This is a genomic window from Ruegeria sp. BG11, assembly GCF_056538565.1.
The window spans coordinates 54,192-108,815 of record NZ_JBQFTH010000013.1; the positions used below are offsets into that span (position 1 = coordinate 54,192).

61 protein-coding genes and 1 pseudogene (2 of these 62 running past the window's edge) are annotated in these 54,624 nt (G+C 57.6%); 31 read left to right on the forward strand and 31 right to left on the reverse strand.

Annotated features, from left to right (window positions below; translation table 11 throughout):
- The 3 genes from ACR0JF_RS19320 to ACR0JF_RS19330 form a co-directional block, all read right to left on the reverse strand.
- On the reverse strand, positions 1–2,017 hold the 5' portion of the coding sequence (locus ACR0JF_RS19320; protein WP_170662492.1) for an AAA family ATPase. 1,439 nt of this gene lie to the left of the window's left edge; only the first 2,017 of its 3,456 coding nucleotides appear in the window; its start codon is at positions 2,015–2,017; its stop codon lies beyond the left edge, outside the window.
- A gap of 141 nt (positions 2,018–2,158) precedes the next feature.
- Positions 2,159–2,554 carry a hypothetical protein gene (locus ACR0JF_RS19325; RefSeq protein WP_170662490.1) on the reverse strand — a complete coding sequence of 132 codons (396 nt, stop codon included), beginning with the start codon at positions 2,552–2,554 and terminating at the stop codon, positions 2,159–2,161.
- 35 nt (positions 2,555–2,589) lie between these two features.
- Positions 2,590–3,798 (reverse strand): aminotransferase-like domain-containing protein, encoded by a 1,209-nt coding sequence (locus ACR0JF_RS19330; protein ID WP_170662488.1) that lies wholly within the window; start codon positions 3,796–3,798, stop codon positions 2,590–2,592.
- A 149-nt stretch (positions 3,799–3,947) separates the two neighbouring features.
- Between ACR0JF_RS19330 and ACR0JF_RS19335 the strand changes: the two genes are divergently transcribed.
- Positions 3,948–4,718 (forward strand): FCD domain-containing protein, encoded by a 771-nt coding sequence (locus ACR0JF_RS19335; RefSeq protein ID WP_170662486.1) that lies wholly within the window; start codon positions 3,948–3,950, stop codon positions 4,716–4,718.
- Positions 4,719–4,947: 229 nt separating this feature from the next.
- Here ACR0JF_RS19335 and ACR0JF_RS19340 read toward each other — a convergent pair whose 3' ends face one another.
- The 6 genes from ACR0JF_RS19340 to ACR0JF_RS19365 form a co-directional block, all read right to left on the reverse strand.
- A complete protein-coding gene (locus tag ACR0JF_RS19340; protein ID WP_170662484.1) occupies positions 4,948–5,508 on the reverse strand; it encodes a F0F1 ATP synthase subunit B in 561 nt (186 codons plus the stop codon).
- Between the two features lie 5 nt (positions 5,509–5,513).
- On the reverse strand, positions 5,514–6,065 hold the full coding sequence (locus ACR0JF_RS19345) for a F0F1 ATP synthase subunit B' (protein WP_170463175.1): 552 nt from the start codon (positions 6,063–6,065) through the stop codon (positions 5,514–5,516).
- Positions 6,066–6,151: 86 nt separating this feature from the next.
- The gene (locus ACR0JF_RS19350) at positions 6,152–6,376 is read right to left on the reverse strand and encodes a F0F1 ATP synthase subunit C (protein WP_005981269.1); all 225 of its coding nucleotides are present in this window, start codon (positions 6,374–6,376) and stop codon (positions 6,152–6,154) included.
- A gap of 48 nt (positions 6,377–6,424) precedes the next feature.
- Positions 6,425–7,183, reverse strand: coding sequence for a F0F1 ATP synthase subunit A (locus ACR0JF_RS19355; protein ID WP_170662482.1), 759 nt, complete (start codon positions 7,181–7,183; stop codon positions 6,425–6,427).
- Positions 7,184–7,185: 2 nt separating this feature from the next.
- Positions 7,186–7,518 (reverse strand): AtpZ/AtpI family protein, encoded by a 333-nt coding sequence (locus tag ACR0JF_RS19360; RefSeq protein ID WP_170380482.1) that lies wholly within the window; start codon positions 7,516–7,518, stop codon positions 7,186–7,188.
- A 185-nt stretch (positions 7,519–7,703) separates the two neighbouring features.
- Positions 7,704–8,615, reverse strand: coding sequence for a DMT family transporter (locus ACR0JF_RS19365; protein WP_170662589.1), 912 nt, complete (start codon positions 8,613–8,615; stop codon positions 7,704–7,706).
- An 84-nt stretch (positions 8,616–8,699) separates the two neighbouring features.
- On the opposite strand from ACR0JF_RS19365, the gene ACR0JF_RS19370 reads away from it, so the two are divergent.
- Entirely contained in the window at positions 8,700–9,035 is a 336-nt protein-coding gene (locus ACR0JF_RS19370) for an ArsR/SmtB family transcription factor (protein WP_170641466.1), read from the forward strand.
- Position 9,036: 1 nt separating this feature from the next.
- Here ACR0JF_RS19370 and ACR0JF_RS19375 read toward each other — a convergent pair whose 3' ends face one another.
- The 4 genes from ACR0JF_RS19375 to ACR0JF_RS19390 all read right to left on the reverse strand — a co-directional run bounded on the left by ACR0JF_RS19375 (position 9,037) and on the right by ACR0JF_RS19390 (position 11,651).
- Positions 9,037–9,450 carry a universal stress protein gene (locus tag ACR0JF_RS19375; RefSeq protein WP_170662480.1) on the reverse strand — a complete coding sequence of 138 codons (414 nt, stop codon included), beginning with the start codon at positions 9,448–9,450 and terminating at the stop codon, positions 9,037–9,039.
- 85 nt (positions 9,451–9,535) lie between these two features.
- Positions 9,536–9,811, reverse strand: coding sequence for a hypothetical protein (locus ACR0JF_RS19380; protein ID WP_170380485.1), 276 nt, complete (start codon positions 9,809–9,811; stop codon positions 9,536–9,538).
- Positions 9,812–9,870: 59 nt separating this feature from the next.
- Positions 9,871–10,776, reverse strand: coding sequence for a DMT family transporter (locus ACR0JF_RS19385; protein ID WP_170662478.1), 906 nt, complete (start codon positions 10,774–10,776; stop codon positions 9,871–9,873).
- Complete coding sequence (locus ACR0JF_RS19390; protein ID WP_170556355.1) at positions 10,773–11,651, reverse strand: LysR family transcriptional regulator; 879 nt, start codon at positions 11,649–11,651, stop codon at positions 10,773–10,775. Before ACR0JF_RS19390 ends, ACR0JF_RS19385 begins: the two co-directional genes overlap by 4 nt.
- Positions 11,652–11,763: 112 nt before the next feature.
- Here ACR0JF_RS19390 and ACR0JF_RS19395 point away from each other — a divergent pair, with 112 nt between their 5' ends.
- Together ACR0JF_RS19395 and ACR0JF_RS19400 are read left to right on the forward strand one after the other, a co-directional pair.
- Positions 11,764–12,345 carry an NAD(P)H-dependent oxidoreductase gene (locus tag ACR0JF_RS19395; RefSeq protein ID WP_170662476.1) on the forward strand — a complete coding sequence of 194 codons (582 nt, stop codon included), beginning with the start codon at positions 11,764–11,766 and terminating at the stop codon, positions 12,343–12,345.
- A gap of 73 nt (positions 12,346–12,418) precedes the next feature.
- Complete coding sequence (locus ACR0JF_RS19400; protein WP_170662474.1) at positions 12,419–13,159, forward strand: aspartate/glutamate racemase family protein; 741 nt, start codon at positions 12,419–12,421, stop codon at positions 13,157–13,159.
- Here the strand turns inward: ACR0JF_RS19400 and ACR0JF_RS19405 are convergent, their stop codons facing one another.
- Positions 13,160–13,690: a prolyl-tRNA synthetase associated domain-containing protein gene (locus ACR0JF_RS19405; protein WP_170662472.1), complete on the reverse strand. Its 531-nt coding sequence runs from the start codon at positions 13,688–13,690 to the stop codon at positions 13,160–13,162.
- Between the two features lie 88 nt (positions 13,691–13,778).
- On the opposite strand from ACR0JF_RS19405, the gene ACR0JF_RS19410 reads away from it, so the two are divergent.
- The 11 genes from ACR0JF_RS19410 (at position 13,779) to ACR0JF_RS19460 (ending at position 21,305) form a co-directional block, all read left to right on the forward strand.
- Positions 13,779–14,297, forward strand: a complete 519-nt coding sequence (locus ACR0JF_RS19410) for a hypothetical protein (RefSeq protein WP_170662470.1) — start codon at positions 13,779–13,781, stop codon at positions 14,295–14,297.
- 162 nt (positions 14,298–14,459) lie between these two features.
- Complete coding sequence (gene ffh, locus ACR0JF_RS19415; RefSeq protein ID WP_170474255.1) at positions 14,460–15,968, forward strand: signal recognition particle protein; 1,509 nt, start codon at positions 14,460–14,462, stop codon at positions 15,966–15,968.
- Complete coding sequence (locus tag ACR0JF_RS19420) at positions 15,969–16,523, forward strand: GNAT family N-acetyltransferase (RefSeq protein WP_170662468.1); 555 nt, start codon at positions 15,969–15,971, stop codon at positions 16,521–16,523.
- Positions 16,520–17,071 (forward strand): GNAT family N-acetyltransferase, encoded by a 552-nt coding sequence (locus tag ACR0JF_RS19425; RefSeq protein ID WP_170662466.1) that lies wholly within the window; start codon positions 16,520–16,522, stop codon positions 17,069–17,071. The genes ACR0JF_RS19420 and ACR0JF_RS19425 overlap by 4 nt, the downstream gene beginning before the upstream one ends.
- A complete protein-coding gene (locus ACR0JF_RS19430) occupies positions 17,068–17,364 on the forward strand; it encodes a chorismate mutase (RefSeq protein ID WP_170662464.1) in 297 nt (98 codons plus the stop codon). The genes ACR0JF_RS19425 and ACR0JF_RS19430 overlap by 4 nt, the downstream gene beginning before the upstream one ends.
- Positions 17,365–17,435: 71 nt before the next feature.
- Complete coding sequence (rpsP, locus tag ACR0JF_RS19435) at positions 17,436–17,825, forward strand: 30S ribosomal protein S16 (protein WP_170350323.1); 390 nt, start codon at positions 17,436–17,438, stop codon at positions 17,823–17,825.
- Between the two features lie 12 nt (positions 17,826–17,837).
- Complete coding sequence (gene bluB, locus ACR0JF_RS19440) at positions 17,838–18,473, forward strand: 5,6-dimethylbenzimidazole synthase (protein WP_170662462.1); 636 nt, start codon at positions 17,838–17,840, stop codon at positions 18,471–18,473.
- A 143-nt stretch (positions 18,474–18,616) separates the two neighbouring features.
- Entirely contained in the window at positions 18,617–19,120 is a 504-nt protein-coding gene (rimM, locus tag ACR0JF_RS19445) for a ribosome maturation factor RimM (RefSeq protein WP_170662460.1), read from the forward strand.
- Complete coding sequence (locus tag ACR0JF_RS19450) at positions 19,120–19,935, forward strand: hypothetical protein (protein WP_170662458.1); 816 nt, start codon at positions 19,120–19,122, stop codon at positions 19,933–19,935. The genes rimM and ACR0JF_RS19450 overlap by 1 nt, the downstream gene beginning before the upstream one ends.
- Positions 19,932–20,741: a tRNA (guanosine(37)-N1)-methyltransferase TrmD gene (gene trmD / locus ACR0JF_RS19455; protein ID WP_170662457.1), complete on the forward strand. Its 810-nt coding sequence runs from the start codon at positions 19,932–19,934 to the stop codon at positions 20,739–20,741. Before ACR0JF_RS19450 ends, trmD begins: the two co-directional genes overlap by 4 nt.
- Before the next feature lie 231 nt (positions 20,742–20,972).
- Positions 20,973–21,305, forward strand: coding sequence for a hypothetical protein (locus ACR0JF_RS19460; RefSeq protein WP_170662455.1), 333 nt, complete (start codon positions 20,973–20,975; stop codon positions 21,303–21,305).
- Between the two features lie 5 nt (positions 21,306–21,310).
- On the opposite strand, the gene ACR0JF_RS19465 is transcribed toward ACR0JF_RS19460, so the two are convergent.
- Positions 21,311–22,108, reverse strand: a complete 798-nt coding sequence (locus tag ACR0JF_RS19465; RefSeq protein WP_170556344.1) for a glycoside hydrolase family 25 protein — start codon at positions 22,106–22,108, stop codon at positions 21,311–21,313.
- Positions 22,109–22,474: 366 nt separating this feature from the next.
- On the opposite strand from ACR0JF_RS19465, the gene rplS reads away from it, so the two are divergent.
- Positions 22,475–22,858, forward strand: a complete 384-nt coding sequence (gene rplS / locus ACR0JF_RS19470) for a 50S ribosomal protein L19 (protein WP_170380501.1) — start codon at positions 22,475–22,477, stop codon at positions 22,856–22,858.
- A gap of 11 nt (positions 22,859–22,869) precedes the next feature.
- Entirely contained in the window at positions 22,870–23,091 is a 222-nt protein-coding gene (gene rpmE, locus ACR0JF_RS19475; protein WP_170380502.1) for a 50S ribosomal protein L31, read from the forward strand.
- A gap of 125 nt (positions 23,092–23,216) precedes the next feature.
- Here rpmE and ACR0JF_RS19480 read toward each other — a convergent pair whose 3' ends face one another.
- Positions 23,217–24,803, reverse strand: a complete 1,587-nt coding sequence (locus ACR0JF_RS19480) for an MFS transporter (RefSeq protein WP_170662453.1) — start codon at positions 24,801–24,803, stop codon at positions 23,217–23,219.
- Positions 24,804–24,883: 80 nt separating this feature from the next.
- On the reverse strand, positions 24,884–25,771 hold the full coding sequence (locus ACR0JF_RS19485; RefSeq protein ID WP_170662587.1) for an AEC family transporter: 888 nt from the start codon (positions 25,769–25,771) through the stop codon (positions 24,884–24,886).
- 217 nt (positions 25,772–25,988) lie between these two features.
- On the opposite strand from ACR0JF_RS19485, the gene ACR0JF_RS19490 reads away from it, so the two are divergent.
- Positions 25,989–26,798, forward strand: a complete 810-nt coding sequence (locus ACR0JF_RS19490; protein ID WP_170380504.1) for a division plane positioning ATPase MipZ — start codon at positions 25,989–25,991, stop codon at positions 26,796–26,798.
- A gap of 3 nt (positions 26,799–26,801) precedes the next feature.
- Here the strand turns inward: ACR0JF_RS19490 and ACR0JF_RS19495 are convergent, their stop codons facing one another.
- The 3 genes from ACR0JF_RS19495 to ACR0JF_RS19505 all read right to left on the reverse strand — a co-directional run bounded on the left by ACR0JF_RS19495 (position 26,802) and on the right by ACR0JF_RS19505 (position 29,978).
- Positions 26,802–28,139, reverse strand: a complete 1,338-nt coding sequence (locus ACR0JF_RS19495) for a serine hydrolase domain-containing protein (RefSeq protein WP_170662451.1) — start codon at positions 28,137–28,139, stop codon at positions 26,802–26,804.
- Between the two features lie 82 nt (positions 28,140–28,221).
- Positions 28,222–29,478: an adenylate/guanylate cyclase domain-containing protein gene (locus ACR0JF_RS19500; RefSeq protein ID WP_170662449.1), complete on the reverse strand. Its 1,257-nt coding sequence runs from the start codon at positions 29,476–29,478 to the stop codon at positions 28,222–28,224.
- Positions 29,479–29,537: 59 nt separating this feature from the next.
- A complete protein-coding gene (locus ACR0JF_RS19505; protein WP_170662446.1) occupies positions 29,538–29,978 on the reverse strand; it encodes a MarR family transcriptional regulator in 441 nt (146 codons plus the stop codon).
- Positions 29,979–30,035: 57 nt separating this feature from the next.
- Between ACR0JF_RS19505 and hmgA the strand changes: the two genes are divergently transcribed.
- From hmgA to ACR0JF_RS19525, 4 genes are all read left to right on the forward strand, one after another.
- On the forward strand, positions 30,036–31,391 hold the full coding sequence (hmgA, locus tag ACR0JF_RS19510) for a homogentisate 1,2-dioxygenase (RefSeq protein WP_170747570.1): 1,356 nt from the start codon (positions 30,036–30,038) through the stop codon (positions 31,389–31,391).
- 6 nt (positions 31,392–31,397) lie between these two features.
- On the forward strand, positions 31,398–32,021 hold the full coding sequence (locus ACR0JF_RS19515) for a LysE family translocator (protein WP_170663257.1): 624 nt from the start codon (positions 31,398–31,400) through the stop codon (positions 32,019–32,021).
- Positions 32,022–32,041: 20 nt separating this feature from the next.
- Positions 32,042–33,298 (forward strand): fumarylacetoacetase, encoded by a 1,257-nt coding sequence (gene fahA / locus ACR0JF_RS19520; protein WP_170663255.1) that lies wholly within the window; start codon positions 32,042–32,044, stop codon positions 33,296–33,298.
- Positions 33,299–33,388: 90 nt separating this feature from the next.
- Positions 33,389–33,724, forward strand: a complete 336-nt coding sequence (locus tag ACR0JF_RS19525) for a DOPA 4,5-dioxygenase family protein (protein WP_170663254.1) — start codon at positions 33,389–33,391, stop codon at positions 33,722–33,724.
- On the opposite strand, the gene ACR0JF_RS19530 is transcribed toward ACR0JF_RS19525, so the two are convergent.
- On the reverse strand, positions 33,721–35,349 hold the full coding sequence (locus ACR0JF_RS19530; protein ID WP_170663252.1) for an acyl-CoA synthetase: 1,629 nt from the start codon (positions 35,347–35,349) through the stop codon (positions 33,721–33,723). The genes ACR0JF_RS19525 and ACR0JF_RS19530 overlap by 4 nt on opposite strands.
- 224 nt (positions 35,350–35,573) lie before the next feature.
- On the opposite strand from ACR0JF_RS19530, the gene ACR0JF_RS19535 reads away from it, so the two are divergent.
- The gene (locus ACR0JF_RS19535; protein ID WP_170663250.1) at positions 35,574–36,965 is read left to right on the forward strand and encodes an aminotransferase class III-fold pyridoxal phosphate-dependent enzyme; all 1,392 of its coding nucleotides are present in this window, start codon (positions 35,574–35,576) and stop codon (positions 36,963–36,965) included.
- A gap of 141 nt (positions 36,966–37,106) precedes the next feature.
- Positions 37,107–37,925 carry a DUF2189 domain-containing protein gene (locus ACR0JF_RS19540; RefSeq protein ID WP_170663248.1) on the forward strand — a complete coding sequence of 273 codons (819 nt, stop codon included), beginning with the start codon at positions 37,107–37,109 and terminating at the stop codon, positions 37,923–37,925.
- A 91-nt stretch (positions 37,926–38,016) separates the two neighbouring features.
- Here the strand turns inward: ACR0JF_RS19540 and rplT are convergent, their stop codons facing one another.
- The 5 genes from rplT to pyk form a co-directional block, all read right to left on the reverse strand.
- Positions 38,017–38,382, reverse strand: coding sequence for a 50S ribosomal protein L20 (rplT, locus tag ACR0JF_RS19545; protein ID WP_008756009.1), 366 nt, complete (start codon positions 38,380–38,382; stop codon positions 38,017–38,019).
- Positions 38,383–38,396: 14 nt separating this feature from the next.
- Complete coding sequence (rpmI, locus tag ACR0JF_RS19550) at positions 38,397–38,597, reverse strand: 50S ribosomal protein L35 (RefSeq protein WP_010443552.1); 201 nt, start codon at positions 38,595–38,597, stop codon at positions 38,397–38,399.
- Between the two features lie 181 nt (positions 38,598–38,778).
- Positions 38,779–40,329 (reverse strand): alanine/glycine:cation symporter family protein, encoded by a 1,551-nt coding sequence (locus ACR0JF_RS19555; protein ID WP_170380992.1) that lies wholly within the window; start codon positions 40,327–40,329, stop codon positions 38,779–38,781.
- Between the two features lie 14 nt (positions 40,330–40,343).
- Positions 40,344–40,781 carry a universal stress protein gene (locus tag ACR0JF_RS19560; protein WP_170380993.1) on the reverse strand — a complete coding sequence of 146 codons (438 nt, stop codon included), beginning with the start codon at positions 40,779–40,781 and terminating at the stop codon, positions 40,344–40,346.
- A gap of 246 nt (positions 40,782–41,027) precedes the next feature.
- On the reverse strand, positions 41,028–42,473 hold the full coding sequence (gene pyk, locus ACR0JF_RS19565) for a pyruvate kinase (RefSeq protein WP_170475104.1): 1,446 nt from the start codon (positions 42,471–42,473) through the stop codon (positions 41,028–41,030).
- 127 nt (positions 42,474–42,600) lie between these two features.
- Between pyk and ACR0JF_RS19570 the strand changes: the two genes are divergently transcribed.
- The 4 genes from ACR0JF_RS19570 to ACR0JF_RS19585 all read left to right on the forward strand — a co-directional run bounded on the left by ACR0JF_RS19570 (position 42,601) and on the right by ACR0JF_RS19585 (position 46,468).
- Positions 42,601–43,338 carry an N-formylglutamate amidohydrolase gene (locus ACR0JF_RS19570; protein ID WP_170644419.1) on the forward strand — a complete coding sequence of 246 codons (738 nt, stop codon included), beginning with the start codon at positions 42,601–42,603 and terminating at the stop codon, positions 43,336–43,338.
- A gap of 96 nt (positions 43,339–43,434) precedes the next feature.
- Positions 43,435–43,638, forward strand: coding sequence for a DUF6868 family protein (locus tag ACR0JF_RS19575; RefSeq protein ID WP_170663246.1), 204 nt, complete (start codon positions 43,435–43,437; stop codon positions 43,636–43,638).
- Between the two features lie 76 nt (positions 43,639–43,714).
- On the forward strand, positions 43,715–44,029 hold the full coding sequence (locus ACR0JF_RS19580) for a DUF1244 domain-containing protein (RefSeq protein WP_170663244.1): 315 nt from the start codon (positions 43,715–43,717) through the stop codon (positions 44,027–44,029).
- Positions 44,030–45,454: 1,425 nt separating this feature from the next.
- Positions 45,455–46,468 carry a hypothetical protein gene (locus tag ACR0JF_RS19585; RefSeq protein WP_170663242.1) on the forward strand — a complete coding sequence of 338 codons (1,014 nt, stop codon included), beginning with the start codon at positions 45,455–45,457 and terminating at the stop codon, positions 46,466–46,468.
- A gap of 147 nt (positions 46,469–46,615) precedes the next feature.
- Here ACR0JF_RS19585 and ACR0JF_RS19590 read toward each other — a convergent pair.
- The 3 genes and pseudogenes from ACR0JF_RS19590 to ACR0JF_RS19600 all read right to left on the reverse strand — a co-directional run.
- Positions 46,616–46,750, reverse strand: a pseudogene (locus tag ACR0JF_RS19590) (IS5/IS1182 family transposase); the annotation flags it as partial.
- A 38-nt stretch (positions 46,751–46,788) separates the two neighbouring features.
- Positions 46,789–47,133, reverse strand: coding sequence for a hypothetical protein (locus tag ACR0JF_RS19595; protein ID WP_170663240.1), 345 nt, complete (start codon positions 47,131–47,133; stop codon positions 46,789–46,791).
- A gap of 4 nt (positions 47,134–47,137) precedes the next feature.
- Positions 47,138–47,527, reverse strand: coding sequence for a hypothetical protein (locus ACR0JF_RS19600; RefSeq protein ID WP_170663238.1), 390 nt, complete (start codon positions 47,525–47,527; stop codon positions 47,138–47,140).
- 170 nt (positions 47,528–47,697) lie between these two features.
- Here ACR0JF_RS19600 and ACR0JF_RS19605 point away from each other — a divergent pair, with 170 nt between their 5' ends.
- Positions 47,698–48,018 carry a hypothetical protein gene (locus tag ACR0JF_RS19605; RefSeq protein WP_170663236.1) on the forward strand — a complete coding sequence of 107 codons (321 nt, stop codon included), beginning with the start codon at positions 47,698–47,700 and terminating at the stop codon, positions 48,016–48,018.
- Between the two features lie 227 nt (positions 48,019–48,245).
- Here the strand turns inward: ACR0JF_RS19605 and ACR0JF_RS19610 are convergent, their stop codons facing one another.
- Positions 48,246–51,374, reverse strand: coding sequence for an AAA family ATPase (locus ACR0JF_RS19610; protein ID WP_480669700.1), 3,129 nt, complete (start codon positions 51,372–51,374; stop codon positions 48,246–48,248).
- Between the two features lie 1,024 nt (positions 51,375–52,398).
- Complete coding sequence (locus ACR0JF_RS19615) at positions 52,399–53,358, reverse strand: LysR family transcriptional regulator (RefSeq protein WP_480669695.1); 960 nt, start codon at positions 53,356–53,358, stop codon at positions 52,399–52,401.
- Between the two features lie 137 nt (positions 53,359–53,495).
- On the opposite strand from ACR0JF_RS19615, the gene ACR0JF_RS19620 reads away from it, so the two are divergent.
- Both ACR0JF_RS19620 and ACR0JF_RS19625 read left to right on the forward strand, forming a co-directional pair.
- On the forward strand, positions 53,496–54,503 hold the full coding sequence (locus tag ACR0JF_RS19620; protein ID WP_170663230.1) for a TAXI family TRAP transporter solute-binding subunit: 1,008 nt from the start codon (positions 53,496–53,498) through the stop codon (positions 54,501–54,503).
- Between the two features lie 80 nt (positions 54,504–54,583).
- Positions 54,584–54,624 carry the start of a TRAP transporter fused permease subunit gene (locus ACR0JF_RS19625; RefSeq protein WP_170663228.1) on the forward strand. It continues 2,173 nt past the right edge of the window, so the window shows 41 of its 2,214 coding nt (coding positions 1–41); it begins with the start codon at positions 54,584–54,586; its stop codon lies off the right edge, out of view.

Here is a 54,624-nt window from a genome sequence, read left to right on the forward strand (position 1 = left end):
CTTCGGTGACATCGGCCAATTGCTGCGACAGGGCCTCATGCGCGGCGCGGGCGCCTTCGGCCTGCGCCTCGGTGCGGGCGAGTTCCTGTTTCAAGGCTTCCAGCTTGTTCAGCTGCTCCAATCGCAGGGCGGCAGCGCTGGGGGCATCTTCGGCCCAGGCGCGGAATCCGTCCCAGCGCCACAGATCACCCGAGCGCGACACCAGCCGCTGACCCGGCTTCAATGACGTCTGCAACTGTGCGCCAAGCTCAGCATCCACCAAGCCGATCTGCGCTATCCGGCGGCTGAGGCGATCCGGTCCCGAGACATGCAGCGCCAAAGGTTCGGCCCCTTCTGGCAGAGGCTGATCTGAGTCATACCCCGCGACCTGAACCCAACCCGATGGCCCGTCGCCCTCAACCAACGGCGCGCGCAGGTCGTCAGCCAAAGCCGCCCCCAGCGCTTTTTCAAAGCCCGGCGCGACGCGCAGAAGGTCCAGCACCTGCCCGCCTTCGGCGGTGTCCCGTTCGACCAGTTTGGCGAGCGCGGTGGTTTCGGCCCGGATGGCCCCCAACTCACCCTCAGCCTCGGACCGTTGGGCCCGTGCCTCAGCCTCGCGCGCCTGCGTCTCGGTCCGCATCTCATCTGCGGCAGCCAGCGCTTCCTCGGCTGCTTCGGCGGCTTCCCGGGCCTCTTCTTCACCCTCTTGCGCCGCTTCAAAAGCGTCATCCGCCCGCATAAGGGCAGACTTGGCTTCGTCCACCGCCAGCCGTGCCTTTTCCTCTTCGCCCTCAGACCGGGCTAAGGTCTTGCGGCTGTCCTCAACCAAGCGCTGCGCCGACTGGTGGCGCGCGACCAGGCGGGCCATATCCTCGGTCTGTTGAGACAGGTGGTCTTCGCGTTCCTGAAGGATGGAGGCCGCTTCGCGCGCCACCTCGGCGGCCTCGGCGACTTTCTCGTCATGACCTTCCGCGGCTTTGATCAGCTCGCGGGCTTCCCATTCAAGGCGCTCGATCATTTCGCCAGCATCGCGGTTCAGGCCCGTTTCGCGTTCGATATCGTGCCCGAGTTGCTGAATGCGGTTGGTCAGCGTTTCAATGGTCTGGCGCGCGCGGGTTTCCTGATCCGAAAGCTGATCGCGCTGCACCTGCTGGCGTTGCAGAACGGCGGCGGCGATGGCCTCCTCCTCGCGCAGGGGCGGCAAGGTTTCTTCGATCTCGGCGCGTTTGGCAGCGGCTTCGCGGGCGGCGGCCTCCGCGCGTGAGGCTTCAGTGATCCGGTCGCGCAGCTTGTCTTCAGCAACCTGGCGGGCGATATCGGCCTCTTTCCAGCGCCGATAGAGCAGCATCCCCTCGGCCTGCCGCAGCTGTTCCCCGATCTCGCGGTAGCGGGCCGCCTGACGCGCCTGACGCGCCAATTGCGCAAGTTGACCGCCCAACTGTTCCAGCACGTCATCGACACGGGTCAGGTTGGCCTCGGTGCCTTTCAGCTTCAACTCGGCCTCATGCCGTCGCTGATAGAGGCCCGAGATCCCGGCAGCCTCTTCCAGAATGCGACGGCGGGCACGGGGTTTGGCGTTGATCAGCTCGGCGATACGGTTCTGCCCGACCAGCGCTGGCGAGTGCGCCCCGGTCGAAGCATCCGCGAACAGCATTTGTACATCGCGGGCGCGCACGTCCTTGCCATTGGTCTTATAGGCGCTGCCGACATCGCGGGTGATGCGGCGGATGATCTCCAACTGGTCGCTGTCATTGAAACCCGAAGGCGCCAGACGTTCCGAGTTGTCCATGGTCAGGACCACTTCGGCAAAGTTGCGCGCAGGTCGCGTGGCCGCCCCGGCGAAAATCACATCCTCCATGGCGCCGCCGCGCATGGATTTGGGGCGGTTTTCGCCCATCACCCAGCGTAGAGCCTCAAGTAGGTTGGATTTGCCGCAGCCATTGGGACCCACCACACCGGTCAACCCGTCCGCAATGATCAGATCGGTCGGGTCAACAAAGCTTTTGAAGCCGGTCAGTTTGAGTTTGCTAAAGCGCAAAGGCGGCCTGTCCCATGATTCCTAATACAGGGAAGTCTGCGCAACGGATTGGGGCCGAGTCAACGGATATGCGCAGGATATGGGCAATGGACCCGAGTTATCCACAACATCTTGGCAGTTTCACGCGCAACGCGACGCGCGCTAATAGGGCGTGCACTCGAAGACCTGATAACCGGATTCCCCGGAATAGCCGTAGTTGACGCATTCATAGGGCCGCAAAAGCAGCGCACCAAAGATCAGCTTTTCCCCCAGCTCCTGATCACACTCCAACACACCCACCGTCACCGCCGCATCGCCCAACACATCCATCAACGGACAGCCCGAGACCTGCGCCATAGCCAGTGCCGCCCGGTCGCGAACCGGCCCCAGGCGCGGCGCGTATTGAGAGTTCACCCGCACCGCCTCGGCCAATGGGCCGCGCACACGCACGTCAAAGACACTACCATTCACCGCAACCCGCGTTGCAGGCATATCACGGAAGTGAGGCGAGCCACCCGAACAGGCAGCCAGCAGCAGGATAGGAAGCAGACGTATCATGCTGCCGTTCTAAAGGTGATATGGTTAACGAAGCCTTACTGACCGCCAGCACGAAGGACCTGCCCAAGGCGCCGAATGCCCTGGCGGATGGTGTCCTCATCGGAGTTTGAGAAACTCAGCCGAAGGGTATTTTCACCACTGCCATCCGGGAAAAACGCCTGACCGGGCACAAAGGCCACTTTGACCGTATCCAGAGCCCGGGCCAAAAGCGCAGCACCGCTGGTCCCGGCGGGCAGCGTCAGCCACACGAACATCCCCCCCTCGGGTTTGGTCCAGGAGACACCCTCGGGCATATGCGCTTGCAATGCCGTCAGCATGGTATCGCGGCGCGCGCGATAGGTCTGCCGGACCTTCGGGATATGGCTTTCGAAACAGGCCTGCGCCACCTGATGCACAGCCATCTGGTTGATCGTGGCTGAATGGAGATCCGCCGCCTGCTTCATCAGAACCAGCTGCGAGATGATAGGTTTGGCCGCCACAACCCAACCAACCCGCAACCCCGGCGACAGGGTCTTCGAGAAACTACCGCAATAGATCGTCCGACAGGCCTCAATCGACCCCTTCCGCGCTTGCTCCAGCGCCAGAATCGGAGGGATTGGCGCACCGTCATAGCGCAGCGCCTGATAGGCCCCATCTTCGATGACCGCGCAGTCCAGATCCTCAGCCAGATCCAGCAGCGCCTCGCGCCCACGCAGATCGACAGTTTCACCCGTGGGATTGAAAAAGTCCGGCGAGAGATACGCGAATTTGACCCGTCCCTCGCCGGCGGCTTTTTGGTATTCCTCGGCCCCTTGATTGCTAGGAATGCTGAGCCGGTCGAAACGCGGCTCATAGGCATTGAACGCGGAGATTGCACCCAGATAGGTCGGCCAGCCAACCAAGGCGGTATCGCCCGGAGACAAGAACAGCTTGCCCAAATAGTCCAGCGCCTGCTGTGAGCCCGAAGTGATCAGGATGTTGTTCATGTCACACGCGACCCCGATCGAGGCCATATGGTCGACCAACCATTCGCGCAGCGGCGCGTATCCTTCGCTCACCGAATATTGCAGCGCTTGTGCTTGCCGGTCCGGACCAAGGGCCGTCTGAAAGGCCTGCGCAAACGCGTCCGCCGGAAACAGGGCAGGATCGGGGATACCACCGGCGAATGAGATGATATCCGGCTGATCCAGGAGTTTCAGCAACTCCCTGATCTCGGATGCCTTCATGTTCTGCGTCCGAGTGGCGAATAGCGGATGTGTACTCATTGGGCTCCTCCGATCTCAATGCGCGCAGCCTATGCAGACACTAAGTAAAGTCAATAATGCTGACCTAATGTTTCACACGATGTGAAGCCCAGTTCTTGAACCCGCACGCGCCCTGTGGTCATATGTTTTGACCAATTTCGGACGACCCTATGCCCTTTCAGAAAATTCAGACCGAGAAGCTTTCGATTGCTGTGGTTCGGCAGATCGAACTGCTGATCCTGCGTGGCATCCTACGCCCCGGCGAGAGATTGCCGTCAGAACGAGAACTGGCCGAGCGGATGGGTGTTTCACGCCCGTCCCTGCGCGACGCCATCGCCGAATTGCAGGAGCAGGGCCTGCTGACCGCAAAAGCCGGGTCAGGAATCTACGTGGCCGAAGTGCTAGGATCCGCTTTTTCGCCAGCACTAATCCGATTGTTTGGCAGCCATGAAGAGGCAGTGTTCGACTACCTCTCTTTCCGCCGCGACCTCGAGGGGCTGGCGGCCGAGCGTGCCGCGCGTCTGGGATCGACCAGTGATCTGAAGGTCGTTCAGGCGATCTTTGACCGGATGGAGGCCGCCCATGACCGCAACGCCACCCAAGATGAGGCGCAACTGGACGCGGATTTCCACATGGCCATCATCGAGGCCAGCCACAATGTGATCATGCTGCATATGATGAGGTCAATGTATGACCTGCTACGTCAGGGCGTGTTCTACAATCGCCAAATGATGTTCCAGCAACGCGCAACCCGCGAAGCCATCCTCGACCAACACCGAGCGATTAACGCCGCCTTACAGGCGCGCAACCCTGCCGAAGCGCGTTTGGCGGTGGAACTGCATTTGGATTTCGTCGAGCGCTGCATGACGGATCATCAAAAGGCGGAACGGAACGAGATTATTGCGCAGCAAAAGCTGGAACATGAAACAAGGCAAAACTAGTTTGCACAAGGAGAATCCGTGCGCATGCATGTTTTTCCGCACAAACTGATCAGAATCCCATTCATCGTAACAATAGTGGGAGCAGAATCACTCACCCAATAGTTCCCGTTTGTCTAACCCGTCAATTTCAGTGCCGCTCTACTCGTATTTTTCGCATGGCCCCGGAATATTGGAAAAACCCGAGAGCGGGAAGCTCTCGGGTCCTGAAATCAAACACTGAAAACGGTGTTTAATGTAGCTTAGTGCCTACATCTGCGATCGACGCGTCGATCAACTTGTTGGCCTGCGCCGCAGTCATCTGTTTCGCCAGAACCGCGCTGGCTGCAGATACCGCAACCGAGATCGCCTGATCGCGAACTTCCTTCACGGCCGAAGCCTCAGCCGAAGCGATCTGATCCTGCGCGGCCGCCAAACGGCGTGCGATAGATTTTTCCAGATCGACCTTGGCCTGTTCCGCTGCCAGAGCCGCATCGTCCTTGGCCGCAGCCACGATGGCATCTGCCTGCGTCTGCACTTCACGCTGCTTACGCTCATACGAGGCCAGCAGGCTGCGCGCTTCTTCATGCAAGGCGCGAGCTTCGTCCAGCTCGGACTTGATGCCCTCGGCACGGTTGTCCAGGGCGCCACCGATCAAGCCGGGGACCTTGAAGTAGAACAGAACCGCGATGAAGACGATGAAGCCCAGAAGAACGACAAAGTCAGTGTTACCCAGCGAGAAAAACGGGCCTTTGGCTGCCAATGCGGGGCTGGCTGCGCCGAAGGTCAGGATAAGTGCAAGAGTGTTCCGCATGTCACTTATCCTTTCATCTGCGCGTCAACGGCACTGTCGATGGCTTTGGCATCTGCCTCGCCGCCCAGTGCGGTCACCAGTTCAGCCGCCGTATCCTTGGCAACCACTTGAATGCTTTCCAGCGCACCGGCACGGATATCGGCAATTGCCTTCTCCGATTCAGCCGCCTTTGCAGCGATTTCCGCATCCGCTTTGGCAATCGCGTCATCCAGACCAGACTGGATTTCGGCGCGGGCTTCCGCTGCGATACGCTGAGCCTCAGAACGGGCATCGGCCAGCGCCTTGTTGTAGGCCTCTTCGGCCTCGACCGCCTTGGCCTTCAGATCTTCGGCCGCAGCCAGGTCATTTGTAATGGTCCCCTGACGTTCAGCCAGGATTGCCGCGATGCGAGGCAGAGCCACGCGAGACAGGACCAGAAAGATGACGACCAGCGTAATGACCAGCCAGAAAATCTGGTTGGGGAACCAATCGAAGCAGAGCTGCGGCATCCCGATGGCAGAGCCATAGGAGTCGACGCACGAGCCAGCTACCTCTTTAGTAAGGGGTTCAGTCGCCATGATATCCTCCGTCAGAAACGTGTCTTTACAACAGGTGGGCCGCTATGGCTTGGGCCCACCTGCGCGTAAGGATCAGGTTCCGCAGATTATACGGCGAACATCAGCAGAAGCGAGACCAGGAATGCGAAGATCCCCAGGGCTTCTGCGAACGCGATACCGATGAAGAGGGTTGCGGTCTGCGAAGCAGCCGCCGAAGGGTTGCGCAGGGCGCCGGCCAGGAAGTTGCCTGCTACGTTGCCCACCCCGATTGCGGCTGCGCCGGAACCGATTGCTGCCAGGCCTGCGCCGATGTGTGCGAGATCGCCTTCCATGATGTATCTCCTTACGAATTGGAAGTTTCGATGTTGGGTGTTCGGACCTTAGTGCGACGGATGCAGCGCATCTTTCAGATAAACACAGGTCAGAATGGTGAAAACGTAGGCCTGAATGAAGGCCACCAGGACCTCGAGACCATACATTGCGGTGATCGCCAGAACGGACACGGGCGAAATCACGGCAACCGCAGCGAAGCCTGCGAAAACCTTGATCACCGCGTGGCCAGCCATGACGTTACCGGCAAGACGAATGGAGTGGCTGACAGGGCGTACGAAATACGAGATCAGCTCGATGATCGCCAGGATCGGGCGCAGGGCCAGAGGCGCGCTGGACACCCAGAACAGACCCAGGAACGCAGCACCGTTTTTGACGAAACCCAGAACGGTCACGGTCAGGAACACAGCCAGTGCCAGCGGGATGGTAACCGCGAAATGCGAAGTTGTGGTGAACGAGGTCGGGATCAGGCCCAGGAAGTTGGCGCAGACAATGAACATGAACAGGGTCATGACATAAGGGAAGAACTTAACGCCTTCCTTGCCGCAGATGTCTTCCAGCATCTTGTAGACGAAGCCGTAGGTCAGCTCTGCGATCGACTGCGTACGCGTCGGAACGATTGCGCGCTTCGATGTGGGCAGAACCAGCAGCAGAACAACCGCGACGATTGCAAAGAACAGCCACAGAGTCACGTTGGTGATGGTGAACATGCCAACAGCGCCGTCGCCAAACAGCGGTTTGACGATGAACTGATCCATTGGGTGGAATACCAGGCTGCTGCCTTCTGCTGCGGTGGTCTCAGTTGCCACGTTCAGTCCCTCTCGTCCTTCTCGGCGGCCGTCGCCGCCATTTGTTTCTCTTGGGCCTCTTTCGCGCTGCGGAGCATAACCTTCACGCCCGCGACAAGGCCCAGCAATGTGAACAGCACCAGAAAGATCGGGATTGTCCCGAGCAGGCTGTCCAGCCCGTATCCGATACCAAATCCGATTCCCAGACCGGATACCATTTCGATGACCATCCTCCAGGCAAGCTCGCCTCCGGATACGTCAGCATCTGCACGGGGTTTTGGCTGTTTCGCCTTTTTCGCCGCGTCAATCTTGGCCTCAAGCTGCGCCATACGCTGCTTTTGGTCGTCATCGGTCACGGGCGTTTCCCTCGTACAGTCTTGAGGCTAGGTGCTAAGGGTCAAGGGGCGCAGAGTCAACGGGCTTGCGCGCCCGAATTGACGCAGGTTAATGCATTGTTTTTAAATAATTAAATCACCTATCCAAAATCGCTCAACTGCACAGGCAAAGGCCAAAGTCAGGCAATCTACCTAAAATGCCATATTCAACCCTTTGGTTGATCTTTAACTTCCGCGCCTTGGCGCATCCGCCGAACAATGCGCCCATCGATCAGCAAAAGCCCGACAAGGATCGCAGCCATACCAAGCATATGCTCGGGGCGCAAAGCCTCTTGTAACACCCACGTTCCCAGCACCAACGCCGAGACCGGCGCGATGAGGGTAGCGGTTGAAATGTTCGTCGGACCCACCTTGGGCAGCAACCAATAAAACACGATGAACGCCGCCGAGGTCAGGACAAATCCGATCATCAGCAGAGACGCCCAGGTTTCAACCCGGGTGACATGGGGCAACCCCTCTTGCCAGAGGGCCAGCGGAGTGATTGCCAGTGTTGCTCCGGTCAGAGCCACGGCCACCAGCACGACCGGCTGCATGTCCCGAAACGCGCGCGCAAAGTTGAGCGAGAAAGCATAGCAGACCGGAGCCAGTAGGATCAGTAGAATGGCCCAGAACTGGGAGTTGGCCCCGGAATACAGAACAGGCAGCGACAGCACGACAATGCCCGCAAACCCACTGACCACGCCCAAAGACTTCAAGAAGGTTGCCCGCTCACCACCCGGCCAGAAATGTGAAACGATGACCGCAAAAGTAGGCGTCGTTGCATTTACGATACCGGTGACACCAGCACCAATATACTGCTGGCCCAGTGCGTAGAACGCGAAAGGTGCGGAATAGCTGAGCGCACCGAACCCTAGCAAAGTAATCGCGCGCTTGACTGACAGGTGTACGTTCAAACGGGCACCAATCACGTAAATCCAGCACCCCAGTGCTCCGAACCCGACCCGTCCCATGGAGACGGACAGCGGCCCGAGTTCGCGCAGCAAAATGACGTTGAACATGAAGGACATGCCCCAGCCGATGCCGAGGATACAGATCACCAGCCAGTATTTCAGCGGCATTGAGACACCCATTTGCAAGTCACGGCGCAGCATCGCAATGGGCTGCAAATTGTCAAACCGGTTCCTGCGTATTAGGAACGTGACATGTCTAGCGATCTCGATACTGTTTTTGCCGCTTTGGCCGATCCGACCCGCCGCACCATCCTTGCGATGCTGCTGGAGGATGACATGGCCGTCACGGATGTGGCCGAACCGTTCGAGATGTCTCTGGCCGCGATCTCGAAACATCTGGTCATTCTGACCCGGGCCGGGCTGATCAGCCAGGAAAAACGCGGGCGGGTAAAATGGTGCAAGCTTGAGCCGGACGCCCTGCGCGCGGCCTCGGTCTGGATGCAGGGCTTCGGGCAGTTCGAACCCGTCAATCTGGACGCGTTCGAACGGTTCTTGGAAGTCGAGCTACCGTCGGGAGACGACCCCTAAGTCATCTGACCACGAAGACCGACATTTTTGAATGCTGCGCCAGTTTCCCGGCGTGGCTCGTGAAGATGTAGTCTGTGATCCGCGGGGCATGTGTGCCAACAACGATCAGATCCGCGCCAATCTCTTCGGCGGCTTTCGCAAGATCCCCATCCACTTCAGCGGCCACATCGACAGAGTGGATATTGCGCGTCTCAACCACGGTGCCACTTAGTTTGCCGATCTCGTCTGCCAGCGCGGATAGGCTTTCGGCAATCGCCTCATCTGTTTGCAAGGCTTCACCAGGCTGCATACCCGTCACGCTGACGAGGGTAACCTTGGCGCTCTGCCATTTGGCGATTTCAGCCGCGACTGCAGTTGCCTTCTGGACCTCAGGCGGCATATGCAAGTCGACAGGGATCATGATGTGATTGTACATGATGTCCTCCTCTCTCCGGGTTTGAGACTAGAGGACACGGCAACTTGCGGCCTTGATCTGGCTCAACCCCTTTAAAAGGGCCGGTTTACCCCTCCTGACTGTACTCTACATCGGTAATCACACCGGTCACATCCGCCCGACAAATCCAGGGGGCTTCAGCACCCGCCACAGAGACGCTCACGACCGTTCCCGTTGCCTCTGACTGCGTTGAGGTCGCCTGAACATTGCCAGATGCCACACCTGTTTCCGCCGAGACCAGCGCCTCGCAACTGGCCTGCAGATCTGATCCCTTTTGTTCAGAGACGGTTGGGGCACAGGCACAGAGGAAAAGGGCCGTTCCAATCACGAAAACTCGGGTCATTTTTGCGTTCCTTTCGCAGAATAGGCCAAATCTGCCACAGCTGGGATCAGGCACAAGAGTCATTCCGGCGCTGTTTGCCGAGCAGGCGCTTCGTCTTTCAACAGCATGAGAAGCGCGAGGATGGTCAGCCCGACCCCACCCAGAATAAGGCCCGTCGGGACGCCGTTGCCCAGCGCGATCTCCCACAAGATCACCCAGCTTGGGACAAGATAGGTATAAGCCATCACCTTGGCCGAGGGCAGGCGCAAAGCGGCGAACTGCACCAGCACGAAACTGACAGCTGTCGCAAAGAAGGACAGGTAGAGCAGGCCCAGCCAGACGATACCCGGAAGGTTGGCCCAGTCGGTTGCAAGGATATCGCGCCAGCCAAAGCCGGTCAGTAACAGGCACCCTGCGACAAGCGTGCCGAAGGTGAACACTACAGCCGGCTCGCCCCGGTTCAGTTTGCGCACCATCGGGGTGTAGATCGCATGGGCGACACAGCCCCAGAAATAGATGATCTCGCCCCCTCCGATCGAGAACGCCCGGAAAGCCTGCCAATCCGCGCGAAAAATCACCCAAAGCGCGCCTGCCGCACCGACCACTAAAGCCAGTGCCATCCGGGGTGTTGTGACCTGACGCAACAGCGCCCACCCGGCGAAGGCGGCGATGACGGGCGTCAAGGTGAACACCGCAGCCGCGCTGACCGGTGGGGCGGTTTGCAGCCCGTAGAACATTAGCACGAAATAGGTGGCGAACAGCCCGCCAAGCACAAGATACCGCCAAGGCGCCTGCGCCGCGCTGCGTGGCAAACCGGTGGTGGCCAATGCGGCAAGGCCGATCACACCTGCTGCTATCCCGAACCTCACCGCATTCAGCGCCGCCGGGGCGATCTCATTGGCGATGATCGAACCCAACGAGAAACTGCCTGCGACCAGGGCCGAGAAGACCAGCATGGCCAGATGGCCACGCGCTTGTGGACTCATGGCAGCCAGCCCTTGGACTGGTCTTTCAGGAATTGCAGGAAAGACTGCACCTTGGTCGTGCGATGCAGGTCAACATGGGTCACCAGCCACAGTTTACCGGACCATTCCGGCAGCGGCTCCATGACTTCTTCGAGTTCAGGATGGCGCGCAGCTTCCCACCGGGCCATGAAGCCAATGCCTGCCCCGGCCAGAACCGCTTCGCCACAGGTGAAGTTGTTGGAACACAAGAAGGTCATTGCCTCAACCGGTGCATTCGCACGCAGCCAGCGAGAAAACGGCGCGCGGCTGTTTTCGTCGTCATTTCCGACAAAGGCGTGGTTGCCAAAATCCTCGACGCCCGAAGGTTTGCCGCGCCGCGCGATATAATCCTTGCTAGCGTAGAGCCCGACTTCCTGCGCGACAAAGGGCTGTACCACGTTGTCTGGTTGATCGGGTGCGGCACCGGCACGAATGGCCACATGTGCCTCACCATATTCCAGTCGGAACAGACGATCCCCGGTCAGATAGCGAACGATCAGGCCCGGATGTGACCTCTGAAACTCGGTCAATGTCGGCACGACCAGAGGGGCCAGCGACGCCAGAGAGGTCACGACCAACTCGCCCGAGACATCATCGCCGCGCCCCTTCATGCGACCGACCAGCTGGTTGAATTGATCTTCGGTTGCTTGGGCCACGCGCAACAGGTCCTCACCCGCCTCGGTCGGGGTGTACCCCCGCGCATGACGCTGGAACAGCTTCACGCCCAGACGCGCCTCGATGGCGTCGATATGGCGAATGACCGTCGCATGATGCACGCCCAGAACCTCGGCCGCGCCGCTGACCGTTCCCATACGGGCCACCTGATACGCGGTTCTGACTTCGTCCCAATTGTCCATCACGACCTCATAATGTGCAATTTCAAACACTCAATGTTGACTTAGCCGAGTTTTGTTCGTCAGCGCAATGCTCATATTGGAAGCAGAGCGAAAATTCCCCAATGAGGACATCATGACCAAAACAATCCTGCATATCGACGCCTCGGCCCGCCGCAACGGATCAGCAACCCGCGACCTGTCGCATCGCGTCGTCCAGCATCTTGGCGCGGAACGCATCATCCGCCGCGATCTGGCTAGCCCCCTGCCCCTACTGACCGAGGACTGGATCGCCGCTAACTTCACCCCGGCAGACCAACGCGATGCCGTTCAGCGCGATCAACTGGCCCTGTCCGACGAACTGGTGAACGAACTGCAACGCGCCGATACCATCGTGATCGGCCTACCGATCTACAACTTCTCGGTCCCGGCGGCGTTCAAGGCGTGGATTGATCTGGTTGCCCGAGCCGGTCTGACATTCTCTTACACCGAAAACGGCCCCAAAGGTCTGCTTGAAGGCAAACGCGCCGTTCTGGCAATCGCATCAGGTGGCACGGCGGTCGGATCTGAAATCGACTTTGCAACCAACTACGCCAAACATGTTCTAGGCTTCATCGGCATCACTGACGTCGACGTCGTAGCTGCAGATCAATTGGCCATCGATGCCGACTCGTCGGTAAAAAATGCCCACAAAGCCATTGGTGAACTGGCAGCCTGATCAGGCTCTGGCCAAAGCAAAGCGAAACGTCCAATCTGCGCAGCATTAGCTTTCTGCGGATTGGGCGTTTGTCATGAAAAAGATCGGAATTCTTGGGGGCGTCGGCTGGGCCTCGACGGTGGATTACTACCGTGCGATTTCCGAAGGGGCGAGCCGCCACTTCGCAGCGCGTGGACACGAGTCCCCCCTACCTATCCCGCCGATGACAATCGAGTCCGTCACGCAAGCCAAAACACGTGTCTTACGCGGAGTGGCCGGCGATGAGGCCAGTTGGGCCGCATTCGACGCAGTGTTTCGCGAAGCGCTTCTGACCTTGGAGAATGGGGGATGTGATTTTGGGATCATCGCCTCAAACACTCCACACGCACGTCTTCATGCGATCCGGCAGGGCGTGTCGATGCCCATTCTCAGCATCTTCGACGCGACGGCCGAGGTCACCGCGTCAACAGGCGCGTCACGGGCGCTGGTTTTGGGCACAACCGTGACGATGCAGGCGACCAACTACGCAGACAGATTGGCCGATGAGGGCATCGCCGCGAATGATCGTCTGCCCGAAGCCGAAATCGCCGAGATGCAGGCCATGATCGACAGTGAGTTTTATGGCGGTGCGTCAGAATCCGCTCATGACCGGCTGCTGGCCTTTTGTAACAAGCATGCAGAACCGGGCACGGCCATCCTACTGGCTTGTACGGAACTGCCGCTGGCTTTCCCCAACCATCTGGACGACCCGGTGTTCGAAGCCGATGGACATTTGTTCATCAATCCGTCGGCGGCCCATGTCGCCGCTGCGCTGAAACAAGCGTTGGAGGAGTGATTACGGCAGCCAGGTCACGTCGCATCCGATCCGATCGAAGAACGCCATCAAATCGGACTGCTTCATCGCGACGGTTCGGTCATTGACCAGCGGGTGCATGTAGATCGCATCGGCCTGCTGCGCCGCTGCGTCCATGAAGAACCGCACGTTATTCTGTACCCCGTTGATCATCGCCAGCGGGCTGACTGCACCCGGACGGATGCCGAGGTTCTCCAACAAGCGATCCGCCAAGCCGAAAGACAGGTTACCGATCCCCAATTCAGCGCCCAGCGCTTTGAGGTCAATCTCGCGGCTCTGTTCAAGCGTCACCAGATAGTTGCGCTTTTTCTTGTCGCGCAGATACAGGTTCTTCAACCGCAACGCATTCTCGCCCGGCACCATGAACTGGCCCTCAACTGCCTTCGCATCCTCAACTGTGCGCAGTGGCACATGAGAATGCAGCCGATACGCCAACCCCCAATCATCCAACTGCGCCAACAACGCATCAGAACTGAGCGGCAATGTATCTTGATAAGCGGATGATGCGTCCATGAAAGCCTCCTGTTTGACGCGCTCATCGCGCAACGCGCGGGCAAATTCAAGCCACGACAGACCCAGAATTCGATGCTAGCGTGCCGCCATGAAAGTCACGCTCAACACCCCGAACCAGTTGATCCTATCCAATACACCCTGGCTGATTGGCATAATGCTGGTTGTCTTCATCCTCTGTTTCGTCGGCGCAGGCCTCTTCATGGCCACCGAAGGGGGTGAGGGTATCTTTTTTGGCATTTTCTTTGCCCTGGTCGGTGGCGGTTTGGGCTTTGGCGCCTTCTGCGTCTTTGTGCGACGCGTGCAGGTCATACTCGACCGTCGCACAAACAGCATCGTGATCCGTCGCCAATCGATCTTTGGTTATGACACCGTGGAACATGATCTGTCGAACCTCTCCCATGCCGAGGTGGAGACCACCACCTCGAGCCGTAAAGGAACCTCGTCCAAGATGCATCGCCCCGTTTTGATTCTGGAAAAAGGCATGAGTGCTGGCCGTCACCCGATTGTCGAAGCCTATGTAAGCGGAGGCGGCGCACAGCGGATGGTCGATGCGGTCAATGGCTGGCTTCCGGCGCACAAGGTTGACTCTGACAGCCAATCCGCCTAAAGCCGCATCCAAACATCCGGAAGCGTATGACCTTCCGGTCCCTTGAGTCGTTCAGGGATCGCCCCCCACCAGCGAGTTTCGCCCGTGGGGGCAATTGTGTATTTAACCGGTGTTTCCTACCTAGGAAGGGCCATCAGATAACCGGCTAAGGAGGCCGAAGGCATGTTTGAAAATCTATCCGAACGCCTTTCTGGCGTCTTTGACCGGCTGACCAAACAAGGTGCGCTGTCCGAGGAAGACGTCAAAACCGCCCTGCGCGAGGTTCGCGTTGCCCTGCTTGAGGCCGACGTCTCGCTGCCCGTGGCACGCGCGTTCGTCAAGAAGGTGCAGGAACAGGCGACCGGTCAGGCGGTGACCAAGTCGATCACGCCCGGCCAGCAGGTCGTCAAGATCGTGCACGACGCGCTGGTCGAAACTCTGCGTGGCGAAGAAGACCCCGGCAAGCTGAAGATCGACAACCCGCCTGCCCCGATCCTAATGGTCGGTCTGCAGGGCTCGGGTAAAACTACGACCACCGGTAAGCTCGCCAAACGGCTGAAAGAGAAAGAGGGCAAGAAGGTCCTGATGGCCTCGCTCGACGTCTATCGCCCCGCAGCGATGGATCAGCTAGCCGTTCTGGGGACTCAGGTCGGTGTCGATACATTGCCGATCGTTCCGGGCCAGTCGCCCGTCGACATCGCCAAACGCGCCAAGCAGCAGGCGACACTGGGCGGCTATGACGTCTACATGCTCGACACCGCGGGCCGTCTGCACATTGACGAAGTCCTGATGGACGAGGTTGAGCAGGTCCGCAATGTGGTTGACCCACGCGAAACCCTGTTGGTGGTTGACGGCCTGACCGGTCAGGTCGCGGTTGAAGTCGCCGAGGAGTTCGACGCCAAGGTCGGCATCTCGGGCGTGGTTCTGACCCGGATGGACGGTGACGGGCGCGGCGGCGCGGCGTTGTCGATGCGCGCGGTTACCGGCAAGCCGATCCGTTTTGTCGGTCTGGGCGAAAAGATGGATGCGCTCGAAACTTTCGAGCCGGACCGGATCGCCGGTCGTATTCTGGGCATGGGCGACATCGTTGCCCTGGTCGAAAAGGCCCAGGAAACGATGGAGATGGAACAGACCGAGCGCATGATGAAGCGCATGGTCAAAGGTCAGTTCAACATGAATGACCTAAAAATGCAGCTGGAACAGATGATCCAGATGGGCGGCATGCAGGGCATGATGGGTATGATGCCGGGCATGGGCAAGATGGCCAAGCAGATGGATCAGGCTGGTCTCGACGACAAGATTCTGCGCCAGCAGATCGCCATGATCCAGTCGATGACCAAACGCGAACGCGCCAACCCGCAGCTGCTGCAGGCCAGCCGTAAGAAACGGATTGCAGCGGGTTCGGGTATGGAGGTCAGCGACCTCAACAAACTGCTCAAGATGCACCGGCAGATGTCGGACATGATGAAGAAGATGGGCAAGATGGGCAAAGGCAAGATGCTGAAACAGGCCATGAAGGGCATGTTCGGCAAAGGCGGCCCCTCGCCCGAGGATATGGCTGCAGGCATGGACCCCAAGGCGCTGGAACAGGCAGCCAAGGCCATGGGCGGTAAGATGCCCGGTGGTCTGCCCGGACTGGGCGGTGGCATGGGCCTGCCTCAGGGCCTCAGCGGGTTTGGCAAAAAGAAGTAGATGACTGCCCTCACGCCTCATATCCCCCAGCTTGAGACCGAGCGCCTGATCCTGCGCGCGCCGTCCGAGGCTGATCTTGACGCCGACACCGCGTTCTTCGCCAGCGAAGCTGCGAAGTATGTCGGCGGTCAGATGCGCCGGGATGAGGTGTGGCGTGTGATCGCTGCTCTGCTGGGCCATTGGTCGTTACGCGGCTACGGATACTGGAGCGTCGATGAAAAAAGCACCGGCGAATATCTTGGTCGTGTCGGTCTATGGTGCCCCGAAGGCTGGCCTGAACCCGAGGTTGGCTGGACGCTGCTGAACCACGCCACTGGCAAGGGATACGCGACTGAGGCCGGGTTTGCAGCGCGCAGCTATGCCTATGATGTTCTGGGTTGGGATACTGCGATCTCACTGATTGACCCCGAAAATCACGCTAGCATCGCCGTTGCCAAACGTTTGGGCGCACAGTTCGAATACAATTACGAGCATCCCAAGTATGGGACCTCGGAAATCTGGCGCCACCCTGCCCCGGCGGATCTGGTGAATGGTGGAATGGAGGCCTATGCATGACCTCTTTCACAATCCCCACTGTCGAAACCGACCGTCTGATCCTGCGCGCACCGCATCAGGACGACCTGCCCGCGATGACCGCGTTCTTCAAAACAGAACGTAGCTACATGGTCGGAGGTCCGAAGGATGAATTGGGCAGCTGGGACTCGCTGGCCAAACGGCTGGGTCATTGGGCGCTCAATGGCTTTGGCCTGTGGCATCTAACCGAAAAAACGAGCGGCGCGTTCGTTGGTTGGGCGGGTATGATCTTTGCTCCGGGCTGGGATGAGCCGGAATTGGGCTGGACCCTGATGGAGCAGGCAGAAGGCAAAGGTCTGGGCTTTGAGGCCGCACAAGCCGCGCGTCACTACGCTGCCCAGCACCAAGGCCTGAACAGTGTGATGTCCTATATCGCCCATGCAAATGACCGCTCGCGCGCTTTGGCCGAGCGTCTTGGCGCCACCTATGAGCGCGAGGCCGAGCTGCTGGGCAAGAAAGCCCAGATGTGGCGTCACCCGCGTATCACCGTTTCTAAAACTGCTTTGACCTCCGAAAGGATCGGCCAATGACAAACCCCGTGACACAAGCTGCGACGCTGCTGAAAGAGCATCGCGAAAGCATCGACCGGCTGGACGCGATCCTTGTCTATACGTTGGGCGAGCGGTTCAAGCACACGCAGGCCGTTGGCAAGCTCAAGGCCGAACACGACCTTCCCCCGTCCGATCCCACGCGCGAAGCCGCGCAGATCGCACGGCTAGAAGACCTGTCGAAAGAGGCCGATCTGGACCCCGATTTCGCCAAGGCTTTTCTGAATTTCATCATTCAGGAAGTCATCCGACACCACCGGAAACATCAAGAGTGAACCTCCGGTTCAACAAACACCAGAATTGACCGGGCAATTCCCGGCACACGCCATCTAAAGGAGATACCACCATGGCAATGAAAATTCGTCTCGCCCGCGGCGGCTCGAAAAAACGTCCTTTCTACCGCATCGTAGCTGCTGACAGCCGCATGCCCCGTGACGGCCGTTTCATCGAGAAACTCGGTACCTACAACCCGCTGCTGCCGAAAGACAGCGAAGAGCGCGTGAAAATGAACATGGAGCGCATCCAGTACTGGCTGGATCAGGGCGCTCAGCCTACCGACCGTATCGCACGCATGTTGGAAGCTGCCGGCACTCGTGACAAAGCCGAGCGCAACAACCCGAACAAGGGTACTCCGGGCAAGAAAGCCCAAGAGCGCGCGGAAGAGAAAGCTGCAAAGGCTGCGGAAGCTGCCGAAGCAGCTGCTGCACCGGCTGAAGAAGCTGCAGCGGAAGAATAAACAGGCCGACGCGTGCAGGATCAGGCTTTCACCGACGATTTTCGCACGCAGTTCGATCTGTTGATGCGGCTACGACGCGACGTGCGTCGGTTCCGCACCGACCCTGTGGACGAGGCAGTGCTGACGCGCTGCCTCGACGCGTTTCTGCTGGCCCCTTCGGTGGGGCTCAGTGAACCCTGGCGCGTGATCCGCGTGGAAAGTAAGGCCGCGCGCGACGCGGCGCTCAAGAATTTCCAAACCGCCAATGCGGACGCTCTGGCCGGGTATTCCGGTGAGAAAGCACAGCTGTATAGCGGCCTCAAACTTTCGGGCATGCAGGAAGCGCCAGTGCAATTGGCGGTGTTCTGCGATGACACCACCAGCAAAGGCCAGGGTCTGGGCGCGGGCACCATGCCCGAGATGCGGCGCTATTCGGTTGTCTCGGCCATCACCCTGTTCTGGCTCGCCTTGCGCGCGCAGGGGTTGGGGCTGGGCTGGGTCTCAATCCTCGACCCCGACCAAATGAACACCGATCTGAACGTGCCGGACAACTGGCGGCTAATCGGTTACTTCTGCGTCGGCTGGCCGGAAGAAGAGACCGACACGCCCGAGCTGGAACGGGCCGGTTGGGAAGACCGCGACGAGACTCTGCCTATCGAGGTGCGATAGGCCGATGTTCGGATTGTTACGGCTTCCCATCCTGCTGCTGATCGCATTTATTGTCGGCGTGTTCTTTGAACGCAATAACCAGCGTGAAGCCTGCGAAGTGATCGGGCAATGGCGAAACGGACTATGTATAACGGAAGGCTCAAATGAGTGATCTGATCTGCGTTGGCAGCATTGCGGGCTCATACGGTGTGCGCGGCGAGGTGCGGCTGAAAAGCTTTTGCGCTGTGCCGGAAGACATCGAAGCCTATTCGCCACTGACCGACGAAGACGGCAAAGAGCGCTTTCCCGTCGTGCTGACCCGCGCGATCAAGAACGGATTTGCTGCGCGTCTGGGCGGGGTTGTAACCAAGGAAGAGGCGGACGCCCTGAACGGTCTGCGCTTGTATGCCCGGCGGGATCAACTGCCTTCGCTGCCGGATGATGAGTTTTATCATACCGATCTGATCGGGCTGGACGTGTATGACACCGGCGGCACCCTTTTGGGCAAGGTGAAGTCCGTGCAAAATCACGGCGCTGCGGATTTGTTGGAATTGCACGGGCCGGGTCTGAAATCGACTGTCCTGCTGCCCTTTACTCTGGACGCTGTTCCGACAGTTGATCTGGAGGCCGGTCGCATCGTCGCCGATCCGCCAGAAGGCCTGATCTGATGCGGCGTGTTCTGCTGCATCTGGGGCTGCACAAGACCGGCACCACCGTTGCGCAGTCGTTTCTCTACAAGAACCGTCAGCTGATCTGGCCGCATTTTTCACTGATCCTGCCCTACAAGACCCGCAAAACCGGGCTCGCGGACATTGCCACTCGGCATTCGGTCTATCGGATGAACAGCACACTGGCCGAGTTCGAAACAGGTGTCCGCGCGCTTCTGGACCTGATCGATTTTGGCACCAGTCGCGGCCTGATCCTCAGCGAGGAGAATTTCGCCGGCCTGCGCCCCAGTCGCAACAGCGCCGAAGGCTACGGGGCGACCCCGGAATTGGCGACGACGCTGGTTGAGCAGGTGACAGACCGTCTGGGGCCTGAGCCGGTCGACCTCACGATCTATCTGTCATTGCGACAGCGTGAGGATTGGATGCGCAGCCTCTGGGCACATGATCTGCGGCGGACACGGCTGGTGCAGGACTATGACGGCTTCCGAGACGCGCTGAACGACCTCCCCTCCCCAAAAGAGACAGCCGATATGCTTCAGGACCGGCTGCCGCTGGTCAAGGTCCAGACCGAGTGGATGGAGGACCTGCGCAAGCGGCGCTTTGGTCCAGGCGCTCCGTTTGCGGCATTTCTGAATCTACCACGCGACAAGATGTTCAAACTGGTCGCGCCGGAGCCGCACAAGGCCCGTCCGACTGATGATGTTCTGCTAGAATTGCTGGAGTTGAACCGTTCCGCGCTGGACGATGCGGCTTTGATGGCGCAAAAGAAGGCCCTCATCAAACGCGCCAAGGACGATCTGGTTGCCCAATCATGACAGATACACCAAGCAAATCCCACGGTCGCAAGGCCATCCGACCCACTCTGCAACCGCGCGAGTTGATGACTCCAACGCCGGATCTGCACGGCGTATGGAAAGCCAAGATCATCACCTTGTTTCCCAGCGCTTTCCCCGGCGTTCTGGGCGAAAGCCTGACAGGTAAGGCTCTGCAGGAAGGGCTTTGGCAGCTGGAAACTGTTGATTTGCGGCAATTCGGGATCGGTAAACACCGCAATGTGGATGACACACCCGCAGGCGGCGGCGCTGGTATGGTGCTGCGGGCCGACGTGTTGGGGCCTGCCATCGAACAGACCATGGCCGGTATCCGAGGCAACTGGCCACTGATCTACCTCAGCCCGCGCGGCAAGCGCATGGACCAACGGATGATGCAGATCCTCGCGCGTTGCGACGGGATAACCTTGATCTGCGGCCGGTTCGAGGGCGTAGACGAGCGTGTCTTGGAGCACTACGGCGTGCAAGAGGTCAGCCTCGGCGATTTCGTCATGACTGGCGGCGAGATCGCAGCGCAGGCCCTGATCGACGCCACCGTTCGGCTGATCCCCGGCGTGCTGGGCAATCAGGCCTCGACCGAAGAAGAGAGCTTTTCCTCGGGCCTGCTGGAACACCCGCAATACACGCGCCCCGCAGAATGGAACGGCCGCCCGATCCCTGAGGTCCTGATGTCCGGCCACCACGGCCGCATCGCCGAATGGCGCCAACAGATGGCCGAGGACATAACGCGGGAACGGCGGCCTGATGTGTGGGACGATTACGTTCGCGCCAATCAGAAATCTATCAAATGACACAGGCTACTGTGGCCCGCAAACCGCAGGTCCACTGTTAAAGCTAATGCTAATTGCAGTTGAAGAAATCGCGGAATACTCATCCCTGAGTTTTGCGATGGACTCAAAAGATTCGCACATTTGAAAGAACGGCAATACATGAAAAAGCTATTACTCTTGGGCTGCGTACTTGTCTCGGCATGCGCGACCAGTGCTTTGGAAAACTCCGTGCCAACTCAGGCCGGACATAATATGGCATCCGCCAGAAACGCGGTATTGTCTTGCTCGAACGAGGCTGACATCGGCGGGAATGCAGCAGTGATCGGAGCCTATCCCGCCTTCATCCTGATGTCGTCGCCCTTGGTCGGCTCCGTGATTGCATATGGCAGTCGACACGAACTAAGAGCGCAAGGCGAGATGGATCAGGTAGACCGCTGCCTGAGCGAGCGCGGCTTTGACCGCCGCGTCCTGAGCCAGGGTGAATCGTTCTGGCTGCGCAATGCCTATGGTGAGGAAGGCGTGCGCAGGCTCGATCACCTTGTCGCGGGCGGCACCGTGGAAAGCTACGCGGCACCTCAATCTTAAGGCGTCTACCCTTTCCACTGCGCCCAAATCTCGGGCGGGCCGCTGAAGACGTTGATGTCGACCTTACCCTGAACACCCGGCACCAGCCCGGTGCCAGTGTACTGCCAGAACCTCCAGACCGCGCCGGGATAGACCTGGCGAGGATGTCCCGCGACCGAGCGAAGCCAGAACTCGGTCTTTGACAGCCGTCCGATATCGGTGTCCTGGTAGAAATCCACAGTCGTGTAGACGATCGGCCGACGGCCATAGTGCCGCTCGAGGATATCGAGGAACTTTTGCGCCTCGGCCCGAACGATTTTGCCATCAGGGCGAATGGTGCAGGTTTTCGAATGCGGCGTCCATTCCATATCCAGCACATGCGGCAGGTCCGCGCCTTTCGGGACATTCTGAATGAACCACTGCGCCTGCTCACGTGCCGGTCGGCAGAAATAGTAGTAGTGATACGCCCCCCACGGCACGCCCGCCTCCTGCGCGCCACGGCGATGTTCGTTGAACATCGGGTCGGTAAAATCACCCCCCTCAGTCGCCTTCATGAACACAAAGCTGACGCCCGAGGCCTTGGCCTGACGCCAATCAATCGGCCCCTGCCAGCGCGATACATCCAACCCGTGAACCGGATACAGGCCGGGATGTCGTCCGTCCCAGTCATGGGGGTCAGCATCGCCAAAATCGGGATAGATCACGGCGGGCGCGGTCCGGTCCACGCCAGGCGTGGCCTCTACGACCTGCGGCGGAGGTCCTCTGCGCCCGCAGGACATCAAAACAGCGGCTGCCAGGGCCAGCATGATTGCAAATCGGGTCATTGTTTCAGCCTGAAATAACTGCTCTTGTAATTGACCTCAGAATGCCTGATCCAACACACAAAGCAACGTCGCATTCGGGAATTGGCAAAATCCCACCGCTGATGCCTGCGATTTAGGCTTGATCCCTGTCCGCAAACCCCCTAAAGCAGCGCAATCCGGTGCCGTGTGATGCGACTCCGGTGTTTTGGTTTGTTTCATGGCGCACCGCCTGGCTTTCTTCGGCCAACGCGTGTCAGGGCAGACCGGACCAAAGGAACATTCGATCTGACCTCTGGCGGGCTGTACGCAGGACCCGGTGAAGACCAAGAGCTCTCAGGCCGTGCCCAAACTTCGTGGACCAACCACGAGCAGATAGGAGTGAATGCGATGGACCTGATCGCACAGCTTGAGGCGGAACAGATTGCCGCCCTGGGGAAAGACATCCCCGATTTCAAAGCCGGTGACACCGTTCGTGTCGGCTTTAAAGTGACCGAAGGGTCGCGTACCCGTGTGCAGAACTACGAAGGTGTCTGCATCGCGCGTAAAGGTGGCAACGGCATCGCCGGTTCGTTCACCGTCCGCAAAATCTCGTTCGGCGAAGGCGTGGAGCGTGTGTTCCCGCTGCATTCGACCAACATCGACAGCATCACCGTTGTTCGCCGTGGCCGCGTTCGTCGCGCCAAACTGTACTACCTGCGCACCCGTCGTGGTAAATCCGCACGTATCGCAGAGGTCACCAACTACAAGCCCAAAGCTGGCGCCGAAGCGTAAGGAACGGAAAGATGAAAAAAGACATCCATCCCGATTATCACGTCATCGACGTCAAAATGACCGATGGCACCGTTGTTCAGATGAAATCCACCTGGGGCAGCGAAGGCGATCAGCTGGCTCTGGAAATCGACCCCTCCGTGCACCCCGCATGGACCGGTGGCTCGTCGCGCCTGATGGACGCAGGCGGCCGCGTGTCGAAGTTCAAAAAGAAATACGAAGGTCTGGGCTTCTAAGCCTTACCCCGTTCGATTTCGAAAGGCCGTCCCTTGGGGGCGGCCTTTTTTTGTTTCCGACTAAATGCATGATGCACGCCGCGCCCCGCTGACCTGCCTACAAAAAAATAGGATCGATAACTGTCTTACTTCGTCAGTTCCACTGCACTGTGCAGTGGCGGCACTGGTCCGCGCAGCAGCAATAGCGCCAAAACCATCCCGATAAGAGCGGCAATCGCGGCGACCACCATTGCGCTGTCGAAGGCGTTGTCCTGCAAATCCCGCAGCGCCTCAGCCAAAGCTGTTCCTGCCGTCGGCTCCAAGCTGGTGAGTAACTGCTGGACCTCGCCAGGTTTGCCGTGGGTTAGCGCATGTGCCAGATCAGCCCGCTGCGTTGATCCGGAGGGTAGTGCGTCAATCACTTCGGACAGGCCCCGGCGTATGGTGATGGACTCTGCCAACCCACCGACCACTGCCCCCATGGTTGCTCCGAAATAGAGACAGGCGTTGATCACGCCTGAGCCCTGCCCTACATGCTCTTCGGGCAGCAGCCGCAGGCCGAGGCGTGGCAGAAGCGAGAAACAGATACCCAACCCGATCCCGACGATCAGCAGCTTCCACCAGATCTCGGAATATTGCGTGGTATTCGAAACTGTCGTCAGCAACAGGAACCCACATGCCATTGCCCCCAGTCCGATCGCAACCGGCCACTGGAAACTGTAGGGTGCCAGAAACCGGGGCGCGGTGACAGATATGACGAACATGCTGAGGCTTAGCGGCATGATCGCCAATCCCGCGCCAATGGAGGTATAGCCAAAGGCATCTGGCGATTGCACAAATGTGTTGAAATAGACAAAGAAACAGAAAAGCGTGAAACCGGTAAAGAACATTCCCGCGGCGGCCATGAAGTAACGCGGATGGCGGAAATACCGCAGTTCGATCAACGGGTCATCACTGCGACGCGAGACAATGACCAGCAGGACGGTCGCCAGGGCCGCCACAGCCAGCGGTATTAGCGTCAGTGGTGTGCTCCACCCGCCGCTTTCCCCATTGCTAAGCGCAAAGGACAGCGGCCCGAGAAACAACAGAATGGCAACTGCTCCAGGATAGTCGAATCGTGCCCCGGCAAGGCGTGTGTCAGGCACGTACTTCCGTTTGCTGACATGCAATCCAATGGTGAAGGCCACGACCAGAAGAACCAGATCGGCGGCAAACACCGCACGCCAGCTAATGTAATGCCCAAAGGCACCGCCTACGATGGGACCAACTCCGATAGCCAGCCCGACAATCGCGCCCCAGAATCCGGTGACACCTGCCCTCTGCTCCTCAGGTGTCGCCGCTGTCAGCAGGGAAAGAGAGGTTCCGAACAACGCTGCCGCCCCCGCGCCTTGCGCACCGCGCCCGATTAACAGCATGGTTGCGTCTTGCGCAAAAAGGACCGAGCCAGACCCAAAGGCAAAGACGACCATACCAAAGAAGAAAACCCCCATCTTGCCGGTGATATCGCCCAGACGACTGACGATGGTAACAAGCGAGGCGCTGGCGACAGTATAGATCGCCATTACCCATTGCAGGCCGGACGGTGTCAGGTCGAATTCGGCCTTCAGATTAGGTAGGATCGTCGCAACGGCGGTGGTGTTGAACCCCACAACCATCATGCAGATTGCAGTCATCGCCAGCACCACGCGGGCGCGGGCTTGTGGGGTTACGTCTGTCGGCGTCTTTCCGTTCATCGTGTCACCCTGAGCTTGGGGCTCTTTACCGCAATTTATCAGTAGATTAGCGATTTTTGCGCCCACGCATAGGGTTTACATCAAATCCAATAAGTCAGGGCCAGCGGTAGAACGAGTATGGTGGTCAGGGTAGACAAAAGGATGAACCCGGCGACATCCGGGCCGTATTCCGGTATGTGCTGGTCGATGAACAGGTATGTCGCCACCGAGGACGGCATCAGGCAGCACAGGATCAAGGCGCCGCGCTCGGCGCTTGTGAAGCCGAAGAGCCAGACCAGCCCCATGGCGATTCCCACAGCCATGACCAGGTGCAGCCCCGTCAGCAAGATTGCGCGCCCCAGACTGGCAATCCTTAGCGTCGCCAGCGTGTGGCCCAGCGTCAGCAACATCAGCGGGATCGACAACCCGCCGAGGATATCGAAGGACTTGGCGATCGGTTGCGGCAGGCTGTTCCCTGTGGCCATCAGGATCAACGACAGGGCCACAGCATAGATGATCGGTGATGTAACAAGCTTTTTGACCGAGAACACACCCGCCGGGATCCACATGCCAACGGTAAAGATGCTGATCAGGACAACGACGACAAAGGCCATTGTGTAGGCCATCCCCGCATCGCCCAGCGCCAGCAGAGTGATCGGTAGGCCGATATTACCCACATTCCCATGCATCAGAGGGGTCAGAAACGCCCTTACAGGCAGGCGCAAAAGCCGCAAAGCCACAAAGCCCAGAGCGCCAAAACTGGCCACAGCCAGCGCGGCGGCGCTCATCATATCCAGAAACGTGCCCACATTCAGCTTGGTGCCCGCAAGATGCGACAGGATCAGGGTCGGATAGCCGACCCGCGAGACGATCCCTCCGACCACCTTATTGTCAAACGGAGACTTGGTAAGCGCCAGCCCATACCCGATGCCCACGCAAATCAGGACCGGTAAAACCACATTCAGAACGCTCAGGAACAGCTGCTCCAACCGGTATCCTCCTGTCCGATCCCCGATTGAACAGTGAATCACGGACCCGGTTTTGGCAAGCATGGCGTTCTAAACTGCGAAAGCGATTGGGTTTTCCAAATTAGAGCCTGATATTGGTCGAAACAACGCCCCGAGGTTCTTTTCTTCCCCGCTGACACAACATATAGTGGCTAATAACAACGTGTGGACAAACACGGCAGGGCTTGGGAACGACGGCATGGCACATATCATCGTGGTGGGGAACGAAAAGGGCGGCGCAGGCAAATCGACCGTTTCCATGCATGTGGCCACCGCTCTGGCGCGTCTGGGTCGCAAGGTCAGCACGCTGGATCTTGACCTGCGGCAGCGAAGCTTGGGACGCTATTTCGAGAACCGGGCGAACTTTCTGAAAAACGCTGAGGCAAGCCTGCCCAGCCCGCGCCACCACGACCTGCCCGAGATCGACGCCAGCACCCTGAAACCAGGTGAGAATATCTATGACCATCGCCTGTCGGCGGCTGTTTCGCAGCTTGAGAATGACAGCGATTTTATCCTGATCGACTGCCCTGGCTCACACACCCGCCTCAGCCAAGTGGCGCATTCGCTGGCCGATACGCTGATCACACCACTGAACGACAGTTTCATTGATTTCGACCTGCTGGCCCGGATTGATTCCAAAGGTGAGAAGATCCTCGGCCCTTCGGTCTATTCCGAAATGGTTTGGAACGCGCGGCAATTGCGGGCGCAGGCTGGTTTGAAACCGATCGACTGGGTCGTCGTGCGCAACCGGGTCGGTACTCAGCGCATGGTCAATAAGGAAAAGATGCAACGCGCGATCGAGATGCTGTCTCAACGCATCGGGTTCCGCGTCGCCTCGGGCTTTTCCGAACGGGTCATCTTCCGCGAGCTCTTTCCCCGCGGCCTCACTCTGTTGGACCTCAAAGATATTGGCGTCAAACAGCTGAACATCTCGAACATCGCCGCGCGTCAGGAACTGCGCGACATGATGCGCGAGTTAAATCTGCCGGGCGTAGAGATCGACTTCTAGCCGTCAGTCACCCACAGCCGCAATCAGAGCCTTGGCCAAAGGCAGTGGCGAATATCCCAACCGTGACGGCGTCAGCCCCAGACGCACCACGACCATATCATGCGCGGGGAAAATACCGACGGATTGGCCGTCATGGCCTTGCAGCCAGACGGTGTCCTCGAATTGCGGCTCACCACGTGGGCCGTCCAGCCACATATGCCCCTTGGCATAAGCTCCGTCCGAGATTGCGACGGGTTCAAACATCCAATCGGTGTAGCCTTCGGGCAAGATCTGTTGCCCTTTCCAAACACCGCCTTGCAGCAGAAACTGCCCAAAGCGCGCCCAGTCGCGCGCGGCGGCGTACATGTAGCTTGAGCCCACGAATGTATCTGCCCCATCGGTCTCCATCACAGCGGAGTGCATCCCCAGAGGGTCGAATAATGCGGTGCGGGGGTAGCTGAGGTCGCCCTCTTCAACTTGGCCCTGCCACACCCGCGACAGAACTGTGGACGTGCCCGAGGAATAGCTGAACTCGGTCGCGGTGGGATGTGCAGCGGGGCGTCCGGCGGCGAAATCAACCATGTCATCCTTGAGATACAGCATCCGCGTTACATCCGAGACGTCGCCATATTCCTCATCCCATTGCAGGCCACTGGACATGGCCAGCATATCCTCGACCGTGATGTCGCGGCGCGAGTCCCCCGCCCAATCTGGGAAGATATCCGTCAGATCATCGCCCAGCGCCATATCGCCCGACTGGATCAGCGTACCAATCAACCCTGCGGTGATCGTTTTCGTCATCGACCATCCCAACAAAGGGGTTTCTGCGTCAAAGCCATCAGCATAATCCTCAGCAATGATGCGCCCGTCCTTGACGACCACGACAGCGCGGTAGCCTTCTCCCAGCAAGGACGGGTCCGACAATACATCAGCCAACGCGAGGTTCTCGGACACAACCACCTCATTTCCATGCGGCCAAAGACCGTTGGGTACGGGCGCGGGTTCGGGCAGCGTGTGATCTGCCAGCTTTGCCGCATGAACATTGGTGCATCCCAAACCGGGGCGATACTGCGATGTGGCCGGAGCGAAGAAGCCAAATACCCGCGCCTCAACCGTTTTGCGCTGTTCGTCGACGCTGACCGAAACCTGCTTCAGCAAGGGATGTCCCGGCGCCTGAACATCGCTTTGCAACACAGTCTCTGCATCGCGCCTGGCCAGGAACACGTTCGAACAGACGATCTTGGCGGAATAGTTGGTGCCCACTTTCAACAGATCCGGTGGCGCCATCCACAGGTAACCACCTGCTGCGACAAAAGCCAATGCCAACGTCCCAACCGAGTATTTTAGAACCTTCCCGAACATGCGCCCCTTTCGGGCCTAGACGGCCCGCCCCTTTTTTCCCATTTGACCAGAAGGTTTCACCACGGCACGAGCCACGCCACCGTTACGTTGCGTTCTTAACCTCTGTCTCTTCCGAGACCTGCGTGGGGCTGTAGATCGTAAACAGCTCTTTCGGTTCGTTCACACCGCGCAACATGTAGCGCCCGACCGAAATCAGTTCCTGGCTGCAAGGTTGTGCGGCGCGGGCGACGTCGTCGGAGACGAGAATCCTCTGGCCCAACGACCGATGCATCCCGGCAATCCGGGCCGCCTGATTGACCGCAGGACCAATCACCGTGAAATCCAGCCGAGTTTCTGATCCGATATTGCCATAGAGGATCTCACCCGAATGTAGCGCCAGAGTGAAATTCGCCACCCTCTGCCCATTCGCCTGTCTTTGCGCGTTCAGCTCTTCCATCCGGCTTTGCAGCATGGCGACGGCGGCGAGAGCCGCGCGGGCATCGGCATCGCTCTCTCCCACGTCGAACATGGCCATCAGCCCGTCACCCATGAATTTTAGGATGTTGCCACCATTGTCGTGTACCACGCCCACGGCAACGGCCAGATAGTCGTTCAGCATGTCGATGATCTCGTGACCCGGCATATCCTCGGACAGGGTGGTGAAGCCTTCGAGGTCGAAATTCCAGATTACCGCATCAATCTGTTGCAACGAACCGCGACGGATTTCGCCAGATAGGACACGCCGCCCCGCATCGCGTCCAAGGTAGACGCGCATCAGATCCTTGGCCATGGTCTGGTTCTTGGCGGATTTCAACGCAAGCCCAAGATGCGGCAGAGCGATGTGAATCTTCCCCAGATCACTGTCATCAAAACCGGTGGGAGCGTCGCTGGTCCAGGACATCAGCACTCCGTCACCGATCTTTTTCTCACCCGCCGGACGCACCTGTTCGGAGCGTTCAAACGACACGCCCGTTGCGTAGTAATCCGTCGCTCCGATCTCTCGCAGGTCATTCAACAAGGGGAAACGGCTGGGTTCGTTCTGATCAACCAGTCGAACGCGAAGGTCATCCATGTCCTCATGCAAAAGCGCATAGAGAGGGCTGCGTTGCCAGACTTCGCTTGGGGTGTCGGTGTTTGCGAACCGCTCGGATTCCCCGCCGGAATCCCGATACCAGCTATAGCCAGTGCCGCCATAAAGCGGATGCAGCGTCGACTGCGCCGCGTGGAATCGCATCAGCGGAAGGCCCAGATCAATCAGGCGGTTGCAAAAGCCGTCTAGCAATTCTTCCTGACCAGCCCCTTCAAGCCCTTTCGAAACAAGCCAGTCTATAAGGTCAAAGATGGGATCTGAAGAGGTCATGGAACTGTCCGTCAAAGTACTGCCCTGAATGTGGGCCGCGTCATGGAAATTACCAGACCTTATGCCATCCCTGCCAGCCGCCGCAGCATTTTCCTCAGCATGGCGGCCTCTTCTTCCGAGAATGCGCCCGCCAGTTTCCCATCATAGCGCTCAGCGATACCGCTCAGTTCTAGATAGACGGCCTGACCGGCGGGCGTCAGCGTCAGCCATTCGACCCTTCGGTCACCCTCATCCCTTGTGCGCTTGAGGTAGCGGCTTTGTTCCAACTTATGAACCGCGCGGCTGATCTTGGTTTTGTGCAGTTTCGCGCGCTTGCCAATCTCTTTCGCGGTCAGAGTGCCGAAGACACCCAGATGGAACAGCACCCGCCATTCGCTGCGCAGCATGCCATAGCGTTCTTTGTAGAGGCGCTGAAACTCTAACGAGGCTGCCTCAGCTGCCTGATTCAACAGGAACGGCAAAAAATTCTGCAGATCAAAATCATCTTTTTCTTCGGACATGCTTGTTAGTTACAAAAACAACTAATAATTCACAAGCAGAAAACCGAGGAGTTCAAGATGACCAACAAGGCTGAACCGCATGGTCTGACGCAGGCCGTCACACCTGTAGGAACGCATCCCGGCTATATGCCAGGCTTTGGCAACGATTTTGAGACCGAGGCTCTGCCTGGCGCGCTGCCGCAGGGCATGAACAGCCCGCAGCGCTGTAACTATGGCCTCTATGGCGAACAGCTCAGCGGCACGGCCTTCACCGCCAATCCACCCGAGCGGACGTGGTGCTACCGCATTCGCCCGTCGGTCAAGCATTCGCATCGTTACGAAAAGATCGACCTGCCCTATTGGAAATCCGCGCCCTGTATCGACCCGGATGTGATCAGCCTGGGCCAGTATCGCTGGGACCCGGTTCCGCATTCTGATACCTCTTTGACCTGGCTAACCGGTATGCGCACCATGACGACCGCGGGGGATGTGAACACGCAGGTCGGCATGGCCAGCCATGTCTATCTGGTCACCGACTCGATGGTGGATGACTATTTCTTCTCGGCCGATTCCGAGCTGCTGGTGGTGCCGCAAGACGGCCGCCTGCGCTTTGTGACCGAGTTGGGGATCATAGATCTGGAGCCACAGGAAATCGCAATCCTGCCGCGCGGGTTGCTCTACCGTGTTGAAGTGCTGGAAGGTCCGGCACGCGGATTTGTCTGTGAGAATTACGGGCAGAAATTTGAACTGCCAGGGCGTGGACCAATCGGCGCCAATTGCATGGCCAATCCGCGCGACTTCAAAGCACCCGTCGCGGCGTTCGAGGACCGAGAGGTGCCCTCGACCGTGACGATCAAATGGTGCGGGCAGTTCCACGTCACTCAGATCGGTCACAGCCCGCTGGACGTGGTAGCCTGGCACGGCAACTATGCGCCCTACAAATACGACCTACGCACCTACTGCCCGGTCGGCGCAATCTTGTTCGACCACCCGGATCCGTCAATCTTCACCGTCCTGACAGCGCCTTCGGGCCAGCCCGGCACGGCCAATATCGACTTCGTTCTGTTCCGCGAGCGCTGGATGGTGGCCGAGGATACATTCCGCCCGCCGTGGTACCACAAGAACATCATGTCCGAGCTGATGGGCAATATCTACGGCCAGTATGACGCCAAACCGCAGGGCTTTGTTCCGGGCGGCATGAGCCTGCATAACATGATGATCCCGCACGGCCCGGATCGCGAAGCATTCGAAAAAGCCTCAAACGCCAATCTGGGGCCGGACAAGCTGGACCACACCATGTCCTTCATGTTCGAAACCCGCTTCCCACAGCATCTGACCGCCTTCGCCGCGACCGAGGCGCCCTTGCAAGACGACTATATTGACTGCTGGTCCTCGCTTGAGAAAAAGTTCGATGGAACACCGGGAAAGAAATAACCTGCCATGAGCTTTGATATCTGGATCACCTATGTCGCCACCGTCCTGCTGCTGATGAGCACTCCAGGACCAAGCCAGCTTCTGATGCTTTCGAACTCGGCCACCAACGGGCTGCGCCGGGGCGTGTTCACGGCTGCCGGTGATCTGACGGCGAACCTGTTGCAGATGTTGGCAGCGGGTCTCGGGCTTGCCGCGATTATTGCGGCCTCGGGCACCGCGCTGGCTGTGATCAAATGGTTGGGTGTCGCCTATCTGGTCTTTCTCGGCGTCAAAGCGATTGTCAAAGCCAAACCTCAAACAGCGCAAACCGCGCAGCTGGCCAGCCGCAAAACCTTGTGGATGCAGGGCTTCATCACCTCAGCCGCCAATCCCAAAGCAGTGGTGTTCTTTGCTGCACTGTTTCCGTTGTTCATCGATGGCGCGCTGCCCTTCTGGCCGCAATTCGCGATCCTCTCGGCCACCTATCTGATCATGGACGGGTTGTTTCTGACCGCCTACGGAGCAAGCGCCAGTTGGTTGGCTACGCGGCTCAAAGGGTCTGCGCGGTTATGGCTGGATCGCGCAGGTGGCGGGTTCATGATTCTGGCTGCCGTTCTGTTGGGGCTTAAGTCTCTGCGAGACGCTCAATAAACCAAGACAAGGATCAAAAGATGCCTTTGCTAAAATCCTGGGTCGCCTCGGCCAATGATGCGACCCATCCGTTTCCGTTGAACAACCTGCCTTACGGGGTCTTTGCCGTCGGCGATGAGGAGCCCAGATGTGGCGTTGCAATTGGGGACATGATCCTCGATGTCACCACCGCCGAGGCCGAAGGGCTGATCACCCTGACCGATGAGCCTCTGTTCGACCTGCCCTTTTGGAACCCTTTGATGGAGCAAGGCCCCGCCGTCTGGGCCGCCCTGCGCGACCGATTGACGGCGCTACTGTCTGAAGGTGCGGCGGCACAAGAGGCGGTGGAGCCCCTGCTGGTACCGCAAAGCGCGGTTGTCATGCACATGCCCTTCGCGGTCAGCGAATACACCGATTTCTACGCTGGTCGGCATCACGCCTTTAACGTGGGTTCGATGTTCCGGGACCCCGAAAACGCGCTGCCGCCGAACTGGTTGCATATTCCCATTGGGTACAATGGCCGGGCATCCTCGGTCGTGGTGTCGGGTACGGATATCCGCCGCCCGTGGGGGCAGCTGAAGTCGCCCGATCGGGACAAACCTACCTTCCTGCCCAGTCGCCGCTTCGACTTTGAGCTCGAGATGGGGGCAATCGTTGGCACTCCGTCCGACGGCCCGATCTCGGTGCAGCAGGCGGACGATCATATCTTCGGCTACGTGCTGCTGAACGACTGGTCCGCCCGTGACATTCAAGCGTGGGAGTATCAGCCCCTTGGGCCGTTCCAAGCCAAGGCCACGGCCACATCCGTCAGCCCATGGATCGTGACCAAACCGGCACTGGAGCCGTTCCGCTGTGACACGCCCGAGCGCGAATTCGAGTTGCTGGATCACCTGAAGGACTGCGGCCCGATGCTATACGACCTTTCGCTTGAGGTGACGCTGGCCCCCGAGGGGCGGGCTGCGACCACAATCACCCGCACGAATTACAGCGAAATGTACTACTCCGCCGCGCAACAACTGGCCCATCACGCCAGTTCGAGCTGCCCGATGAACACCGGTGATCTGCTGGGGTCCGGCACGATTTCCGGGCCGACGCGCGATACCCGAGGTTCGCTGCTGGAACTCAGCTGGGGCGGCAAAGACCCCTTGAGCCTTGAAACCGGTGAGGCCCGCAGCTTCCTTGAGGACGGAGACACGCTCACGCTGTCCGGCTCCGCGCAGGGGGATGGCTATACAATCGGGTTCGGGACCTGCCATGGCACTGTGCTACCGGCGCTGGAGGACCCTCTCAAACCCTGAGCCATGCCGCACAGCACCTGTGTGCCGGTGTTGGTAGGATTGAGGACCAAGAACACCTAGGTTCGTTGCATCCAAGCAATGAGGCCCCCGATGTCTGAGATCACCGGCTATCACGCCCATGTCTATTTCGACGCCGACACACAGGATTTAGCGCAACAGATTTGCGAAGAGGCCGCCCGCCTTTTTCCGGTCCAAATGGGGCGTATGCACGCGCGCCCGGTTGGCCCGCATCCGAGGTGGAGCTGCCAGCTGGTCTTTGCCGCCGACGCGTTCGATCAGGTCATTCCGTGGTTGATGCTCAACCGACAGGGCCTGACGATCTTCACCCATGCTGAAACCGGCGATCACCTGGCCGACCACCGGGATCACGCCTTGTGGATGGGAGAGCTTTTGGATCTGGACCTGTCAATTTTCGACAAGGTCTAGCCCAACGCCCGCGCCTGATCCCGCAGCACGAATTTCTGAACCTTGCCGGTGGATGTCTTGGGCAAGGTTCCGAACACCACGGTCTTGGGCGCTTTGAAATGGGCCATGTTGTCCCGACAGAACGCAATCAGATCGGCTTCGGTCGCACTTGCCTCGGGCTTTAGCTCAACGAAAGCACACGGGGTTTCGCCCCATTTCTCATCCGGTCGGGCGACCACGGCTGCCTCCATGACGGCAGGGTGCTTGTAGAGGACACCCTCAACCTCGACGGATGAGATATTCTCGCCGCCCGAGATGATGATGTCCTTGGATCGGTCCTTCAGCGCGACATAGCCATCGGGGTACATCACCCCCAAATCGCCCGAGGCAAACCAACCGCCATTGAACGCCTTGTCGGTGGCATCCGGGTTCTTGAGGTAGCCTTTCATTACCACATTGCCCTGCATGAAGATCTCACCCATGGTTTCGCCATCGGCGGGCACAGGCTCCAGCGTTTCGGGATCGGCCACCATCAGTCCGGACAGCGCTGAATAGCGCACGCCCTGACGCACCTTGAGGGCGGCCCGTTCGGCTGGAGCCTTCAGATTCCACTCATCCTTCCACGCACAGACGACCGAAGGGCCATAGGTCTCGGTCAGGCCGTAGACATGGGTCACCTCAACGCCCATCCCTTCCATCGCTTCGATAACGGCGGCGGGCGGCGGGGCACCGGCAGTCATCACCTTGATCTGGTGGTCGAAATCCTTGAGGTGATCGGGGGCATGCGCCAGCATGTTCAGCACGATAGGTGCGCCGCAGAAATGGGTGACTTTCTCCTCCCGGAAGGCGGCATAGATCGGCTCGGCCCGAACCGCACGCAAGCAGACCGAGACCCCGGCATTCAGCGCCATGGCCCAGGGGAAACACCAGCCGTTGCAGTGGAACATCGGCAGGGTCCACAAATAAACCGAATGCTTCGGCATGCCCCAATCCAGCAGGTCGGACTGCGCATTCAAGGCGGCCCCACGGTGGTGATAGACCACGCCCTTGGGGTTACCGGTCGTGCCAGAGGTATAGTTTAGCGTAATCGCATCCCACTCATCCGCGGGCAGAGACCAATCAAACTCAGGGTCGCCTTCGCCCAGCAGGGCCTCATAGGTCAGGCTGCCAAGGCGTTCGCCACCATCAAAGCTGGGATCTTCGATATCGATCACCAAAAGGTCATGATCGACCTGCGGCAGTGCCTCTTTGACGACAGCAGAGAACTCGGGGTCGACCAGCAGCACCTTGGCCTCGGCATGGTTAAGGATGAAGGCGATGATCGGCGCATCAAGGCGCGTGTTGATCGCGTTCAGAACAGCGCCGACCATGGGAATGCCGAAATGGGCCTCATAGAGCTCGGGGATATTGGCGGCGATGATCGAGACGGTATCCCCCTTGCCCACCCCACGGGCCGTCAGGGCGCTGGCAAGACGGCGGCAGCGCGCATAGGTCTGCGCCCAGCTATAGCGGCGGTCTCCATAGACGACGGACGGGTAGTCGGGATACACCGCCGCCGTGCGTTCGATGAAGCTGAGCGGGGATAGCGGCGTGTAATTCGCACGGTTCTTATCCAGATGACGCTCATACATATTGGCTGCTTGCATCCGCCAACCCTCCCAATTCGCGTGTGTCGCCACATGACCATAAACACGAGGCTGTGACCATCTTGTAGAAATACGACAAGTGGCGGGGCTCTGGCGATACGCTATGATGACATCTGGCCCTATATTCGCGACCCCATTCGCGGTGATCTGGGCCATCGCATTTACTTGCTATCGTGGGACCGATCCCACAATCTGCACACCGCATCAGACTGAAAGGACATGTCATGGACGGCACGTTCAACGAAAACGATCTTTCCCACGTGGTCGAGGCCGACCGCGCCCATATCTGGCACCACCTGATCCAGCATAAACCCTTTGAAACAAACGATCCCCGCATCATTGTCGAAGGTAAAGGCATGCGTGTCTGGGACCAGAAAGGCAAAGAGCATCTGGATGCGGTCTCTGGCGGCGTCTGGACGGTGAACGTCGGCTACGGCCGCGAATCCATCTGCAAGGCGGTCTATGACCAGCTGATGAAGCTCTGTTATTTTGCGAATTCGGCAGGGTCGATTCCCGGTTCGATCTTTGCGGAGAAGCTGATCGAAAAGATGCCGGGCATGAGCCGCGTTTACTACACAAACTCAGGCTCCGAGGCGAACGAGAAAGCCTTCAAGATGATCCGTCAGATCGCTCATAAGCGCCATGGCGGCAAAAAGACCAAAATCCTGTATCGCGATCGCGACTATCACGGCTCGACTCTGGCGGCGATGTCAGCGGGTGGTCAGGATGAGCGCAACGCGCAATACGGCCCGTTTGCTCCGGATTTCGTACGTGTTCCCCATTGCATGGAATACCGCAAGCACGAACTTAACGGCGCGCCGGAGGAAAACTTTGGCGAGTGGGCTGCCGACCAGATCGAAGAGGTCATCCTGCGCGAAGGGCCAGACACCGTTGGCGCGCTGTGCCTTGAGCCGGTGACCGCGGGTGGCGGTGTGATCGAAGCACCCGAAGGCTACTGGCAGCGCGTACAGGAGATCTGCAAGAAGTACGACGTGCTGCTGCATATTGATGAGGTCGTGTGCGGCGTCGGTCGGACAGGTACCTGGTTCGGCTACCAGCAGTATGGCGTGAAGCCTGACTTTGTCACCATGGCCAAAGGCGTTGCCTCGGGCTATGCGGCCATCGCCTGCCTGGTCACCACCGAAGAGGTCTTTGACATGTTCAAAGACGATGCGGCGGATCCGATGAACTACTTCCGCGATATCTCGACCTTCGGGGGCTGCACCGCTGGTCCGGCCGCTGCGATCGAGAATATGCGCATCATCGAGGATGAGAACCTTCTGCAAAACTGCGTCGACATGGGCGATCGCATGATGAGCAACCTGCAAGCGCTGATGGAGAAGCATAAGGTCATCGGCGATGTGCGCGGCAAAGGCCTGTTCCTGGGCGCAGAGTTGGTTGCAGACCGCTCCACACGTGAACCGATGGACGAAAAGAAGGTACAGGCCGTTGTGGCAGACTGCATGGCGCAGGGTGTCATCATCGGCGCGACCAACCGCTCGCTGCCGGGTCGCAACAACACGCTGTGCTTCTCGCCTGCTCTGATCGCGGCGGCGGATGATATCGACCAGATCACCGATGCGGTCGACAGCGCGCTGGAGCGTGTGTTCGGCTAGAGAATAAAAAACGGGAAACCGGGCGTTCCTGCGCCGGTTTCCCGACCTAAGGGTCGCATACCTTTTGCGAACCAGACGATCAGACACACCTCTTGCTCTTGCGTTTTAACCAGCGCAGACTTGCATTCAGAGGAGTGTATCATGACACCCAAAACCTCAGACACGGAACCGTCGGGCGATTTGGCATCGCCGCAAGGTGCAGCGCTCAAGGTCAACACAGTAAGCGCTCAGGACATCAAGGACTCGCTGAAGGCGGGCGTGGCAGACTTTCTGGCCCGGCCCGTGATGAGCGGGTTTTTCGGCCTATTCTACGCCGTTTTTGGCCTTGTGTTTGTGTGGTGCCTGATCTGGCTCGGCAAGGTCTGGATGATCATTCCGGCCATTGTGGGCTTTCCACTGGTTGCGCCCTTTGCCGCTGCCGGGCTCTATGAGATGTCGCGACGATTGCAGAACGGGGAACAGTTCGGATGGTCCGATATCTTGACGGTGATGGCCAATCAACGCAAACGCGAGATGGGCTGGATGGCCTTTGTCACCCTGTTCATTTTCTGGGTATGGGTCTATCAGGTGCGCCTTTGGTTGGCGATCATCCTGCAGAATGCGTCCTTCTCGGACTTTGACGGATTTCTGAACACCGTCTTCTTCACGCCCGAGGGCTGGACCTTTCTGGCCATTGGCACCTGTATCGGCGCGGGCCTGTCGGCCGTGCTGTTTTCGGTCACCGTTGTCGCAATGCCGCTACTTCTGGATCGAGAGACCAACTTCGTATCAGCCATGCTGACCTCGATCCGAGTCGTCACCGAGAACCCGGTGGTGATGCTGGGTTGGGCCGCGATCATCTCGGTAACCATGCTGCTCTCGCTGATCCCGGCATTCTTGGGCCTGATCTTCATCCTACCGATCCTTGGTCACACCACGTGGCACCTGTATCAGCGCGCCGTCCCTCCGGCCGAGGACTGAACGGGACTCCTTTAAGGGACAGGCACATCAGAAACAAAAAGGACCGCCCCAAATAGGACGGCCCTTTGTTCACTGTCTCTCTTTTCAGAGATCAGGCAGCCAGAGCAGCCTGAGCTTTGGCGACGATCGCACCGAACGCTTCCGGTTCGTGTACGGCCAGGTCAGCCAGAACTTTGCGGTCCACTTCGATACCGGCCAGGTTCAGGCCGTTGATGAAGCGGGAATATGTCAGAGCCTCGTCATGCGAACGGACAGCAGCGTTGATACGCTGGATCCACAGAGCGCGGAAGTTGCGTTTGCGGTTCTTACGGTCGCGGGTTGCATACTGGTTGGCCTTGTCGACGGCCTGACGGGCAACCTTGAAGGTGCTCTTGCGGCGGCCATAGTAACCTTTGGCGGCCTTGATGACCTTCTTGTGACGGGCGTGAGTTACGGTTCCACCTTTAACGCGGGACATCTCTTAATCTCCTCTTAGCGGTCGTAGGGCATGTAGCCCTTGACAATCTTGGCGTCGGGGGCGGACAGGGTGGTGTTGCCACGGGCATCGCGGATGAACTTCTTGGTCCGCTTGATCATGCCGTGCCGTTTGCCGGCCTGGCCAGCAAGGACCTTACCGGTCGCAGTCACCTTGAAGCGCTTCTTGGCGCTCGACTTGGTCTTCATCTTAGGCATTTCCGTCTCCTTTCAGGGTTCGGTACTAAACGCGACTCGGCATGCCATCTCGGCCGGTCACGCGATCAGATGCGCCGTTTACGCAAGTTCGGTCATACTGGCAAGGGGGTTTGGCCCAGAATCTGCGCTTTTCGCAGCGGCCTTGGCACCGGGGCGGCACAGGGCCGCCCCGGTGAAGTGTTTAGTGGCTGAATTTGCGGATTTCGCCGCTCTTCAGACGTTCGGAGTAGGACGCTAGCTCCTGACGCACCACTTTCATCAAGAAGTAGAGCGCAAAGACGTTCACAACCGCCATCGCAAAGATCGCCGCATCCGAGAAGTCGATGACCGGGCCAAGGTTGGCCGCCGCACCAATGACAACGAAGATGCAGAAGATGATCTTGAAGACCAACTCTTTGGTATGGCCTTCGCCGAACAGATAGGTCCATGCCTTGAGGCCATAGTAGGACCAGCTGATCATCGTAGAGAAGGCAAACAGGACCACGGCAATTGCCAGAATGAACGGGAACCAGCTGAACGCGCTGCCAAACGCCGCCGAGGTCAGGCTGACGCCGGTATTGCCATCGACCGTAGCAATCGCGTTACCCGCTTCGTTCAGCATGTAGTTGCCGGTTGCCGGATCAACGATCAGCTGCTGGGTGATGATGATCACCAGTGCAGTCATTGTACAGATCACAACCGTGTCGATGAACGGCTCAAGCAGCGAGACGAAGCCCTCGGTGATCGGTTCTTTGGTCCGCACGGCCGAGTGCGCAATCGCCGCGGAACCCACACCCGCTTCGTTCGAGAATGCCGCACGACGGAAGCCCTGGATCAGCGCTCCGACCATACCGCCAGCAACGCCGAGGCCGGTGAAGGCACCTGCGAAGATCTGACCGAAAGCCCAGCCGATCTGGTCGGCATGCATCAGGATGATGACCAGCGCCGCCAGCACGTACATGACACCCATAAACGGCACGACCTTTTCGGTCACGCGCGCAATGGATTTCAGGCCACCCACGATCACCGCAAAGACGATGCCCGCAAAGACCAGACCTGTGATCCAGCCCGGATAGTCTCCGACAATCCCGGCAATCTGCTGGTGCGCCTGATTGGCCTGGAACATGTTGCCCCCGCCCAATGCGCCAAGGATACAGAAGATCGAAAACAGCACCGCCAAGATCTTGCCGCCCGGCAAACCCAGCTCGGCAAAGCCCTTAGACATGTAATACATCGGGCCGCCCGAAACGGTGCCGTCTTCATATTCGTTGCGGTACTTAACACCCAACGTACATTCGGTGAATTTTGACGCCATGCCCAGCAAGCCTGCGACGATCATCCAGAATGTAGCACCCGGTCCACCGATCCCTATCGCAACTGCCACACCGGCGATGTTTCCAAGACCAACAGTCCCCGACAGCGCGGTGGCAAGGGCCTGAAAATGGCTGACCTCACCCGCGTCATTGGGGTCGGAGTAATCTCCTTTAACCAAGCTGATCGAATGTCCGAAGAATCGGAATTGCACAAATGCAAAATAGAGCGAAAACACTGTGGCCGCGACGACCAGCCACCCCACGATCCATGGGAATCCAGTGCCCGGAAACGGCGCGAAGATAAAGCTGACGAAGGGGCCGGTAAAATCCGCGAAAGCCTGATTGATCTTCTCGTCCAGACCGGGCGCCTCTTGCGCGAAAGCGGGGCCAGACATCAGAGCCATGGTCGCACCAAGGCCCAGTTTTTGAAGCATATTCATCCTAATCCCTCCGCTCAGTTCACGACCGTGACAGGCACGTCGGCATGCATGACCAAGTTCTGAGTCGAGCTTCCAAACAGCCGTTTCTTGAACCCATCCGCCGAGGCGCGGCCGACGATGATCTGAGTGCCGCCGTTTTCGACCGTGATCGCGTTCAGCGTCTCGGCCACGTCGCCATGGCGCACGATGCCGTGCGCTTCGAACCCATCGGCCTTTAGCGCCTCAACCGTAGGGGCAATGATCCGCGAAGTAGCCAGTTCGACCTCTTCCTCGCGCCGCTTGTGCCGTTGGGCGTTTTCTTCCGGTGTTTGGAAAGTGAAAGGGGACCATTCGATGACATAAACAACCAGCATTTCGCATGAGCCAATCCGCCCGGCCAAATCCTTGGCAAAGGCGATGGCGCGCTCTCCGGTTTCTGTCCCGTCCAGTCCAATGACAATCTTTGTTGTCATGACGTTCCTCCATTTTTTTTCTGGTTTGACCGGGACCCGTGCCCCCGGTAGGGCGACCGGAACCTGGAACTATCTGAGATGATCGCCCTAAGGTTCAGTATCCGGCAAAATCACCAAAAAACAGAGGTATTTTTGCTGAATACAACCTTACGGGCATCTTCCCCTTGAAAACAAAAAAGAAAAGCCGCCTAAAAAATAGGCGACTTGAGAATTCTCAATATGATCCTTCCTGAAATCCGGGCGGACTCAGCCCGGATCGGTGTTGTAGATCAGCCGCTCATCACAAGGGGCAATACGCAGAATATTGGTGGTTCCGGGGACATTGAACGGAACCCCTGCGGTGACAACGATCTGGTCGCTCTCGGCGGCGAAGCCCCCTGCGCGCGCGGCGCGGGCTGCATTGACCACGGCCCCTTTGAACCGCTCAAGCTCGGGCGTCATCACGCAGTGGCAGCCCCAGCTCAGGCACAGGCGGCGGGCGGTTCCGGTCGCTGGCGTCATGGCGATGATCGGCACGCCGGGACGTTCGCGTGCAGTCAACAGTGCTGTGGTGCCGCTTTGGGTGAAACAGCAGATCGCTTTGATGTCGGTCTTTTCCGCGATCTCCCGCGCGGCTGCCACGATACCGTCCGCGATGGTCGACCCTTTGGCAGTACGCGAGGCGGCGATGATCTGCGTGTAGGTCGGGTCGGCTTCGACCTCGATAGCGACCTTATTCATGGTCTGCACGGCCTCGATCGGGTAAGAACCGGCCGCAGATTCCGCGCTGAGCATGATGGCATCCGTGCCTTCGTAAATCGCGGTTGCAACGTCCGAGACCTCGGCGCGGGTTGGCATCGGGCTTTCGATCATGCTCTCCAGCATCTGGGTCGCGACGATGACCGGCTTGGCCGCACCACGGCACTTGCGAACCAGACGTTTCTGGATGGGAGGCACCGCCGAAACCGGCAACTCAACCCCCAGATCGCCCCGCGCCACCATGATCCCGTCTGATGCGTCGAGGATATCGTCAAACGCCTCTACCGCTGCGGGCTTTTCGATCTTCGACAGGATTGACGCCCGTCCATCCGCCAGCGCACGCGCCTCGAACACGTCCTTGGCCCGCTGCACAAAGCTGAGCGCCAGCCAATCCACGCCCAGTTGGCACACAAACTCCAGATCGTCGCGATCCTTGGCTGACAAGGCTGCCAGTGGCAGCAGCACATCAGGCACGTTCACACCCTTGCGGTTCGAAATCGTCCCTCCGACTTCGACAGTACAATTGGCGAAATCCTGACCGCAATCCTGCACGGTCAGACGGATCTTACCGTCATTGACCAGCAACCGCGCACCGGGTTCCAGCGCCGCAAAAATCTCGGGGTGCGGTAGGCAGACACGGTTGATGTCTCCGGCCTCGGGGTCGAGATCCAGCCGGAACGCCGCGCCCTCTACCAGTTCTTCCGCATCATTGGCAAAAACCCCAACACGCAGCTTCGGGCCTTGAAGATCGGCCAGAATCGCGATCGGGCTGTCCAGATCCTTTTCCACCTGACGAATAATTCGATGCCGTTCACGGATCTCGTCATGGCTGCCATGGCTCATGTTCAGGCGAAAGACGTCGGCCCCGGCCTCATGCAAGGCCCGGATGGTGTCATAGTCATTGGACGCCGGTCCCAGCGTCGCCACGATTTTTACATTTCTAAGGCGTCGCACTGGTTTCGCTCTCCTCAATCCCACGGTGACGCGGCAATGTTACCGCAAACAGTATGTGGGTGGTTATTGCGCAATTCCCTTTTGGAAGCAACTGCCATACACCTGCCGCAAACTTGATGACAGGCACATGACATACACTCCGTTTTTTATCCATGGCGAGGATCGCCCGTCCCGATGGCTGATCACCTGCGATCATGCGACCAACACCGTCCCCCCCGAAATCAACGGCGGGGATCTGGGATTGCCGCGCGAAGATATGGAACGCCACATCGCCTATGATGTCGGCGCCTACGAGGTCTCGAAACATCTGGGCGAAATCCTGAACGCGCCGGTCATCGCAGCCAATTTCTCACGCCTTGTGATTGATCCGAACCGGGGTGAGGACGACCCGACCCTGCTGATGAAGCTCTATGACGGTTCGATCATTCCCGGCAATCGCCACGCTGATGCGGCCGAGCGTGAGCGGCGTTTGGACATGTGCTACCGTCCTTATCACGACGCGCTTGGGCGGCTGGCCGCCCTGCCCCATGCGGTGATTGTGTCGATGCACTCTTTCACCCGCCAACTCCGCGGTCGGGAACCACGCCCTTGGCATGTAGGCGTTCTGCACACCCCGGATGAGCGCTTCTCACGCCCTCTGATCAACCGCCTGATGGCCGAAGACGATCTGTGCGTCGGCGTGAATGAGCCCTATACCGGCGTTCTGCCCGGCGATGCCATCGACACGCACTGCACCTCGCACGGCCGACCAAATGCATTGATCGAGCTGCGCAATGATCTGATCGCGGATCACGCAGGGCAACGGGCCTGGGCCGAAAGGCTCGCCGTAATCCTACAGGATGCACTATCTGACAGCGGCCTTTGATCGCACGTTATTGTGAGTTGCACCTTCAACCCCCACTTTGGAGACTGGGAAGGAGGCGACCATGACACAAGAGTTGCTGACAAGTTTTTTGGCTGGATGGCGATACTGAACATCGCTGTTTTGCTGTTCACAATCGCTATGATTGTGCTGCTACAGGACTGGATTGCAGGGGTTCATGCCAGAATGTTCCAAATGGAACGGCCTGATGTGAAGCGTGCCTATTTTCGGTATTTGGCCAACTACAAAATCCTCACGCTGATTTTCTGCGTCATTCCGTGGCTGGCCTTGAAACTGGCCTAACGCAGAGTCAGTTGAAACGCCCTCTTCAGAGCGTTAATTCGGACACAGACCGCATCCACTTCTTCGGAGCCAGACCATGGACAAGCAAACCGAAATCGAACTTCAAGCCGCAGCATTCCGTCGGCTGCAAAAGCACTTGATGGAAGATCGCACGGACGTTCAGAATATCGACATGATGAATCTGGCAGGGTTCTGCCGCAACTGCCTGTCACGCTGGTATCAGGAAGCGGCCAACGACAAAGGCTTCGAGATGGGCAAAGACGAAGCCCGTCAGATCTTCTACGGCATGACCATGGATGAATGGAAAGCCAACTACCAGACCGAAGCCAGCCCCGACATACAGGCCGCCTTCAAGGTCGCGTTTGATGAGAATGTAACAAAAAAGGAGTGAGACCTAAAAACCAAGCGACCGCTTAATCAGACTGTTGACCAATTCACATGCGGCAGCACCAAAAAGCACGCTGTTTTGCGTGCTCACATTTTTCGAGTTTAGGTTGAAGCTTCCACCAGCTACACTCCGAACGCGACAGTCCTCACGCTGACTGGGAAACGCACGAAAGGGGGCAAATCACTGGTGGGGCGTGGCTTTCACTTTATCGACCAGTTTTGGATCAAACCCAATTGTGAACCACGTGGCTAATTATTTATTGGGCTCGCCACACACCGTTTACGCTCGTGTTGCTTCCAAATTGTTTCCAGCGAGAATGGCGCAAAGCAAAAAGCCCCGCGTTTTGTGCGTCTAAGCATTTGGATTCCAAGCGAGAGTATTGTTTGCGAGAGGGCGCAACTACCGTTGCCAAACGCAATTGAAATGTCACGTATAGGCGCGAAACCAACATACACAACTCGTCACGCATTCAAGTGTTCACTACTTCTATTGCGTTCGGTTCTATTGCGTTTGTTTTTTTGCATTTCAGCGTTCGAAGTGCGAGCACAAAATAATGGCGCGGAAGCTAACAACCCATTTATAGAAGCGATAGAGCTTTACCAACAGTCAAAAAAGTGTCTGGCAACGCCATGTTAGAGGCACAAAAAAAGTCCGGGATCTCTTCGACAAGATTCTGAGCGACTATCTTGAATTAGAGCCTGCAAGGGTAGTCTTGCATGGGGGACGACCTGGGAGGGTCATCATTGCCAGCGTTCCCAACTCCAGAACGAAAGGATGGAACGGCGGGAAACGCGAAATTTTTCGGGGTTTTAAGGTCACATACAATAAAGACATGGGAGCGATTGAATCCGTAGCAGAAGCGGCGGTCTACGCTCATCTTGCTTGGGCGGCTGTGATGCCGCTGAACCCAAACAATTCTTCGAACAACGAGGATGGGCGCTTTTAGACGCTTACAGAGTAATCGTGCTCCTGTCGGTGATGTGACCGCTTCTGTCACTTGATGAAGCACACCATGCGCCGAGCTATGCGCATTTGTTTGGCGCGCGAGACCAAGAAATTTCGAAAGCTCAGTCCTCCGCGCATGCTCTAGCCCAAAATCATAGTTCTCGGCCTAGCGGCACGGGTCGAGGCTGAGGTTCGCGCTGTTGCCGAATAAATGACCGATATTTTTATGTCTGATGCAGTGTTTGGCCGTTTCCTTGGTCTCGTCGCAAAGAATGAGGCTTCCCGCGAAAACAAAATGCCCAAGGGCAACTGTACTTCGCACTGCTACAAACCCAGTGCAGCGAATGCTGAATTGTGCTATCCTTACGCAGATATAGTGGTTAGCTCATTGCGTTAACGTTTTGCCGTCCAAGCGCACACAGCTGATAGCTGTTGTTTTTAAGTCTTTGCTTTTTTGTTGCTACGTTTTTCCGGGAGGGTTTTATGATCAGTAGTCTATGTGCCGCCTTTATTAGCAAGGCTCGCTACGGAACTCCGATTTGTTTATTGGTTTCATTGTCAATTGCGACGGATGTTCGCGGTCAGGACAACGACATCGTGACTGTGCCAAATGTTTTCTACAGCTATCTGTCCGAGGAAAAAGACGCTGAAGGTAACCACATAAAGAAGTTTTTTGACCTAAAAGAGCTTTCCAACCAAATAAGCGAACTGGGCCTGAGTTCCAAGTCTGCACTTGCGATAAATGCTTCAGAGGAGGATAGTTACAGATCATTGAACGAAGATGCTTTCATTAACTCCCTGAGACAAAGCGGCAACCCTGGATTGGAAGCCCTTGGTGACTCACTAGGGTTTTTTGAAGATGAAGAACTGCACGGCGGTGGAGTGCAAGCCGCGGCAGCGATAGAAATGCTATCTGTTTCTGACATCGGTGCAGAAAAGTGCAAGGCGCTTCCGCCTGTCCCACCTGATGTGAACAATCCAAATAACAAATGGGAAATCTACAAAACGGCTATTTTGGGTCGTAGTTCCATGACTGCCGTCCAATACGCTTTTGATCAAGACGCGAACAATGGCCTTGGTCGTGGCCAATTCGACATAAGAACCACCAAGTTTGTCCTATGTCGTAATCTACATACGAACGACATAGAGGGCATCCCAATCAATGTGCGGTGGGTATTCAATGTGAATGGCCAAAGCCTGAAAGTTGAAGAAGCAGGCGGCTTTTCAAACCCACCGCCCAATGGCGGTTCGTATCAACAGCGGTTTATTGCAAGAGGAACGGGTATTCAGCTTGTACTTTTGCAGATTGACGGCGCGGCGCTGCTACCCAACAGCCCTGCATACCTGATTGTAGGGAATGCCTGCATCGACATCTGGTTCGTGGATAAGGTTAATGGTTTTGACATTTCCGTACCGGCGTCGCTGCCAAACGCAGGTGTGTTCTGTGCCGGAGGCTATTGCAAAGGCGTTCCACCCGGATTGGATGCGACGCGATAAGTCAATTCATCTCGCACGCCGAATTTGAGGCATCGATAAATTCGAGATGCGCCAATGCGAGCGTAGCAAGTGGCGCATTGCATTTGTGACCTACGGTGGTGATCGCGACCTTCGCCGTTAGTTAAGAGAATTTGCGACTATTTCATGTTAACAACGGCGAAGCCAAAGTCGGCTGGAGTCTATGTCTGTGAATCCCAGGAAGCTCTCTGCGGTCTTGTGGTAGCGGGTCGCAACACGTCGAGCGTTTTTGAGCCTGTTAAAGCAGCGCTCGACACGATTTCTCGGACGAAAGTGTGAACGGTCGACACCGACGCGCATCTTTATGTTTTCGCGTTCTTTCCTTCGATCAGGATGATCACCCGCAGATCTCCTAAACCAACTCCCAGTTTCTCGAAGTCCGGCATGGGTTCAAAGACACCTCTTGGCTGCGTACATTTCAGAGTAAGATGAAGGGCATCCACACGGGAAAGGCGCCGCGGCATCCCAGCGTAGGACCTTTCACATGCGTATTTGTATCCCGTTTTCTGCGGGATATCGCCGGTAGAGCCTTCGACGTGGAAGTTCATGCCGGCTAGTCTAAAAGTGCGACCGTCAACGTTCGCGAAATAGAAAAAACGACGCTGGCTGAGACACGCAGCCCACGACTGGGCCGCCAAAATCGCCATTCTTTCAGCGCGTGTTTACAATGGGCGGTTCCGAACAACGACCGAGGCAATAATGAACACCTGCTGCGTCGCCGGGGTCCAGCGTCATTGGCACACCCTTTTCCTTCGAGAACATCATGTCGATACAGGCGGTTTCGTTTTTCGCGAAGATCAGGGGGATACGATCCAGTTTACCTGGCGGAATCCTGTCTCGATCGAACTTTTTCCATTTCGCGCGACCCTTGCCAAACTCCCAATTCGCTTCCCAATAGTTAACGATTTTGATGTCCTGTTTCGCTGCATAAAGTTTGTATTCAAACGGCTCCGCCATAGCGGCGCTGACCTTAAGTTCTGTCGCATCAAAAGCTTCATGAAATACGCCTTTTTTCTCGTCCTCAGATTTTTTTCTTCCCATCCGGCGTTCTTAGCCTCAACGTGGAAGTACTGGTAACGGACTGCTGGAGTCAGTCTTCCAGCGCGCGAGACTGCAGTTCGCATCAGGACACAGAGACGAAGGTCGCCGCTTGGCTTCGAAGGCGGCCCATCTGCGCCTACCGAATAATAATACCCATTTAACGTGGGATCATGCAGACATTTGTCCAATATCTGCCCTTTAACCGACACTTTCCTTGTGCCGAACAGGTTTCTGTTATTCGCAACCCTGACAACCGGTTCGGTTGCGATCCCGGAAAACCCGCCGTAATCACCGACAAGCGATCCCTGGTTCCGGGCTGGGCAAATCTCTTGCTGGGGGTCGCAAGGGGGCTGGCTGAGCTCACCCAGGAGCGCTTTGAAATCCGCATCCGTGAACTCTTCCACTGGTTTGGAAGTGGCTCCCAGATTCTTGCCGCGAGATACTACGCCCGCGCGCACCTCCTGGTCGGGCAGATTGATCGTGTTGAATGATGATCCCTTCTCGTCTTCCACTACATAGGAACAACCGGCAACAAGAGCGGCAATGCAAGTTAACAGCAACAAATTTAAACTGGATTTATTAATAATTTACTCCGACAACAATAATTCGAGTAACGTCGGCACCGTAGCACGTTCAGTTCAAAAAATCTAAAGATCCCCCCAGATTGCCGGAAGATGGGGACTGTGAACGGGATTTCGGGTTGCAGGATGCTGCATGGTCAAACGGCGGAATGGGCCTTAATCTTCTTTTCGATTGTTTCTGTCAGTCGTTCGTGGAACCTGAGAGAGGAGCCCGCAAGAATCTCACGAGCTTTGGAAATTTCCACGGCGGCTTCCTCCGGATCGCCCTGATGGAGCAAGGCATCCGCAAGTAGGCTGTGTGAGAAGGCAACGATTTGGCCCGAGCCTGTCTCTACATATTGTTCAAGCCCGTCCCGTAGCGTCTTGACGCCCGATGCTACGCCGCATCTGGTCTCGGCCCATCCAACAAGCACGGCGGACCAATGTTGCCAATACTTGAACTTCTTTCTTTTGCTGGTTTCGTACGCTTCCTTGGCAAATTCTAGACAGGGTGCGGGCTCACCGTAGGTGCAGTAAATGGTCGCGATTATGCTCAACGCATAGCAGCGGGAGAATTCGCTGCGTTCGGCACGGGTTTTGGCAATCGCCTGCTCCAGTTCCGAGAGTACTTCGTCTCCTTCGGGGTCTTGTAGAGCGCGTGCCCAGCACCGCATCACCATATCGACAATTTCCGTATCCGCTGGATAGAAGCGATTGATGTCGCTCAATTCGCATTGGGCGCGATGTTCCAGTGCACGGTCCAGATGAGAAATCGCCTGGTCGAATTTGCCTCTGAGCAGCGAAGCCAAGCCGCTATTGTGTTCGCTTAAGGTGTGCAAAGCGGCATTGGGGTCATCGGCCAGCATGTCAGTCATTTGTTCGCAATACGGCCAGGCGGCATCGGGGCGGCCGCCGATCAAGTGTTCGCCTATGAGTTGGTGGAGGTTGGTAAAAGTCACTTCGTGATCGCCACTTTTCTCGTTAAGCGCGATCAGCTTTTCCAGATTTCTTGTGATGTCGGGCGAGCCCCAGCTGCGCATTTCCAGGGCGACGGCGAGAGACTGGCGCAATTTGATCTCGATCTGGTCGGACGTTTCGTTGTCCTCAAGCCTGTTGTGCGCCTCGATCGCGGCGCTCATCTGGGCAATTGCTTCGTTGCTGGCATAGTTGCGCAGGCTCAGCTTGGCAGCTTCGTGCCACCGATCCCGCGCAGCGTCGAATTGTTCCGCCTTTTTGTAGTGCAGCGCCAGAATTTCGGGTTGACGTGCGCAAAGGTTCGCAAAACGCGCTACCATGGTTTCGGCAATGCGGAGGTGAAGACTCCTTGCCTGTTGTGGTAAGATCGCCTCGTAGGCGACATCGCTGATCAGGGCATGGCGGAAAGAAAAACTGCTTTCGCCTCCTTCAAATTTCTCCACCATGGTCTGTGCGCGTGCGAGGTTTTGAAGCTCTGACAGGATTTCATCGACCGGTCGCCCAGCAACGGCGGCGACGAGATCACTCGTAAAGCCCTGTCCCAGAGCGGCACAAATCGAAATCGTGTCCGGTGCGACGCTCAGATGGTCAAGCCGGACCCGGAGCAGGTCCTTCAAGTTCGACGGGAATAGTGTTTCTTGTTTCAAATGGCCGTCCGGCCGGATTGAACCCGCGGAGCGGGCCAGCATACTCACCATTTCCTCAACAAAGAGCGGTACGCCTTCCGAGCGGGTGATGATGGTTTCCATAAGCCCGTTCAGTGCCATTCCGTCGCTCATCAGTGCTTCGAGTAGCTGCGCTGTTTCGCGCGTGCCCAAACTGGGCAACGACAATGTGGTGACCTTGGGCAGGTTCGACCACCTTGGTGTGTATTCAGGGCGGTAGGTGCCCAGTACCATGACCCGCAGATTGCCGATTCGCTCCAGCAGGTTGTTGAGCAACTCTTCGGAAGAGGGATCGATCCATTGTAGGTCTTCGAAGAGGATAAAGACAGGTTTTTTGAGCGAGGCGCGTTCGACGTAGTTTTGCAGGATCTCAAAAGTGCGCGTTTTAATCTCTTCGGGCGCCACAGGCGGGCGTTGCTCCGGCGCACCGAAAGAAAGCAGGTTGGAAAACAGTGAGGTCACTTCGTCGGAGGCGTTGCCGCGCTCTTCCAGAAACGTTTTCAGTTTGGATTCACGCTCTTTGAGAGTGTCGTTTTCCTTAAGGCCGACAGCATTAATGATATGTGACTTTATTGGAAAGAACGAGCTGTTTTCATGGTAAGGTGAGCACTGGAAGCTGAGCCTCTGGCCCATGGGGAGAACGAGCGTTTGCTGTATTTCCTCTGCTAGACGCGACTTTCCGAGCCCCGCCTCACCAGAGAGAAATATTGCCTGTCCTTCGCCACGGCAGGCGGCGTTCCAGCGTCTGCGCAGCAAGTTGAATTCGCCTTCACGTCCGATCAGGGGGGTTAGCGCGCCGTGTATCCGCTTTTCGAAGCGTAACTCCGTCTTTCGAGATTCTTCAACTAGCCAGACACTTACAGGGCTCGAAAATCCTTTCAGTTGGCGTTTGCCGATCGAAGTGCAGCGGAAGTTGTACCCCAAAAGCCGCCGCGTTCGCCCGGATATGGCAATTTGCCCAGGATCGGCCAGCGCCTGCAAGCGGGCGGCGAGGTTGGGGATATCCCCCAGCACGAAACTGTCGACCTGTTGTGTGCCGTGCATAATGTCTTCGAGCAGAACATCGCCGGTCGCTATGCCAATGCGCACGGACAGTTTTTCGAGCGGGGGAACAGGGATCACGCTCACTTTTTCGATGATTGCAAGTGCTGTGAGCACGGCGCGTTCTGCATCATCTTCGTTAGCTACCGGGTGACCGAAGTAGGCAACCACCCCGTCACCGACGAATTGAGCGACATAGCCGAAATTCTCTTTGATCGCTTCGACACAGAGGTTCTGAAAGGCCTTGAGCGAGTCTCGATACTGCTCGATCCCCAGCTCCTGCACGAGCCCTGTCGAGTTGACCAAATCAACGAACATGATCGTCATCTGACGCAACTCGCCGATGGACCTGCGCCGCTGTTCTGTCGCGAGTTCGAAGGTGGAGGCGGCTTCCTGAAGACCGGAAACGTCGGGGTCTACCCTTTCCTCCGGCAGCTCCCTCATCGCTTTGAGAAGTCGTTTGCTATCGCCAAGCGCGATGCCAAGGCTTGCGAAATCCTGCTCAGAAAGCTCTCCGATGACGTCTAAATCAATGGAATTGGCTTCCATCACGTCGAGGTACTTTTCCAACTTCAGAGATTCGAGCCATGACTTTAATGTGAGCATCGGCAACGGGCCCTCCACTTCTGTCCGGTTCTGGCAGGCCGGTCATTGCGAAGCCAATCCCGGATTAATGAAACCAACAAGAACTTGGATCAAATGTCAAAGGATGTGCGGTGTATGGTGTTTGTGCCGGAAGCACAACTAGTGCTTGAAGGCGCACTGGCCGAACGGGTTAGTCGGCCCGATGTAACATAACCAACGTTCACAGCCTGGATTTTGAGAGCTTCGGAAACGGCAAATTCCGAACATGTTGGGCGTCCGAATCTCCTGGCCGTGGCCTTGCCTGCACCGTATCCGCAGGCGTGCCGGTAAAAGAGGCGGTTTGTTTCTGGATGTGATCCGCCGAGCAGTCCCAACATAAAAAAGCTATGTGGGACGGTGGCGCTGCTGACTACCGCGCTGCCGGATCAAAAAATGGCGCGTCACGGGGTTTGGTCCCAATTTCTAAAGTGGGGTCAATCTGTCCGCTACCGCCGCCGCGACCTATTGGAATGGGTCGATGCGCGTCGCAACGGAAACACCAGCACTTACACTGCAGCCTGAGGTTTGCCTTTGCGGGGTTTGCAAGCGCCGCGCGGGAATTCGAAAACAGAACGACTCTACATGGATGAGGGCCAAACAGTCCTCGCCCATTTTTGTAATCCTCTAACACATCAACGACGCTGCTATTGTTGCGACGTTGCTGCAGTGACTTTCCGCTCGCATTGCTTCGAAAGTGCTTCCAGTCGGTTTGGCGTAAATAGAAACAGCGCCCGAAGCCATTGCGTAGATATTGTATTCATTTATAAATTATTGTTGCGGGAGGGCGCAACCACCGTTGCCGAACGCAATTGAAGTCTCAGACATAAGCGCGATCCGGACATACTTAATTCCGCTCTGAACTTCTGCTTTGTGGACAAGGCAAACCTTAAGTCCCGTCCAAGAAACTTGAGGTTCCGGCCCCATAGCTAACATTCGTATACTTGTCGCGAGTCGATCCAAGTCGGCATTCCCTCCGATCAGTTTTCTGTTTGTACAACAATGCTATTCAGCTTTGCTCGCTTCCTGTTTCATCTATCCCAATTGCATGAGGGTTGGCGTTCACACCTGCCAACATCTTTAAAACTTCGGCTTTCCAGCCCGCTTTGATCTTTAAAGCCAGTTGAGATGGTGGTCGGTGATCGGGCTCAAGGAGCGCATATTCATATCTGAGCGGCTTTTCGAAGGGCACGAACGCAACTTTTCCGTTGGACAGATTTAGTTCTCGTTCAGTCGCTACGGTCAAAGGATCCACGATTGAATAACACTGACCTGAGCTCACAAAGGGTATCAGGGGTAGAAAGTACTGACAGGTCACTGTTGGGTTGTAGTCAGCCGAAACATCTTGAAACTCTTGTCGAATTTTGCGCTGGAACGGGTGCGTGGCATGCAATCCCCCCATAGGCGCTCCGTCGAGATCGGAAATGGATACGGTTCTGCTTGAAGCAAGCGGGCTGTCACGATCAACGGCACAAAAACAATCTGCCCGGATCAGTTCTGTTGAATATTGAGGCTTTTTCCCGGTTGAATGATCGAAGTCTGCAAAGCCGAAATCAATATTCTGCGTGCCTGCAAGCTCAATAATCTGAGGCGAACTGCGTGTCGACAATGTGATACGTATCTCGGGGTTTTCGCCGACAGATTGGCTGATGAAACGCGGGAACAAGAAAGCGGATGGGCCCGGCATTGTAGCGATATTCAGGCTGCCGGAATGCCCTTTAATTAACCCTTCCATTGTACTGGAAATCGTCGCGAGGCGGTCCAGAATACCTGTTGTTTCGGCCAAAAGGTAGTGCGCTTCGGGAACCGGGACCAATCGCCGTCCCTTACGCTCGAACAGTGTCAGGCCAAGGGTCTTTTCAAGGTTCTTCAAGGCCAGACTGATCGCAGGCTGGGTGCGGTTCAGTTTTTTGGCTGTTTGAGAGATAGAGCCGGTCTCCATCACCTCACGAAAAACGGTCAACTGCATAAGGTTCATGGTCAATATATAAGCTAAACCTTAGTTTTATGAAATATAACAAATTTGTATTTATGAAAATTGCTACTACGCTTGCAGGATCGAAATTCGGCCAAACCGAATCCGACGATCCAGCAAGGGAGATGACGATGAAATTTGTGAAATATTTGACGGGACTGGCACTGGCAGGCGCACTTGCCGCCCCTGCGTTGGCACAGGACCCAACTTTTTTCCGCATCGGCACTGGCGGCGCAGGCGGAACTTACTTCCCTATCGGCGGCACCATCGCAAACGGAATCTCCGCCCCTCCAGGTTCGCGCCCTTGCGAAGAAGGCGGCCAGTGCGGCGTACCGGGGCTGATTGCTATCGCTCAATCCACCACCGCGTCGGTGTTCAACAACGCCGCCGTTCAGAACGGAGAGCTTGAGGCCGGTCTGGCCGCAGCCGACGTCACCCGCTCGATGTATCTGGGTGAGGGCAAGTTCGAAGGTAAACCTCATCCCAATCTTCGCATCGTAGCCAACCTGTTCCCCGAAGACCTGCATTTGGTACTGCCTGCCGGTGAGACAATCAACGATCTGAGCGATCTTGAAGGCAAGCGCGTCGGCATCGCGCAAGCCGGTTCCGGTACACAGGTTGCCGTGCTGCAGATGCTGGATGCTTGGGGCGTCAACCGTGACAACATGGATGAGGCCGAGCTGAACAACAGCCAAAGCGCCGAGCGTCTGGCAGACGGACAGCTAGATGCCTATTTCTACGCTGCAGGCTGGCCTGTTGCCGCGATGGTGCAGCTGTCGTCAACCAAGGGCATGAACCTGCATTCCTTCAGCGACGAGGACATGGCGAAGATCAACGAGATCATTCCGGCATACATCCCCTCGGCCATCCCGGGTGGCGTCTATGAAGGTATCGACGGTGAAACCAAAACCCCGGCGGTCAGCGCGATGTTGGTAGTGTCTTCGGAATTGTCCGACGAACTGGTCTACGGCCTGACCAAGGCGCTGTGGAACGACAATACCCGCAAGCTGTTGGACAATGGTCACGCCAAAGGCAAGCAGATCACGCCCGATACGGCGCTGGATGGTGTCGAGGCGCTGGGTGTGCCTCTGCATCCTGGGGCCGAGAAATTCTATAAAGAAGCCGGTCTGCTTCAGTAATCGTAGCTTACTGACAATTGTCGTCGGTGCCCCTGCGCGGGGCACCGCACTCTGGAATTATGCGAAATCGGGGGGCCATCATGTCCGAGACCCAGAAACTTGATGACCACGAACTGACGGC

What these genes read in the sequence shown, in the direction of transcription:
- ACR0JF_RS19395 (WP_170662476.1), top strand. Translation starts at nt 11,764, where the DNA reads ATGACCAAAACAATCCTGCATATCGACGCCTCGGCCCGCCGCAACGGA.
- ACR0JF_RS19570 (WP_170644419.1), top strand. Translation starts at nt 42,601, where the DNA reads ATGACATACACTCCGTTTTTTATCCATGGCGAGGATCGCCCGTCCCGA.
- ACR0JF_RS19410 (WP_170662470.1), top strand. Translation starts at nt 13,779, where the DNA reads ATGAAAGTCACGCTCAACACCCCGAACCAGTTGATCCTATCCAATACA.
- ACR0JF_RS19335 (WP_170662486.1), top strand. Translation starts at nt 3,948, where the DNA reads ATGCCCTTTCAGAAAATTCAGACCGAGAAGCTTTCGATTGCTGTGGTT.
- ACR0JF_RS19505 (WP_170662446.1), bottom strand. Translation starts at nt 29,978, where the DNA reads ATGTCCGAAGAAAAAGATGATTTTGATCTGCAGAATTTTTTGCCGTTC.
- rplT (WP_008756009.1), bottom strand. Translation starts at nt 38,382, where the DNA reads ATGTCCCGCGTTAAAGGTGGAACCGTAACTCACGCCCGTCACAAGAAG.
- ACR0JF_RS19390 (WP_170556355.1), bottom strand. Translation starts at nt 11,651, where the DNA reads ATGGACAATTGGGACGAAGTCAGAACCGCGTATCAGGTGGCCCGTATG.
- ACR0JF_RS19605 (WP_170663236.1), top strand. Translation starts at nt 47,698, where the DNA reads ATGCAGACATTTGTCCAATATCTGCCCTTTAACCGACACTTTCCTTGT.
- ACR0JF_RS19515 (WP_170663257.1), top strand. Translation starts at nt 31,398, where the DNA reads ATGAGCTTTGATATCTGGATCACCTATGTCGCCACCGTCCTGCTGCTG.
- ACR0JF_RS19365 (WP_170662589.1), bottom strand. Translation starts at nt 8,615, where the DNA reads ATGCCGCTGAAATACTGGCTGGTGATCTGTATCCTCGGCATCGGCTGG.
- ACR0JF_RS19465 (WP_170556344.1), bottom strand. Translation starts at nt 22,108, where the DNA reads ATGACCCGATTTGCAATCATGCTGGCCCTGGCAGCCGCTGTTTTGATG.
- fahA (WP_170663255.1), top strand. Translation starts at nt 32,042, where the DNA reads ATGCCTTTGCTAAAATCCTGGGTCGCCTCGGCCAATGATGCGACCCAT.
- rpmI (WP_010443552.1), bottom strand. Translation starts at nt 38,597, where the DNA reads ATGCCTAAGATGAAGACCAAGTCGAGCGCCAAGAAGCGCTTCAAGGTG.
- rpmE (WP_170380502.1), top strand. Translation starts at nt 22,870, where the DNA reads ATGAAAAAAGACATCCATCCCGATTATCACGTCATCGACGTCAAAATG.
- ACR0JF_RS19530 (WP_170663252.1), bottom strand. Translation starts at nt 35,349, where the DNA reads ATGCAAGCAGCCAATATGTATGAGCGTCATCTGGATAAGAACCGTGCG.
- ACR0JF_RS19460 (WP_170662455.1), top strand. Translation starts at nt 20,973, where the DNA reads ATGGCATCCGCCAGAAACGCGGTATTGTCTTGCTCGAACGAGGCTGAC.
- trmD (WP_170662457.1), top strand. Translation starts at nt 19,932, where the DNA reads ATGACAGATACACCAAGCAAATCCCACGGTCGCAAGGCCATCCGACCC.
- ACR0JF_RS19495 (WP_170662451.1), bottom strand. Translation starts at nt 28,139, where the DNA reads ATGTTCGGGAAGGTTCTAAAATACTCGGTTGGGACGTTGGCATTGGCT.
- ACR0JF_RS19370 (WP_170641466.1), top strand. Translation starts at nt 8,700, where the DNA reads ATGTCTAGCGATCTCGATACTGTTTTTGCCGCTTTGGCCGATCCGACC.
- ACR0JF_RS19490 (WP_170380504.1), top strand. Translation starts at nt 25,989, where the DNA reads ATGGCACATATCATCGTGGTGGGGAACGAAAAGGGCGGCGCAGGCAAA.
- ACR0JF_RS19330 (WP_170662488.1), bottom strand. Translation starts at nt 3,798, where the DNA reads ATGAGTACACATCCGCTATTCGCCACTCGGACGCAGAACATGAAGGCA.
- ACR0JF_RS19535 (WP_170663250.1), top strand. Translation starts at nt 35,574, where the DNA reads ATGGACGGCACGTTCAACGAAAACGATCTTTCCCACGTGGTCGAGGCC.
- ACR0JF_RS19425 (WP_170662466.1), top strand. Translation starts at nt 16,520, where the DNA reads ATGACCTCTTTCACAATCCCCACTGTCGAAACCGACCGTCTGATCCTG.
- ACR0JF_RS19555 (WP_170380992.1), bottom strand. Translation starts at nt 40,329, where the DNA reads ATGAATATGCTTCAAAAACTGGGCCTTGGTGCGACCATGGCTCTGATG.
- ACR0JF_RS19540 (WP_170663248.1), top strand. Translation starts at nt 37,107, where the DNA reads ATGACACCCAAAACCTCAGACACGGAACCGTCGGGCGATTTGGCATCG.
- ffh (WP_170474255.1), top strand. Translation starts at nt 14,460, where the DNA reads ATGTTTGAAAATCTATCCGAACGCCTTTCTGGCGTCTTTGACCGGCTG.
- ACR0JF_RS19325 (WP_170662490.1), bottom strand. Translation starts at nt 2,554, where the DNA reads ATGATACGTCTGCTTCCTATCCTGCTGCTGGCTGCCTGTTCGGGTGGC.
- ACR0JF_RS19615 (WP_480669695.1), bottom strand. Translation starts at nt 53,358, where the DNA reads ATGCAGTTGACCGTTTTTCGTGAGGTGATGGAGACCGGCTCTATCTCT.
- ACR0JF_RS19585 (WP_170663242.1), top strand. Translation starts at nt 45,455, where the DNA reads ATGATCAGTAGTCTATGTGCCGCCTTTATTAGCAAGGCTCGCTACGGA.
- ACR0JF_RS19400 (WP_170662474.1), top strand. Translation starts at nt 12,419, where the DNA reads ATGAAAAAGATCGGAATTCTTGGGGGCGTCGGCTGGGCCTCGACGGTG.
- ACR0JF_RS19525 (WP_170663254.1), top strand. Translation starts at nt 33,389, where the DNA reads ATGTCTGAGATCACCGGCTATCACGCCCATGTCTATTTCGACGCCGAC.
- ACR0JF_RS19350 (WP_005981269.1), bottom strand. Translation starts at nt 6,376, where the DNA reads ATGGAAGGCGATCTCGCACACATCGGCGCAGGCCTGGCAGCAATCGGT.
- ACR0JF_RS19420 (WP_170662468.1), top strand. Translation starts at nt 15,969, where the DNA reads ATGACTGCCCTCACGCCTCATATCCCCCAGCTTGAGACCGAGCGCCTG.
- rimM (WP_170662460.1), top strand. Translation starts at nt 18,617, where the DNA reads ATGAGTGATCTGATCTGCGTTGGCAGCATTGCGGGCTCATACGGTGTG.
- ACR0JF_RS19610 (WP_480669700.1), bottom strand. Translation starts at nt 51,374, where the DNA reads ATGCTCACATTAAAGTCATGGCTCGAATCTCTGAAGTTGGAAAAGTAC.
- rplS (WP_170380501.1), top strand. Translation starts at nt 22,475, where the DNA reads ATGGACCTGATCGCACAGCTTGAGGCGGAACAGATTGCCGCCCTGGGG.
- ACR0JF_RS19385 (WP_170662478.1), bottom strand. Translation starts at nt 10,776, where the DNA reads ATGAGTCCACAAGCGCGTGGCCATCTGGCCATGCTGGTCTTCTCGGCC.
- ACR0JF_RS19595 (WP_170663240.1), bottom strand. Translation starts at nt 47,133, where the DNA reads ATGGCGATTTTGGCGGCCCAGTCGTGGGCTGCGTGTCTCAGCCAGCGT.
- ACR0JF_RS19405 (WP_170662472.1), bottom strand. Translation starts at nt 13,690, where the DNA reads ATGGACGCATCATCCGCTTATCAAGATACATTGCCGCTCAGTTCTGAT.
- ACR0JF_RS19500 (WP_170662449.1), bottom strand. Translation starts at nt 29,478, where the DNA reads ATGACCTCTTCAGATCCCATCTTTGACCTTATAGACTGGCTTGTTTCG.
- ACR0JF_RS19620 (WP_170663230.1), top strand. Translation starts at nt 53,496, where the DNA reads ATGAAATTTGTGAAATATTTGACGGGACTGGCACTGGCAGGCGCACTT.
- ACR0JF_RS19450 (WP_170662458.1), top strand. Translation starts at nt 19,120, where the DNA reads ATGCGGCGTGTTCTGCTGCATCTGGGGCTGCACAAGACCGGCACCACC.
- ACR0JF_RS19340 (WP_170662484.1), bottom strand. Translation starts at nt 5,508, where the DNA reads ATGCGGAACACTCTTGCACTTATCCTGACCTTCGGCGCAGCCAGCCCC.
- ACR0JF_RS19380 (WP_170380485.1), bottom strand. Translation starts at nt 9,811, where the DNA reads ATGACCCGAGTTTTCGTGATTGGAACGGCCCTTTTCCTCTGTGCCTGT.
- hmgA (WP_170747570.1), top strand. Translation starts at nt 30,036, where the DNA reads ATGACCAACAAGGCTGAACCGCATGGTCTGACGCAGGCCGTCACACCT.
- ACR0JF_RS19345 (WP_170463175.1), bottom strand. Translation starts at nt 6,065, where the DNA reads ATGGCGACTGAACCCCTTACTAAAGAGGTAGCTGGCTCGTGCGTCGAC.
- ACR0JF_RS19430 (WP_170662464.1), top strand. Translation starts at nt 17,068, where the DNA reads ATGACAAACCCCGTGACACAAGCTGCGACGCTGCTGAAAGAGCATCGC.
- ACR0JF_RS19600 (WP_170663238.1), bottom strand. Translation starts at nt 47,527, where the DNA reads ATGGGAAGAAAAAAATCTGAGGACGAGAAAAAAGGCGTATTTCATGAA.
- rpsP (WP_170350323.1), top strand. Translation starts at nt 17,436, where the DNA reads ATGGCAATGAAAATTCGTCTCGCCCGCGGCGGCTCGAAAAAACGTCCT.
- ACR0JF_RS19375 (WP_170662480.1), bottom strand. Translation starts at nt 9,450, where the DNA reads ATGTACAATCACATCATGATCCCTGTCGACTTGCATATGCCGCCTGAG.
- ACR0JF_RS19560 (WP_170380993.1), bottom strand. Translation starts at nt 40,781, where the DNA reads ATGACAACAAAGATTGTCATTGGACTGGACGGGACAGAAACCGGAGAG.
- ACR0JF_RS19580 (WP_170663244.1), top strand. Translation starts at nt 43,715, where the DNA reads ATGGACAAGCAAACCGAAATCGAACTTCAAGCCGCAGCATTCCGTCGG.
- ACR0JF_RS19480 (WP_170662453.1), bottom strand. Translation starts at nt 24,803, where the DNA reads ATGAACGGAAAGACGCCGACAGACGTAACCCCACAAGCCCGCGCCCGC.
- ACR0JF_RS19575 (WP_170663246.1), top strand. Translation starts at nt 43,435, where the DNA reads ATGGCGATACTGAACATCGCTGTTTTGCTGTTCACAATCGCTATGATT.